The sequence below is a fragment of the Actinoplanes sp. NPDC049802 genome (genome assembly GCF_040656595.1).
Classification (GTDB): Bacteria; Actinomycetota; Actinomycetes; order Mycobacteriales; family Micromonosporaceae; genus Actinoplanes.
In genome coordinates this window covers 1-56,816 of the sequence record NZ_JBFAMR010000041.1, presented here as the reverse complement: position 1 = coordinate 56,816, position 56,816 = coordinate 1, and the positions used below count along the sequence as shown (strand labels likewise).

Genomic DNA, 56,816 nt, shown 5'->3' with positions numbered 1-56,816 from the left:
GCCGCGCCGACCGGGTAGACGGCGCCCCGCAGGGTGCGGCTGTCCGACCAGGCGATGGAGACCATCGGCGAGGTCTTGCCGTCGGCACCGGACAGTTCCTGCTGCTTGAGCACCTTGCCGTCGGTGACCCGGATCAGCGCCAGGACGGCCCGCAACCCGGAGCCGGTGTCCTCGTCGTAGGCGACCGCGAGGGTGGCGCTGTCCGGGGAGAGCCGCATGTCGGTCACCGCTGTGCAGCCGGTCAGCGGGATCTCGGCGGCGAGCCGCACACCGGTGATGTCGTAGACCCGGGGTACGCACTCGTCCCGCATCCGGGACACCGCCAGCCAGGCGCCGGACATGTCGGTGTACCGGAGGTCGCCGAAGACCTGGCTCAGCCCCACCGCCGACTTCGCGGCGACGAGCCGCTCCTTCCCGGTGGGGATGTCGTGCATGACCAGGCCGGCCGGGCGCCACAGATAGGCGGTGTCCTTCCGGGCGGCCACCAGCATGGCCGGCTCACCCTGCTTGCGGACGTTCCGCTGGACCTCGATCCGGCCGTCCGGATCGGTCACCACCAGCCGGTATTCGAGCCCGGACACGTTCGGGCCGTCGGTGCGCTCGATGCCCGGTTCGGTGTCGTGCGAGCCGAACGCGACCGCCCCGCCGTCCGGCAGCAGCACCAACTGCTCCCAGTTCCGGGCGCCGACGACCCGGTGGCCGATCACCTCGCCGTCCGGGAGCAGCTCGCCGATCGCCGTCTCGCCGCCGAGCTTGACCGCCGTCCCGCCGGTGCCCCGGTAGTCGCCGGCCGCGGCCCGGAGGATCAGGTGCTGACCGGGCGGCCCGGCGCCGGGTCCGGTGGTCCTCTCCGGCCCGGTGCTGCCCGCCGGGGCGACCACTCCCGTGCCGCTGAGCGGATCCTGCTGCCGCTGAATCGCCACTCCGGCCACCGCGCCGGCGATCACGGCCACCACCGCGACGGCCGACAGCGCCGTCCGGCGGCCGCGGCGACGGTGGGCCCGGGCATACACGTCGGTCAGGTCACCCGGGTAGCCGGGCGCGGCGCCCGCCACCGCCCGGACCGTCTCGGTCACGTCCTGCGGAATCGTCTCCATGCGTCAGTCCTCGCTGTTCAGCTCGTGCCGGAGGGTGGCCAGCCCGCGGGAGAGACGGCTCTTGACCGTGCCCTCGCTGATCCGCAGCGCGGTGGCCGTCTCTGCGGTGGTGAGGTCGAGCAGCACCCGGCAGGTGATCACGGCCCGCTGCGCCTCCGGCAGCTTGGCCAGCGCGTCCCGCGCCGCGACCACGGTGTCCGGGGGCCGGAGGTACGGCCGGGCGGCGTCCTCGGCCGGTGGGCGCTCGCGGCGCACCTTGCGCCACCAGGAGGTGGCCCAGTTGAGGCCGACCCGGAAGACCCAGCCGGCCGGGTTCTCCAGCCGGCTGACCGTGGGCCAGCGGGCGTAGGCCCGGGACATCGCCTCGGCGACGGCCTCCGCGGCCAGGTCGTCGCGGCGCAGGGTCACCGCGAGCGCCCGGTGCACCCGGTCCGCGTTGGCCCGGTAGAAGGCTTCGAAGCCGTCCGGCTCCGGGCCCGCCACGGTGTCGTCGATCATCACTGTCGGGAGCGCCATGCCAGATACACGCGGCCGCGCCCCGATCGGTTCCGGCTAGTCTCGCGGTTTCTCGTCGGGGGTGGCCAGGCCGGCCTTCTCGTCGCGGTCGGCCCACTCCAGCAGGGTGTCCAGCGAGTACGCGTGGTCGTCGATGGTGGCGTGCAGATCGCCCAGCTCGGCGAAGCGCGCGGGGACCGTACGAATCGTGAAGTCCCTGGGGTCCAGATCCTGGATCTCGTCCCAGGTGACCGGGGTGGAGACGGTGGCCGTGGGGACGCCCCGCACCGAGTAGGCGCTGGCGATGGTGTGGTCACGCGCGTTCTGGTTGTAGTCGATGAACAGCGCGTTCGGATCGCGGTCGCGGCGCCACCAGGTCGTGGTCACGTCGTCCGGGGCCCGCCGCTCCACCTCGCGGGCGAAGGCGAGCGCGGCACGCCGGACGTCGGAGAAACCCCAGGACGGCTCGATGCGCACGTAGACGTGCAGGCCCTTGCCGCCGGAGGTCTTCGGGTAGCCGGTGACGCCGATCTCGTCGAGCACCTCCCTGACCACCGGGGCGACCCGCTGGACCGTGCCGAACGGGCAGTCCGGCATCGGGTCCAGGTCGATGCGCCACTCGTCGGGTTTCTCGGTGTCGGCGCGGCGGGAGTTCCACGGGTGGAACTCCACGGTGGACATCTGCACGGCCCAGATCACGTCGGCCGGCTTGGTCACGCACAGCTCGTCGGCGTGCCGGTGGTACCGCGGGAAGGTGACCCGGACCGTCTCCAGCCACGGCGGGGCCCCGTTGGGCACCCGTTTCTGGTGCACCTTCTCCCCCGCCAGACCGTCCGGGAACCGGTGCAGCATGCAGGGTCGCTCGCGCAGCGCGCGGACGATCCCGTCGCTCACCGCCAGGTAGTACTCGACCAGGTCGAGCTTCGTGGCGCCGAGCTCCGGGAAGTAGACGCGGTCCGGGTTGGAGACCCGGACCTCGTGGTCGCCGACTTCGATGATCGTGGCTTTACCGGCCATACCTGCGAAACTAGCCCAACCAGGCGTCGTCCATGTCCCGAAGCAGGGTGTCGCCGGAGTCGAGCAGGTCCAGCATGGGTGCGATCCGCGGCAGCTCGTGGGTGACGAAGTACCGCGCGGCGAGGCGTTTGCCCTCGTAGAAGGCGCCCTCCTTGCCCTCGGCGGCGAGCAGCTGCTCCAGCCAGAGCCAGGCGATCACCAGGTGGCCGGCGGCGTCCAGGTAGGCCGTGGCGTTGGCCAGCGCGCTCGACGGGTCGCCGCCGGCCCACAGCTTGGCCGTGGTCGCCGCGAGCCGGCCGGCCGCCGCGAGCACCGGTCCGCCCAGTTCCGCCGGCGCCTTCTCGGCGGCGGCACGGATCCGGTCCAGCAGCAGGGACAGGCCGGCGCCACCGCGCTGGGTCACCTTGCGGCCGAGCAGGTCGAGCGCCTGGATGCCGTCGGTGCCCTCGTGGATCGAGTTGAGCCGGTTGTCCCGGTAGAACTGCTCGACCGGGTACTCGCGGGTGTAGCCGTACCCGCCGTGGACCTGGATGGCGTGGTCGTCGGCGAGCCGGCACCACTGCGACGGCCAGGCCTTCACGATCGGGGTGAGCGTGTCGAGCAGCAGGTCGTTCTCCTCGGACGGCTCGTCCAGCAGCTTCGCCGCGTAGAGGACCAGGGCGAGGCCGCCCTCGACGTACGACTTGGAGGCGAGCAGCATGCGGCGCACGTCCGGGTGCTGGACGATCGGCACCGGCGGGGCCAGCGGGTCCTTGCCGGTGTGTGGGATTCGGGCGCTGTTCGCACCCGAACCCGACACGCCGGGTCCGCTCACCGGGCGGCCTTGCAGGCGCTCCCGGGCGTACGCGAGAGCATGCAGATAGCCGGTGTAGCCGAGGGCCACCGCGCCGGAGCCGACCCCGATCCGCGCCTCGTTCATCATGTGGAACATGTACGCCAGGCCGCGGCCCTCCTCGCCGACCAGTTCGGCGGCGGCGCCCTCGAAGGCGAGGACCGTGTTGGTGGTGCCCCGGTAGCCCATCTTGTGGTTGAGCCCGGCCAGGATCACGCCGTTGCGCTCGCCGGTCTCCAGGTCACGCTTCGGGACGATGAACAGTGACAGGCCCTTCACCCCGGCCGGCGCGCCCTGCACCCGGGCCAGCACCAGGTGGATGATGTTCTCGCTCAGCTCGTGGTCGCCGCCGGAGATCCACATCTTGCCGCCGTCGATCCGGTAGGTGCCGTCGGGCTGTCTCGTGGCCCTGGTCGTCACGTCACTGAGCGAGGATCCGGCCTGCGGCTCGGAGAGGCACATGGTGCCGGTGAACCGGCCCTCGATCATCGGGTGGACGTAACGCCGGATCTGCTCCTCGGTGCCGTAGGTGAGCAGCAGGTGGGCGTTGCCCGCGGTGAGCATGGCGTAGGCCGAGGTGGCCGTGTTGGCGGCCTGGAACCACAGGAAGCAGGCCCGCTGCACCACGTGCGGCAGTTGCAGGCCGCCGTGCTCGGCCGGGAAGCCGGCGGCCGGGAGACCGGACTCGGCGAAGATCCGCAGCGCCCGGCTCACCTCCGGGATGATCGTGACCTTCTCGCCGTCGAAGACCGGCTCGGTCAGGTCGCCGGCCCGGTTGTGCGGCGCGAAGTCGCGCTCGGCGATCCGCTGGGAGACGTCGAGGAACGCGTCGAACGTCTCCCGCGAGTGCTCGGCGTACCGCTCACGGGTGGTCAGTGACTCGGCGCCGAGCCACTCGTACAGCAGGAAGTCGAGGTCGCGCCGGGAGAGCACCTTGGACACCGCAGCCACCGCCGTTCGTCGGGGAACTTAATGCACCCAGTGTGCACTAAGTTTAGTCCGTCGCGCGGTGCCGGCCCACCCGGACGATCGCGCCGGCCGGCAGCCGCCGCGAATACTTGATCTCGTACATGGCGTGGTCGGCGGCACGCAAGGCCTCGTCGGGGTCCGCGGCGGCCGGCGCCATGTGCACACCGACGCTCGCGCTGATCGAGATCTCGTACCCGTCGATCCGGAACGGCAGCTCGAGAACGTACCCCACCCGGCTGCTCATCGCCTCGACGTCGGCCCGGTCGTGGACACCGGGCATCAGCATGACGAACTCGTCGCCACCCACCCGGGCCAGCACGTCGGTGGACCGTACGCACGCGCTGAGCCGGTCCGCCACCTGGCGCAGCAGTTCGTCGCCGACCTCGTGGCCGTGCGCGTCGTTGACCGGCTTGAACCCGTCCAGATCGACGAACAGCACCGCCACCGACTCGGACCGCAGCGACGAGCAGAGCCGGTCCTGCATCCGGCGCCGGTTGGGCAGCCCGGTCAGCGGGTCGTGCTGGGCCTCGTGCTCCAGCCGCTCCTGGAAGGCCCGGTTCTCCGAGATGTCCCGGGCGTTGATCACCACGCCGACGAGGGCCGGGTTGTCCATCTGGTTGGAGGCGGTGAAATCGAACCAGCGGAACTGGCCGTCGGCGGTACGGACCCGGCACTGCAGGCGCAGCACGCCGGACGGGTCGGTCAGCAATCTGGTCAGCCGGTCCCGCATCTGCCGCTGGTCGTCGGGGTGCACCACGTCGAAGACGCTGTGCCCGACCAGCGCCCCGACCTCGAACCCGAGCACCGACACCGCGCTGGGGCTGCTGAAGATGATCCGGCCGGCTTCGTCCAGCACCGACACCAGATCCGGCGCGTGCTGGAAGAGCGCCTGGAACCGTTCGTCGGCGCGACGGCGCTGAATCTGCGTCCGGTAACCGAGCAGGGTGATTCCCACCACACCGATCACCAGCATGGCGAGCAGGGTGAGGTTGAGGGTCTGGCTGCGGCTGTAGACCGCGCCGTCGAACGAGGCCTTGGTCTGGGTCCGCACATAGGACCAGTCACTGGCCAGGCCACCGACCACCACCGCGATCATGTCGGTGCCGTTCTCGGCGTACTCGACGAACTGGGCGTCCTCCCGGTTCAGCGACGCCTTGATCTCGTCGTGCACGGCGCCGCCGACGAGCGCGTCGTCGCTGGCCGCGCCGATCCGGCCGGCGCTGTCGACGATCATCGTCGTGTGTGTCTCGCTGCGCAGCTCACGGATGTAGCCGTGCAGCGAGGTGTGCGCCACCTCGTTGAGGCCGACCAGGTAGCCGACCACACCGCCGCCGACGATGACCGGGATGGCCACCGCGGCCACGACGGTGTCGCCGGCCCGCATCACGCCGGAGAACCCGTACCTGTCGGTCCTGACCTTGGCCCACAACGGATCCCAGGCGGCGTCCCCCGGCGACGGCAGACCGGAGGTCCGGCTGGCGGTCAGGAAGTCGCCCTCCAGATCAGTGGTGATCAGCCCGTACTGGAAGGTGACGCTCTTCCTGGCGGCCAGGGCCAGCACCGCGCGGTCGACGGGGTCGTCGGCGGACAACCGGACGGCGAGCTGCCCCAGCAGGAAGGTGAGCTCCTTCACGGAGTTCTTCTGGAGCTGGCCCGTAAGGGTGCCGTTGTTGGCGCCGAGTGCCGTGGTGTCGTTCTGATGCACCGTCTCGACCGCCTGGACGGTCGACCGGTTCACCAGAAAGCCGACGAACCCGGCACCGGCCAGCAACAACACGCTGACCAGCACGGCGATCCAGTTGCGCAGCCGCATGGCATCCCTCCTCACCGCTTGTCATCGGCAGTCGGCGGCCCGGCTGAACCAACCCGGGGGCCAGAAAGTCAGGGGGAAATGGGGCGGCGCTCAACGGCATAGACCCCCGATGATGAGAAGCACGTACCGGGTTGCTCCCGTCACACCCCGGGTACGAGACCGGCCCGACGAAACGGAGAACCGGATGCGTAGACAGGTGGTGGCGCCGCCGACAGGCTGGCTGGCGCCGATCCGGGGCCGGATCCCCGCCCCGCGCCGCTCGCCCGAGCAGACCCCTCCGCCCACCGCCGCACCGCCGATCTCCCCACCCCGCCGGCGCATTCTGCGTTCCGGCCTCAGCCTCACCGGTGCCGGTTTCGCCGCCGGCTTCTACTGCCTCTCCTTCACCCCGTCCCTGCTGCCCCGCGCCTGGCTGCTGCAGGGCGTGGTCGCCGGGATAACCGCCGCCATGGGGTACGCGCTGGGCGCCGCCCTGGGAGCGCTGGCCCGACGGCTGCGCCGCCCGCTCACGCCACGTACCGTCCGGATCGCGTGGAGCGTCCTGTTCGCCGTGGTGCCGCTGCTCGTGGTGGTGTCCCTCTGGCTGGGCACCCGGTGGCAGCGTGACCTGCGGATCCAGCTCGGCATGCCGCCGCCGGAGGAGCACGACGTCAGCCGCACCGTCGGGGTGAGCCTGCTCACCTTCGGCCTGCTGCTGCTCATCTCCCGGCTGCTGCGGCTGGCCACCCACGCTTTCGCCCGGCTGTTCCTGCGGGTGATACCGGTTCCGGCCGCCTGGTGCGCCGGCGTCCTGGCGGTGGCCCTGCTCAGCTACAGCGTCGTGGACGTCCTGCTGGTGGGCCAGATGTTCGCGATGGCCGACCGGACCGCGGCCGTCGTCAACAACGGCACCGGCAACGGGGTGCGGCGGCCGGACTCCGCGCTGCGCTCCGGCGGCCCGCGGTCGCTGGTGTCCTGGGACTCGCTGGGCCGGCAGGGCCGGTCCTTCGTCGCCGGAGCGCCCACCGGCGAACAACTGACCGCCTTCGCCGGGCGGACCGCGCTGGAGCCGGTCCGGGTCTACGCCGGTCTCGCCTCGGCGCGCACCCTCGAGGAACGGGCCGCGCTGGTGGTCCGCGAGATGGACCGCACCGGGGCGTTCGACCGGGCCGTGGTGGCGGTGTTCACCCCGACCGGCACCGGCTGGGTGGACAACAAGGTGCCCCGCTCCCTGGAGTACATGTTCGCCGGCGACACCGCCCTGGTCTCCATGCAGTACTCGTACCTGCCGAGCTTCTTCGCCTTCGTGGGCGACCGGTCCGAGGTGGCGGACGCGGCCGAGGCCCTGATCGGGGCGGTCCGGGCCCGCTGGGCGGCCATGCCGGTCACCGACCGGCCCCGGCTGCTGCTCTTCGGCGAGAGCCTCGGGACGTACGGGATGGAGAAGACCTTCGGCACGCCGGAGGGCCTGGTCGAGGGAGCGGACGGCGCGCTGCTGGTCGGGCCGACCTTCGCGAACCCCACGCACCGGCTGCTCACCGAGACCCGGGCCGAGGGCAGCCCGGTCTGGGACCCGGACTATCCGGGCCTGCCGGTGGAGTTCGCCGACGACGCGGCCGAGCTGCGCACGCTGACCGGCGCCCGGCCCAAGGTCGTCTACCTGCAGAACGCGACCGACCCGGTGGTCTGGTGGAGCTGGGACCTGCTGTGGAAGCAGCCGGAGTGGCTGAGCGGGCGGCGGGCCCCGGACGTGACACCGGACATGCACTGGTACCCGGGCATCACGTTCTGGCAGATCAGCTGCGACATGGTCTTCTCCAACAAGGTGCCGACCGGGCACGGCCACGTCTACAAGTCGGAGACGGTGGACGGGTGGGCGGCTATCGCCCCGCCACCGGGGTGGACGACGGCGGACAGTCTTCGTCTGCGGGCGCTGCTGGACGGCTGAGGCCGGGCCGGTCGCCGAGCCGGGCGTCCACCACGGCGGGCCGGGCCGGCGTCTCGCCGGCGTAGGCGCGGACCGCGAGGCCGGCCAGGAAGGCCACCACGGACATGACCGCCACGCCGAGCAGCGCGCCCCGGCGGAAATCGGTTCGGAACGGCTCCTCCATCGCGCACCTCCTGCCATCAATCGTGAATGCCGGACATGTAGGTGGATACCCGGTTGTTCGGGCGACCCGGTACGGGTGACACCCGATGGAGACCTGGCGCCGTTAGAAACAGCGAGGGCGCTGGAGGGAGACACCGATGTCCGAACCGCTGGAGGGATTCCAGCGAATGCCCGGACGCCGGCCACGCCCGGTGGCCCAGGGCATCGCCGCCATGGTCGCCGCGGTCGCGGTGCTGGGCGGCGGGCTGCTCGCGAGCCGCCTGCTGTCCGGCGAGGACGACCCGAAACCGCCCGCGCCGTCACCGAGCCCGTCGAAGTCCGCCGCTTGAGCCGGCCGGCGGCCGGATCCGGCCGTCGAGATCGCTCAGCCGTTGAGGTAGGCCAGGACGGCGAGCACCCGGCGGTGGTCGTCGTCCGACGGCGGCAGTCCCAGCTTCGTGAAGATGCTGTTGATGTGCTTGCTGACCGCCTTCTCCCCGACGAACAGCTTGGCCGCGATCGCCCCGTTGGACCGGCCCTCGGCCATCAGCCCGAGCACCTCCCGCTCACGGCCGGTGAGGGCGGCCAGCGGCGGCTGGTTGCGGGCCAGGAGCTGGCCGACCACCTCCGGGTCCATGACGGTGCCGCCGGACGCCACCCGGCGGACCGCGTCGACGAACTGGGCCACGTTCGCCACCCGGTCCTTGAGCAGGTAGCCGACCCCGCCCCGGCGGTCGGTCAGGAGCTCCCGGGCGTACAGCGGCTCGACGTGCTGGGAGAGGACGAGCACCGGCAGGCCGGGGACCGTGGTACGCGCCGCGATCGCCGCCTGCAGCCCCTCGTCGGTGAAGGTCGGCGGCAGCCGGACGTCGATGACCGCCACGTCCGGACGGTGCTCGACGAGGGCGGGCAGCAGCGACGGCCCGTCCTCGACGGCGGCCACCACCGCGAACCCGTACGCCTCCAGCAGCCGGGTCAGGCCGTCCCGGAGGAGGGCGAGATCCTCGGCGAGAACAACGCGCACGGCAGCTCCATGGTCACGACGGTCGGTCCACCCGGCGGGCTGGACAGGCTCATCGTGCCATCGAAGGCGGCGAGACGGCGTTCGATGCCGCGCAGGCCGGTCCCGCCGCCCGGGTCGGCCCCGCCCCGGCCGTCGTCGCTGACCCGCAGCATCAGCAGGCCCCCGCTGTGCCGGACCTCCACCGAGGCGTGCGCGGCGCCGGAATGCCGCGTCGCGTTGGCCAGCGCCTCGGCGACCGCGAAGTAGGCGGCCGACTCGACCGGCGTGTCCAGCCGGCCGGGCACGACGGCGGTGACCGCGGTGGGGATCGGCAGAGCCATGGCCAGCGCCTGCACCGCGCCCTCCAGACCGCGCTCGGCGAGCACCGGCGGGTGGATGCCGCGGACCAGGTGGCGCAGCTCGTGCAGGGCGGTGGTGCTGTTCTCCCGGGCCTCGGCGAGCAGTTTGCGGGCGGCGGCCGGGTCGTCTTCGATGATCTCCTCGGCCAGCCCGATGGTCATGCCCAGCGACACCAGCCGGGCCTGGGCGCCGTCGTGCAGGTCCCGTTCGATCCGGCGCAGCTCCGCGGCCTGCGCGTCGACCGCGCCGGCCCGGGTGACGGTGAGCTGGCTGACCCGCAGGCGCAGCTCGGCGGCACGGGTCGGTGCCAGGAAGGGCCGCGCCGTGTACGCCTCCGCCTGCCGCAGCCAGGGAGCCGCCGCGACGCCGACGGCCAGGATCACCGCGCCCTGCGGCAGGGACAGGAAACCCTCGCCGACGGTGTCGATCGGCCAGATCGCGCCGTAGCCGTACCCGTCCACGCCGACGGAGACCCAGAGCGGGATGAGCAGGATGCCCTGAACCCCGTAGGCGACGATGCCCAGCGACAGCCCCGCCAGGATCAGCCCGCCCACCGCGCCGGGCAGCAGCCACGCCACGTCCCGCCAGGTGGCCGGGTCGGTGATCAGCCACCGGTAGCGGCGCAGACCGCCGAGGACGGCACGCTCCGGGCGCGGCCGGTAGGGCCGGGCGATCGGCACGCCGTACCGGGCCGCGAGCCGGCGGGCCAGGTCGGCGCGGGCCCGGATCAACAGTGTCACCAGGGGCAGCAGCACCAGCCCCAGGCCGAGCACCGGGGTCAGCACGAGCGCCACCGCGAAGAGCACCAGCAGCGGGAGGTTGAGCAGGGCCAGGGGGACGGCGTACGCGGCGCCCGCCACGGCGTACAGGCCGTCGCGGATCCAGTCACGCGAGTCCATGACCCCATCCTGGCCGGGCGCCGCCGGGATGTCGGTAGTGCCAGCCCTACCAGGGTGCGGGGTCCTGGCTTCCCTGCCCCGGTGGTGCCGAGGGTGTTTGCTGGACCACATGACGACGACAGCCGAGACACGGTCGGGCAGCGATTTCGCCGAACTGAACCGCCGGATCAACGCGGCCGGACTGCTGCGCCGCCGCCCTGGACACTACGCCGTGCGCCTGAGCCTGGTCGCTCTCGCGTACATCGGTGGGTGGACCGCCTTCGCCCTGGTCGGCGCCTCGTGGTGGACGCTGGCCGTGGCGGTCTTCCTGGCCGTCACCTTCGCCCAGGTGGGCCTGGTGGCGCACGATCTGGCGCACCGGCAGGTGTTCCGCACCAACGCGCCGAGCGCGCGGGCCGGGCTGATCGCCGGGAACCTGGCGATCGGCATGTCCTACGGCTACTGGATGGACAAGCACACCAAACACCACGCCAACCCGAACCACGACGATCTCGACCCGGACGTCGGCCCGGACGTACTGGTCTGGTCGGCGGAGCAGGCCCGTGGCAAGGGTTTCGTGGTCCGGCATCAGGCCTGGTTCTTCTTCCCGCTGCTCACTCTGCTGGGCATGTCGCTCAAGCGGGACAGCGTCCGCGCGCTGCGTGCCGGCTCGGTCAAGCGGCGCGGCCTCGAGTCCGCGCTTCTCGCCCTCCACTTCATCGGGTACGCCGCCGCGCTGCTGATCGTGCTGTCCCCGCTGCAGGCCCTGGTCTTCTTCGTGGTGCATCAGGCGCTGTTCGGCGTCTACCTGGGTCTCACCTTCGCCCCGAACCACAAGGGGATGCCCCATCCGGACGGAACCGAGGATTATCTGCGCAAGCAGGTCCTCACCTCACGTAACGTGCGTGGCGGATGGTTCGTCGACGTGGTGCTGGGCGGGCTGAACTACCAGATCGAGCACCACCTGTTCCCGGCGATGCCGACGCCGAACCTGCGATCGGCCCAGCCGATCGTGCGTGACTACTGTGCCGAGATCGGAGTGCCGTACGAGATGACCGGTCTGATCGAGTCGTACCGGCAGGCGCTGCGTCACCTGCACGATGTCGGGGCGGAGTTGCGCGCCCGCTGACCATGAAGATGATCAATAGGGCTCCGGTCCCGGACCGTCCGGGGCCGGGCGTAGAGTCTCCGGGTGCGCGGCGCCGCTGCCACGCCCAGAATTGACACTGGTTCGTAACAACTGAGCAGAATTCGGCTACCCCCCGCCGCGAAAGGCGTTACCGCTGGTAGTGACCTTGATGAACCGGCGGGGTACATAGCGTTTTCATGGGATTAAGGGATAAAGTGCCGCGGGTGAAAGTGACCTTGCAGGAGATCCGGGAACGGACCTACAAGCCGGTCGACGCTTGGTGGACCGTGCTTCTGGTCGACCCCCTGGCGTCGCGACTGGTGCGTCAGGTGGCGCCGTATCGGTGGATCACGCCAAACATTCTGACCCTTGTCGCTTCGATCTTCGGCTTCGGCGCGGCCGCCTGTTTCGCCGTCGGCGATCGGTGGTACCTCGTCGCCGGTGGCATTCTGTTCCACATCAGCTTCGTGGTCGACTGCATGGACGGCAAGATCGCCCGGCTGAACGGCACCGGCACGATGTTCGGGCAGTGGCTCGACTTCGTTCTCGACCGGGTCCGGGTCTTCATCATCGGCCTCTGCCTCTTCGGCGGGCAGTACGCGAAGACCGGCGACGTCGCGTACCTCTGGCTGATGTCCGTGGCGATCTTCCTGGACCTGTTCCGCTACCTGAACAGCGCCCAGATGACCAAGGTCCGCCGCAGCATGAAGGACCAGCTCAACGCGTACCTCAAGCCGATGCGGGTGCAGGCCGAGCCGGCCGCGGAGATGGCCGAGCCGGTCGACGAGATGCCGGAGCCCACCCCGGCCGGCGGCGGTTCGGCGAAGAACCGGATCGGCGCCACGCTGCGCCGCAACCGGATCCGCACCCACCTGATCAGCGGCATCGAGTACGAGATGTCGGTCTTCATCATCGGCCCGATCACCGGCCTGATCTTCCCGGTCACCATCGCGGTCGGCGCCGGCCTGCTCGCCTTCGAGGCGTTCCTGATCTTCAAGCTGTTCCGGGCCTGCCAGCAGTTCCCCGCCAAGCTGGCCGCCGCCCAGGCCGCCTACGAGGAGTACGAGGCGGGCCACGACGAGGACGAGCGGGTTCCGTCCACGGTCTGACACCGTCCGCGCGAAGCACCCCCCGGCGGCCCGTCCGCCGGGGGGTGCTCCCGTTCCGCCACCGGGAACCCGGGCCGGAGGTCACCCGGGCGGTGGGTCCCCGGCCCCTTCCCGGCTAGATTGGCCGGATGCCACGACGCCGTCCGCTCTACCTGCTGGCGGTGCTGGCGATGCTCGGGCAGATGGCGTTCGCGATGGTCACCACGGCCGTCCAGCAGTCGCCGACCATCGACGAGCCGGTCTACGTGGCCACCGCCGAGGTGTACCGGCAGCAGCACAGCCTGCGTTACAACCCGGAGCATCCGCCGCTCGGGAAACTGATCATGGCGGTCGGCACCGCCTTCGCCGGGGCCGAACTGGACCCCGCCCACCCCGGCGACCAGACCCGGCTCGGCCGGCACCTGCTCTACGAGACCGGCAACAACCCGTTCCGGCTGATGCTCCTGGCCCGGCTGCCGATCATCCTGCTCACCCTGCTCTTCGGGCTGGTCGTGCTGGTCTTCGCCCGGGACGTGGCCGGGCCGCTCGCCGGGCTGATCGCCCTCGCCCTCTACAGCTTCTCCCCCGACGTCATCGCGCACGGGTCGCTCGCCACCCTGGACGTGCCCGCCGCCGGGATGCTGCTCACCGCGTTCTGGCTGGCGTGGCGGGCCCGGACCCGGCCCACGTGGTACGTGCCGCTGGCCGGGGCCGCTCTCGGCGCGGCGCTGGCGACCCGGATGAGCGTGCTTCCCGCCGTACCCCTGCTGTTGCTTCTGGCCGGACTGTCGACCTGGCGGAACCGGACCGATCAGCGGAGGCGCCGCCTGATGATCGCCGTGGGAGCGGCGCTGGGCGCCGGAGTGATCGCGGTGGCCGTGGTGTGGATCACCTACCTGCTGGTCGATCCACGGCTGCGCTGGACCACCCCGCCCGGCCTCGACCAGATCCACTGGCTGAAGCGGCTGGCCGTGGACCTGCTGCCGTTCCCGCAGGCCTATCAGGACGGGATGCTGATCCAGTTCCGCTTCGAGAACCGGTCGTTCAGCGGATTCCTGCTGGGCGAGGCCTACCAGGGCTCACCGTGGTATTACCTGCCCGCCGCGATCGCCATCAAGACGCCGCTCGGGATGCTGGCGCTGTGGTCGGCCGGAGCGGTCACCATGCTGGTGATCCCGCGCCTGCGGGCGGCCGCCCTCTACGTGCTGCCGGTCTCCGCGCTGCTGCTCGCCGTCGGGATGGCCGGGGAACGCAACTTCGGCACCCGCTACTCGGTGTTCCTGCCCATGTTCCTGGCCGTGGCGGCCGGCACGGTGGCGCTGATCCGGGTCCGGTGGGCGCGGATCAGCACCGCCGTCCTGGTGGCCTTCGTGGCGGTCAGCTCGCTGCTGACGTTCCCCTACTACCTGCCCTACTCCAACGAGGCCTTCGGCGGGACGGACCGGACCCACCTGCACCTGCACGACGCCAACGTGGACTGGGGCCAGGATCTCGCCCGGCTCGGGCAGCGGTTGCGCGCCGACCATCCGGGCGAGCCGGTGTGGCTCGTCTACAAGGGGTCCGGCGTGCCCGGGTACTACGGGATCACGGCGCGGGACCCGTACACCGTCCCCGACGATCAGGTCCGGGGGCTGCTCGTGGTCTCCGACTCCCGGGTGGCGCTCGCCGGGCCACGGCTCAAGAACTGGATCGCCAGCAGCACCGAGATCGGCAACGTGGGGCACTCGATCCGCATCTACCGGCGCTGACCGGTTGGACGGCCGGCTGAGGGGGCTGCGTCAACGGTCGCTTGACAGGTCAGCGCCGGAGGATACCGTCGTGGCGTGCCCCAGGTCGCCGTCGCCGTGCTCGGCCCCACCACGGCCACCCTCGACGGCGCGCCGGCCGACATCGGCGGGCCCCGCCAGCGGGCCGTGCTCGCCCGGCTCGCCGCCGCCGGCGGCGACGTCGTCTCCACCGACCGGCTCATCCACGACCTGCGCGGCGACGGCGACCCGGCCAAGGCGCTGGCCGTGCTCCAGGTGCACGTCTCCCACCTGCGGCGGGCCCTGGAGCCCGGCCGGGCACGCCGGGCGCCGGCCCGCACCCTGATCAGCCGCCCACCCGGGTACGCGCTGAGCCTGCCCGTCACGGCAGTCGACGCCTGGCACTTCGACGACCTGGTGCGCCGCGCCGCCACCGTCCCGCCCGCCGAACGGCTCACCCTGCTCGGGGCGGCGCTGTCCGGGTGGCGCGGGACCGCGTACGCCGAGGTGGCCGACGAACCGTGGGCCGTCCCCGAAGTCGCCCGGCTCACCGAACTGCGACTGTCCGCCGTGGAGTCGCGAGCCGAGACCGAGCTGGCCCTGGGCCGCACCGGCGCCGCCATCGCCGACCTGGAACGCCACCTGCGCCACCACCCCGGCCGGGAGGAGGCGGTCCGGCTTCTGGCGCTGGCGCTCTACCGGGCCGGGCGACAGGGTGACGCGCTCGGGGTGCTGCGGCGGGCCCGCGCCCATCTGGCCGAGGAGCTGGGCGTGGATCCGGGGCCGGCGTTGCGGGCGCTGGAGGCTGACGTGCTGGCCCAGGCGGAGCATCTGAGCGCGCCGGTCTTTCCCGGCCTCACCGCGGCGGCCGGGGAACGCCCGGCTCTCGTAGCCGGAGAACGGCCACATCTCGTAGCCGGAGAACGCCCGGCTCTCGTAGCCGGAGAACGGCCGGGGGAACGCCCGGCTCTCGCGGCCGGAGAACGGCCCGTCGTCGTGGCCGTCGGGCGGGAGCCCGAACTGGCCGCGATCGCCTCCGCCGCCGAAGAGGCCGAACGCTCCGGCGCCCGGATCGTCTGGATCGGCGGTGAGGCCGGTCTCGGCAAGTCCACGCTGGCCGAGGCGGCCGCGAGCAACCTGGCCGGGCACGGCTGGCGGGTGGCCCACGGCCGCTGCCCCGAGGTCGAGGGCGCCCCACCCGGCTGGCCCTGGTCGGAGACGCTGACCTCGCTCGGCGCCGCCGACCCGCTCACCGGACCGGAGTGGCCCAGCCCGTTCCGGCTGGGACAGGCGGTGGCCGCCACTCTCGGCGCGGGCGGGCCGACCGTCGTGGTGCTCGACGACCTGCACCGCGCCGACGATCTCACCCTGCAGGTGCTGCGCCAGGCCGTCGACCGGCTCGCGGCCCGTCCCGTGCTGGCGCTGGCCACCTACCGGACCGCCGAGGTCGGCGACGAGCTCGGCGCCACCATCGGGGCACTGCTCGCCCGGACGGCCGGGCATCTGCTGCCCGGCGGCCTGGACGCCGCCGCCGTCGCCGGGCTGGCCGCCGAACACGGGCTGCGCTCCGCCGACCCGGCCCTGATCAGCCGGCTCACCGAGCGCACCGGCGGCAACCCGCTCTTCGTCCGGGAGCTGGCCCGGCTGATCGTCGCCGTGGGACCGTCCGCCGCGGACACCGCCGTGCCGGCCGGGGTCCGGGAGGTACTGCGCCGACGGGTGGCCCGGCTGCCGGACGGCGCCACGACCGCGCTGCGCCAGGCCGCCGTACTGGGCCGGGACGTGGACGTCGAGATGCTCGCCGAGATGGCCGGGCGGGACGCCGACGACCTGCTGGACGCGCTGGAGACCGCGATCCTGGCCGGGCTGCTCGACGAGCCGGCGCCCGGGCTGGTCCGCTTCGCCCACGCGCTGGTCCGGGACACCCTGTACGAGGACACGCCGCTGCTGCGCCGGGCCCGTCTGCACGGTTCGGCCCTGGACGTGCTGGAACGCCGGGGCGCCGACGCCGCCACCCTGGCCCGGCACGCCGTCGCGTCGGCGGGGGCGCACAGCGCGTACCGGGCCGTGCCGTACGTGATCGACGCTGCCCGGGAGGCCGAGCGAGCCGGCGCCTGGGGCGAGGCGGCCCGCCACCGGAACGCGGCGCTGCGACTGCACGAGCTGGCCGGACGGCGTACCGGCGCGGTGTCCTCCGGTGGTCCGGGGGAACTGCTGGACGTGCTGGTCCCGGCGGTGACCGCGCTGGCCCGGGCCGGGGACGCGGCCGGGGCGCGGACGGCGTACCTGCGGGCGGTCGCGGTGGCCGGGCCGCTCGGGCGGGCGGTCGAACCGTTGACCGCCTGGGACGCGCCGCTGATCTGGACCGTCCGGGAGGGGCCACCCGACCCGGACGTGCTCGCCGCCCTCGACGCCGAGACGAACCGGCCGGAGATCTCGGCCGCCACCCGGGCACGGCTGCTGATCGCCCGGTTCCGGGAACTCGAGGGCGCCGACGACGCGGCCGCCATCCGGATCAGCGGCGAGGCGCTGGCGCACGCCCGGGAGGCGGGCGAGCCACGGTTGCTGTGCGCGGCGCTCAACGTGCGGGCGTACGCCACGCTCGGCCCCGATCTACGTGACGAGCGACGGGCCGCGGCCACCGAGTACCTGCGGGTGGCCGTCGCCGCGGGCGAGCTGGACCACGAGGCGGTCGCCCACTGGCTGCTGTTCCTGGAGACGGCGGCCCGGACCGAACTCGACGGGGCGCTGGACGAGATGCGGCTCGCCCTGGCCCGTTCCGACACCGGGCGGCTCGGCGTGCTGCTGACCGTGCTGTCGATCTTCTCGGGGCTGCTGGACCTGATCGCCGGCCGGGTGGACGAGGCGGTGGCCCGCTACGAGGAGGTGGCCCGGCTGCTGACCGAGCACGGTGCGGTCAACGGCGCGCTGATGGCGATGGTCGGCCGGATCGGGGCCGGGGTGGCCCGCGGCGACCTGTCCCCGGTGCGGCCGGAGCTGGAGGCGGTGCAGGCCGCCTTCCCGGGCGAGGTCACCGAGCCGCTGGTGCTGGCCCTGCTGGACGACGGCCGGGAGGAGCAGGCGCGGCGGGAGTGGGCGACCCGGCGCCCGGTGTCCCGCGGCTACTACTGGCTCGGCTGGACGGCGCTGCGGGCCCGGGCCGCCGCCCGGCTCGGCGACCTCTCCGCGTGCGCGGAGGCGTACGCGGAACTGCTGCCCTTCGCGGGCCGCCTGGCCGGCCCCGACTCCGGCACCCTCTACGCCGGGCCGGTGGACGAGGCCCTCGCCATGGTCGCCGAGACGCTGGGCGAGCCGGAGGCGGCCGCCCGGCACCGGGCCGCCGCCGGGGAGCTGCTCGCCCGGGCGCGCGCCTCGCGGGCCGTCGCCGGTCAGGCGCTGGCGCCTTCCTGAAGGCGCCAGGCGGGCGCCGTGCCGGCCGGGCGCAGCGACCGGATCATCACCACGCCGATCATGGCGACGGCCAGGCCGCGCGGCAGTTCGATCAGCAGCCCGGTGACCAGCGGCAGCATCGGGATCGCGGGCAGCACCACGAGGAGGAACACCGCTCCGGCGATCAGCACGGCGCCGGTCCAGCGGGGCACCACGCCGGAGCGGAACAGGCCGATCCCGAGCAGGATCATGCTGAGCATGAAGAGCAGGCCGGCCACCATCTGGATGTTGTTGAACCAGGTGGCCGCGGTGATGGCGCCGGTCTCGTCGATCAGGTGCCGGGCCGACGGGTCGGCGGCGAGCGCCGGGACGACGAAACCCTCGACGGTCAGTCCGCCCTGGACCGCCACCGCGTTGGTGACGAAGTAGAGGGCCAGGCCGGCGAGCCCGATCCGGCCGATGCGCGGCGCCAGATGCACGGCCGCGGCGGGCAGGCCCACCATCAGCAGGATCGCGCCGAGATAGATGGCGAAGTGGGCGTACGGGAAGATCGGCTGGGTCAGGGTGTGCGCGGTGTGCGCCTGACCTTCGTGGATCGGGTGGGCCGCGCCACCGAGGACGCTGAGCACGGCGCAGGCGATGAGGGCGGCCGCGGAGAGCCGGTACACGGAATTCTTGGACATGCCTGGCAGCGTGCGGCCGTCCACCTGCGGGGGACTTAACGCCGGCTGAAAGCGGCTATTGAGAGTTACCGGCGAGTAATGCTTAGGTGACACGATGACGCACTACGACATCGTGATCGTCGGCAGCGGCTTCGGTGGCAGCGTCAGCGCCCTGCGGCTGGCAGAGAAGGGCTACCGGGTCGGCGTGCTCGAAGCCGGCCGCCGGTTCACCCCGGACACCCTGCCCAAGACCTCCTGGGACCTGCGCAACTTCCTCTGGGCGCCCAAGCTCGGGCTGCGCGGCATGCAGCGGATCACCCTGCTCAAGGACATCATGGTGCTGTCCGCGGCCGGGGTCGGCGGAGGCTCCCTGGTCTACGCCAACACCCTCTACCGGCCGCCGGCGCCGTTCTTCGCCGACCCGCACTGGTCCGGGATCACCGACTGGGCCGGCGAACTGGACCCGTTCTACGACCAGGCGTCCCGGATGCTGGGCGTCACCGAACAGCCCAGCATGACCGCCTCGGACGTGGTGATCCAGCAGGTGGCCGAGGACATGGGCGTCGGGCACACGTTCCGGCGCACCCCGGTCGGCGTGTTCTTCGGCGAACCGGGCAAGACCGTGCCGGACCCGTACTTCGGTGGCGCCGGGCCGGACCGCACCGGCTGCGTCGAGTGCGGCAACTGCATGATCGGCTGCGCCGTGGGCGCCAAGAACCGGCTCGACGTCAACTACCTCTACCTGGCCGAACGCGCCGGGGCGGTGGTACACCCGGACACCGAGGTCACCGCGCTGCGACCGGACGGCGACGGCTGGCGGGTGGAGACCCGGGCCGGCACGTTCACGGCCGGCCAGGTGATCCTCGCGGCCGGGGCGCTCGGCACCCAGCGCCTGCTGCACGCCATGAAGGACTCCGGTGTGCTGCCCCGGCTCTCCGGCCGGCTCGGCCGGCTCACCCGCACCAACTCCGAGGCCCTGCTCGGCGCGGCCACCAAGGAGGTGCCGGAACGGCCGTTCTCCGAGGGCATCGCGATCACCTCGTCGTTCCACCCGGACGCCGACACCCACATCGAGCCGGTCCGGTACGGTCCGCGCAGCAACGCCATGGGCCTGCTGTCGACGATCCTGGTCGACGGCGGCGGCCGGGTGCCGCGCCCGGTCCGGTTCCTGTGGCAGGCCCTGCGCCACCCGGTCGTCTTCGGGCACTCCCTGTCGGTGCGCCGGTGGAGCGAGCGCACCATCATCGCCCTGGTCATGCAGACCCTCGACAACTCGCTGACGGTCCGGCGCACCCGGTTCGGCCGGCTCACCACCAGCCTGGGACACGGCAAGGCCAACCCGGTGTGGATCCCGGTCGGCCACGAGGCGGTGCGGCGGATCGCCGACCGGATCGGCGGCCACCCCGGCGGCACCGTCGGCGACATCGTCAACATCCCCCTCACCGCGCACATTCTCGGTGGCGCCACCATCGGCGAGTCGCCCGAGACCGGGGTGGTCGACGCGTACCACCGGGTCTTCGGGCATCCCGGCCTGCACGTGATCGACGGCTCGACGGTGCCAGCCAACCTGGGCGTGAACCCGTCGCTGACGATCACCGCGCTGGCCGAGCGGGCCACCGCCCTCTGGCCCAACAAGGGCGAACCCGACCAGCGCCCGGCCCTCGGCGACACCTACCGCCGCGTCGATCCGATCCCGCCGCTCTCCCCCGCGGTCCCGGCGCACGCCCCCGCGGCGCTGCGGCTGATCCCCCGCACCCGATGATCCACCCGGTCCCGCGCGAATTCCGTCAAGACCAGCCGGCCGGCGCCGCGTAACGTGCGCAGGCATGAAGCCTCTCACCGGAAAGACAGCACTCGTCACCGGCGGCTCACGCGGCATCGGGCGGGCGGTGGCCCGCTGGCTGGCCGCCGACGGCGCCCGGGTGGTGTTCACCTACCACGAGTCGAAGGACGCCGCCGACGCCCTCGCCGCCGAGATCGGCGCGCAGGCGGTCCGCTGCGACCAGGCCGACCTCGCCACCCTCCCGGCCGTGGTCGAACCGGTCCGCGACGGCCTGGACATCCTGGTCAACAACGCCGCGGTCACCCATCGCGGCACGATCGCCGACCTCACCCCGGCCGACTTCGACCGCATCCTGACGATCAACACGAGGTTCCCGCTGTTCCTCCTCCAGGCCGCGATCCCTCTGCTCCGCGACGGTGGCCGGGTCGTCAACATCTCCACCCTCAACACCGCCGTCCCGGCGCCCGGCCTGGCCCTCTACTGCGCGAGCAAGGCCGCCCTGGAACAGATCACCGCGGTAGCCGCCCGCGAACTCGGCCCCCGCGCCATCACGGTCAACACCGTCTCCCCCGGCGCCACCGAAACCGACATGCTCCAGTCGGCCAACACCCCCGAGTCGCTGGCCCAGACGGCGGCCTTCACCGCACTCCAGCGCCTCGGCCAACCCAGCGACATAGCCGCGGTGGTCGCCTTCCTCAGCGGCCCCGACGCCGCCTGGCTGACCGGCCAGAACCTCCGCGCCACCGGCGGCCTGCTGATCTGACCCTCCCGGCCAGACCGCCACTTCCGCTCCCCGGCGGCACGAAACCCAGAACCTCCCCTGCCCGGTACGCGGTGGACCGCCCCCACCGAATCCGCCCGTCCCGCCCGCTCACCCGAGCCTGATCGGGCGGCTGGCGCCGCACGTGCCACCGGGTCCGGCTGACCCCAGAGCTGACCCTGCGGGTCTATTCGCAGGTCAGCCGGTCCGGTGCCGCCGCGGATGACGTGCCCGCCGAACCCGCGGGCGTTGCGCGGACCGGACCGGACCGGTCGGGCTCGGGGGAGGCGAGCCGGTTGGCGTGGACGTCGGTTGATGCGGTGTCGCCCGGAGGTCCCGGGGCCGGCGTCCGCAGCCACGTGTGCGGTGAGAATGCGACACCCGGTGCGGGTGTGACGACACCCGTTGCGGGTGTCGGGTTTCCCGGACGCATACGACTCTGCCGGCGAACTCACCGATCGGGGACCGGCTTCGTGGCCGTCACGCCACTGACCTCGGCGACCATCGTGGATGACGCGCCCCGGCCGGACCGTTTCGTCGATTCACCAGCAGCGTCAGCGCTCTGACCCCTGACGGCCGAATCGCTCGCCCCGCCCTCGCCGGCCGGGCGGGCGCGCACAGCGCACCGACTGTGCGCCCGGACCACCGCGACGACACGCGTGAGCGACCCCGCAGAGCCCACCGTGCGCGCCGGCCGGCACCTACCGGCTGCGGGAAGGCGCGGAGAACAATCGGCCAGCGGGCCAGCTGGACCCGGTGGCCCGTGCGGCGCTCGGGGCCAGCCACTGTCTCCCGGCCGGCCCCGGAGGTTGTCCCGGACTCCGTCAGGCAGCCCTGGGGCTCAGCTGGCCCCGGTGGCCCGTGCGGCGCAGGCCGCCGGGCCGGATCGCGCGGCTGGACCCGGTGGCCCGTGCGGCGCCAGCCGCCCGGGCCGGATCGTGCGGCTGGCCCCGGTGGCCCGTGCGGCGCCAGCCGCCCGGGCCGGATCGTGCGGCGCCAGCCGCCCGATCAGGCTCGCGTGAGCCGGCGGGACGGGCGGATTTCGGCGGGAGCGGTCCACCGCGTACCGGAGAAAGGTTGTGGGATCGGGATCCTGCGGTCACAGGACCGGAGCGTCCGTCCAGAGCTGGCGGGAGCGGCCGGAGAGGGCTTCGAGAAGGCCGACGGCCTGGCTGTCGGTGAGGCCGGCGACGAAGTCGATGACGGCGCGTCCGCGGGCCCGGGCGATGCGGTCGGGGGTGCCGGGCGGGAGTTCGGCTTCGGCGAGTTCGACCAGGTCGCGAAGCCGGGGTGGCAGGCGCTGTTCCTCGTCGGGGTCGGTGAGCCACGCCAGCAGGGCCTCCACCAGGGAGGACAGCAGGCGGCCCTGGCCGCGCTGGTGAAGGGCGAGGTCGGGACGTTCGAGGACGAAGCGGTTCTGGACGAATTTGAGTATCTGCACCTCGTGCCACTGGGCGCGGGCGAGCTGGACGTGGCCGCTGCGGACGGCCGGCTGGGCGATCATCTCGACCGAGTCGACGAGGCGGCGGGTCCAGTTCGCGGAGAAGGAGGCGACCCTGGCCTCGGCTTCCAGGGAGCCGTCGAACGGGCGGGCCAGGAGGCCGTCGACCAGTTCGGCGCGGACCAGCTCGACGGCGCCGGCGAAGGCCTCGTCGTCGGCGATCCAGCCGTCCTTGCGGTGCAGTCGGCGGCGCAGCGACTCGATGGCGCCGCCGGCCCGGTTCAGGTCGGTCTTCGGGCCCCAGCGCTGCCAGGCCATCAGCTCGGTGGCGACCAGGCCCTGCTGGAGGACGCCGAGGCGGTGCACGTCCTCCAGGTCGTGGATGGCGTAGGCGATGTCGTCGGCGGTGTCCATGACCGAGGCCTCGACGGTCTGCTGCCAGTCGGCGACCCGCCCGGCGAACGGGGCCCGGGCCGCCCGCGCGTCGGCGATCTCGGTCGAGTAGGCGCCGAACTTGAGGGAACCGCCGTCCGGGTCGTCGGGTGGTGCGGCGGCGCCCCGTGGCGGCGGGTCCATGAACCGCGGGTGCGGGTCCGGGTGGGTGAGCCGGGTCCACGGGTATTTGAGGATCGCCGCCCGGACCGCGCTGGTCAGGTTGAGCCCGATCGTCGCCTGCCCGCGGATCTCGGTGCTGGTGACGATCCGGTACGACTGGGCGTTGCCCTCGAACCCGTCCGCCAGGCCGAGCCGGTGCCGGGCCAGCCGGTCCAGCACGCGCTCACCGAGGTGGCCGAACGGCGGATGCCCGAGGTCGTGGGCGAGCGCGGCCGCCTCGACGACGTCCGGGTCGCAGCCGCCGAGTTTCTCGGCGAGGTCCGGGGCGGCGGCCCGCAGCCGGTCGGCGATGGCCCGGCCCACCTGCGCCACCTTGAGGCTGTGGGTGAGCCGGTTGTGCACCACCAGTCCCGCCCCGCCGGGGCTGATCACCTGAGTGACCTCGGCGAGACGGGCCAGGAAGGTCGAGCTGACGATCCGGTCCCGGTCCACCCGGAACGGGTTCGACGCCAGGTCACCGGGGGCGACCAGACGATCACCGAAAAGACGCTGGGCACGTGGATCGTCCATGCCCGGAAACTTACCGGGACTGCAGCGCGTCCAATGCGACGGCCATGGCGACGACGAGGCGGCGGTCCATGCCGGGGTCGTGGATGCTGACCCGGTACGTGTCCCGAAGCCCCCACTTGCGCACCACCGAGAAGGCCGGCCGGCCCTGGACGGTGAAGTCGAAGTGGTACGGCAGCCACGACATGGAGTCCACGAACCGCCGCAGGATCGCCACCCACTGGTTGCGTTCCTGACCGGTCGCCTGGCCGTAGCCGGGCTGCTCGACGATCCAGGTGGACCGCAGCAGCGAGGCCGCGAAGTCCTTGCGGAACAGGCCGATGGGCTGCCCGTCCACGTCGGTGACATCGTAGGTCGCGCCGAGGTCGATGACCTGGCGTGCCTTGAAACCGAGCAGCGGGGTCTGCTTGGTGTCGTCGGTGTAGAGGGTCACCTGTTCCTTGAACGCCAGCCGCTTTTGCTGGGCGAAGGCGAGGATCCCGGCTTCCGCGCCGGTGGCCGGGTCGACGGAGTGAACCTCGTACTGGTTGACCATGAGACGGATGCGCTGGCGCACGATCAGGTGCTGCTGCGCTTGGAGGGTGTCGAGCGTCACCGCGGCAGTGTGTCATACCGGTCACTTACTGAGGAGAGGCTGAGTGGCACGGTGGCAGTCGCCAACCGGGGCAGGTCAGACTGGGTGCCATGGCTAAGCGAAGGCGTACCCGTACCGTGATGGCTCTGGCGTTGGGCGCCGCGGCGGTGTGGGCCGCCCGCGACATTCCGGCGCAGCTCGGCGCCCGGGCGCGGGGCGCCCGGCGGACCCGGGTGGAGTCGTCACCACAGTTCTCCGGCGGGAAGTTCCGCAACACGGTGCCGGCCACCGAGGTGACCGCCGCGTCGATGCCGCGGCTGGCCGCGGCGGCGCTGACCGGCCGGGAGGCACGCCGCCCGCATCTGCCGGTCCCGGTGCTCACCCCGCCGCCGGGCGGCGACGCCCACGGCCTGCACATCACGTGGTACGGGCATTCCTCCGCACTGATCGAGATCGAGGGCCGGCGGGTCCTGCTCGACCCGGTGTGGAGCGAGCGCTGTTCCCCGTCCCGGCTGGCCGGCCCGCGCCGCCTGCACGAGCCGCCGGTCCCGCTGCGCGAGCTGCCCCCGATCGACGCGGTGGTGATCTCCCACGACCACTACGACCACCTCGACATGGCGACCGTGCAGACGCTGGTGGACCTTCAGGCCGCCCGTTTCCTGGTGCCGCTCGGCGTGGGCGCGCATCTGGAGCGCTGGGGCGTCCCGGCGACCCGCATCGTGGAGCTGGACTGGAACGAGCGGGCCACGGTGGCCGGGATCGAGTTCACCGCGACGCCGGCCCGGCACTTCTCCGGCCGGGGGCTGACCCGCGACGACACGCTGTGGGCCAGCTGGGTGATCGCGGGCCTGGCGCGGAAGGTGTTCTATTCGGGCGACACCGGCTATTTCCCCGGGTTCGCGGCCATCGGCGCCGAGCACGGCCCGTTCGACGCGACGCTGGTGCAGGTGGGGGCGTACGGCGACGACTGGCCGGACATCCACATGACCCCGGAGGACGGCGTGTCCACCCACGTCGACGTGAACGGCGGGCTGATGATCCCGGTGCACTGGGCCACCTTCAACCTGGCGTTGCACGACTGGGCGGAACCGGCCGACCGGGCCTGGCGGGAGGCCAAGGCCCGGGGCGTGCGGCTGGCTGTGCCGCGGCCGGGCGAGCGGGTGGATGTCGACAACCCGCCGCCGGTCGACGGCTGGTGGCAGCAGATCGTCTAGAAACCGTCCGGGAGTTCGATCCCGAAGCGGGCGCAGAGCAGCGGCACGTCGTGCCGGTCGGCGGCCCGGGGTGGGTAACCGGTGTGCCAGCGCACCGCCCACTCCGGGACCTCGCAGCGGACCGGCTGCCCGCCGATGACGCCCTGCCCGTCGAGCGCCCCGGCCGGGAAGGTCGTCCCGTCGACGGCCGAGCCGTAGTGCAGCCTGCCGTCCGGGAGCCGCTCGTAGAGGTGCAGGTCGACGCGGAGCCGGGCGCCGTCGTGGAGCACGAAGTTCCACGGGCGGTCGCCGGGCCACGGGAAGATGCGGTCGACGCCCCGGCTGGCGAGCGCCCGCAGAAGCCACTCCAGATGCCCGGCGGGCGCCCACAGGTCGAGGTCGGAGTGTTCCCGGGTCTGCTCGCCGAGCAGCGCGTCGACCGCCCAGCCGCCGCCGACGCAGGCGTCGACGCGATGTGCTTCGAGGGCGTCGAGGACGGCGGTGACCTCTTCGGCCGCCGCGAGGTGCCGCCCCGCCATCCGCCCTCCCGCTGTGTCGAGAGGGTCAGGTTGTCGCAGCGGCGCCGTCGGAGGCCATAGGCTTTTCGGCCGGGACGCAGATCCGGACCGCCCCGGGGACCACCTCGGCGGAGATCTTCCTGGTCTTGGCGCGGGCGCCGCCGTCGAGCTCGTACTCCAGCTTCGAGGCGAGTCTGACGTCGACGCGGCGGGCGCGGGTCATCCGGACGAACGGCGAGCGGTCGGAGCGGGTGACCGCCATGGTGCCCAGCGCCCGGGCCCATTCCAGGGCGTTCTGGGCGGTGGCGACGCCGACGTCGAGCCAGCCGTCGTCGGGCGCCGCGTCGTCGAAGGCCTGGATGCCGCCGGTGATGGTGCCCACGTTACCGATCAGGACGCAACTGGCCTCGTCGTCGAACCAGTCCGTGCCGTCGATCTTGATCTTCACGCGCGGAGCCTCGCCGTTGACGTGGCGCAGGCCGGTCCAGACGTACGAGAGTTTGCCGAGCCGGTCCTTGAGGCCACCGTCGGCGTCCTTGATCATGGCGCCGTCGAAGCCGACGCCGGCCATCACGGCGAAGTGCTCGCCGGCGAGCCGGCCCAGGTCGAGCCGCCGGTGGTCGCCGGTGAAGGCGATCTCGACGGCCTTCTCCAGGTCGTCCGGGATGCCGAGGTTGCCGGCCAGCAGGTTTCCGGTGCCGGCCGGCATGATCGCGACCGGGATCTTGCGGCCGCCCTTCTCCCGGGCGAGCACGTCGAGGGTGCGCTGGACCATGCCGTCACCGCCCCAGACGACGAGCAGGTCGGCGCCGTTCCGGACGATCTCACGGACCCGTTTCGGGGCTTTCCGGCTCTTCGGGACCTCGTGCCAGATCAGGTTCTCGACACCGCGGCCGGTCAGCAGGCGGCGTAGCTCGTCAAGCCCACCACCGAGGGTCTTCCGCTGGTGGGCGACGACGGCGATCGTGCGGGGGGTTCGCATGTCGCCGCCGTTACCCGGTCCGCGCGAAAATCAATCAGCGGAATCCGAAGCGGCGCTTCTTCTTCCGGCCGAACAACGCCTGCGCGGTGTCGGCACCCTGCCGGAGCAGGCGCGACACACGGTTGTTGGGACCACGCCGGCGCTCGACCCGGTCGCTGAGCTTGCGGGCCCCGGCGACACCGAGTGGGACGAGAACGGCGGTGAGGACGGCACGGCGAATGAAACTCCAGATCAGCATGCTCCTCTCTTACCCACCGGAGCAGATCAGTTCACCGTTTCCCGCATACGTTGTTCGGCGGCGGCGCTGCGGATCACCATGAGCCGCAGCTCCAGTTCGTCGGCGACGATCGAGGCCAGATGCTCCAGCGCCTTGAGCTGCCGCGGGCCGGCCTCCCGGGGCACGCTGTCGATCACGTTGACGGTGCCGAGCCGGTAACCGTCGTGGGTCCGGATCGGCGCGGCGGCGTAGAACCGCAGGCCCAGCTCGCCGCGGACCAGCGGATGTTCCAGGGTGCGCGGGTCCACCGCGGCGTCGTTGATCACGTAGACGTCGTCCTGCGCGATCACCGAGGCACACAGGCCGGGCTCCTTGCCGACCTCACGGACGCCGTTCAGGCCCTGGCAGGCGGCCAGCCACACACGGTCCTGCTCGACCAGGGACACGGTGGCGATCGGAGTGCCGAAGAGGGCGCCGGCCACGAAGGCGATCCGGTCGTACGCGTCCTCGACGGGCTGGTCCACCAACCGGTATCGGCGTACCGCCGACAGACGGGCCTGCTCCCGCGGATCGACGTTGTCCAGGTACTCGTAGGCGTTCGACGACTCTGTCATGCATCGAAGCCTATTGCCACCGGCCCCGGCACGTCGCACACCACGTCAGTCCGCGTCGACCGGCTCCGCCAGCGCCCGGACCCGGACGCGGGTGATGGCCCGCCCGGTCACCTCGGTCACCTCGGCGGTGAACTCGGGCAGGGTCACCACCTCACCCGGCTCGGTCGGGATGTGCCCGAGCGCGGCCAGCACCATCCCGGCGATCGTGGTGTAGTCGCCCTCCTCCGGCGGGTGGCCGTGGAAGCCGACGTCGGGCAGGTCGTGGATCGGGAACGAGCCGGGCATCAGCAGGGCGCCGTCGGCCTCCCGCACGGTCGAGGCGACGTCCCGGTCGGTCTCGTCGTAGATCTCCCCGACGATCTCCTCGACCAGGTCCTCGATGGTGACGATGCCGTCGATGGCGCCGCGCTCGTCGACGATCAGGGCGAGCGGCTGCCGTTCCGCCCGCAACTGTTTGAGGGCGTCGGTGACCCGCAGCGTCTCGGGCAGGAACAGCGGCGGCCGGGCCACCGCGTCGACCGCACCGGACGCGCCGACCAGATCACGCAGGTGCACCACCCCGATCACGTCGTCCAGCCCGGCCTTGCCGATCACCGGCGCCCGGGAGTGGCCGCCGTCGATCAGGGTGCGCAGCGCCCCGGCGGCCGGCGACCCGCTGGCCAGGGTGAGCACGTCGCGGCGGGGCACCAGGATCTCGCGCAGGATCCGGTCAGCGATCTCGAACGCGCCGGAGATGATGGTCCGCTGCTCGGCGGAGATCTCCTGCTGGGCGGCGACCAGGTCGCGGATCTCCTCCGGGGTGACCTCGTCGCGCTGGGCGTTCGGGTCGACGCCGGCCAGGCTCACCACCCCGTCGGTGGCTTTTCCGAGCAGCCAGACGGCCGGGCGGGAGAAGTTGGACAGCAGGTCGAGCGGGCGGGCCACCAGCAGCGCCCACCCCTCGGCCCGCTGCATGGCGATCCGTTTCGGCGCCAGCTCGCCGAGCACCAGCGTCACGAAGGTGAGCACCACCGTGGTCAGGAAGGTGGCCACCGGCTCGGCCGCGGTGCCGAGGAAGCCGAGCCTCCCGACCAGCGGTTTCGACAGGTAGAGGGCGACCACCGCGGAGGCCAGGAAGCCGGCCAGGGTGATGCCGATCTGGATGGTGGCGAGGAAGCGGTTGGAGTCGCGGGTGAGCCGGGCCAGCACCCGGCCGGGGCGGGACTCCCGTTCGAGGCGCTGCACCTGACCCTCCCGCAGCGAGATGAGCGCCATCTCGCTGCCGGTGAACACGGCGTTGACCAGGATCAGCAGAAGCACCAGGAGGACCGGCCCACCGACGCCACCCATCAACCCGCCCTTCGGGACAAATCACGCATTTCCGACCACGGTAGCGGAGTGGGGCAGATCAGAACCCGGCGAACGACCGCAGCGGCATCCGGGGACCGAACTTCGGGGCCTGGACGCCGCCCATCGCGAGCAGATCACAGACCCGGCCCCGGTGACCCTCGAACGGCGCCAGCAGCTCCAGCATCCGGGCGTCGGTGCCGCGCGGCTCGCCGGCCAGCGCCCAGGCCACCGTGTTCGGGATGTGGAAGTCACCGACGCTCACCGCGTCCGGGTCGCCGTAGGCGTACCGGACCGTCTCGGCGGCGGTCCAGGGACCGATGCCGGGCAGCGCGGTCATCCGGGCGGTCGCCTCGGCCGGGCCGGCGCATCGCTCCAGCCGGTCCGCCACCAGCGCGGCCCGCAGCAGGGCCTGGGTGCGGCGCTGCTCCACGCCGAACGGATGGAACTCCCAGTAGGCGGTGGCCGCCACGACGGCCGGGTCGGGCGGCAGCAGCAGATCCCCCGGGCCCGGCGCCGGCTCACCGAAACGACGGCAGACCGCACGGTACGACCGGTGCGCCTCCTTGCCGGTCACCTTCTGCTCGAGAACGGCGCGCAGCAGTCGCGGGAAGACCTGTCCGGTGGCCGGAAGGCGTACCCCGGAGAAGGTCCTGGCCAGGCGCTCGACGAGCGGATGCCGCGCCGCCAAGGCCGGGAAGCCGCCCAGATCGTCGCGGAGCCCGGCGATCGCGTCAGCGCGGTCGACGGCCCACTCCGCGCCCGGCCCGTGGCCGGTCGCGACCAACTCCCCGGCGGCACGGGCCAGGTGCAACGACGCGGGCCCCTCGGGCGTACGCATCGCGAACCGGAACCCGTCGGTGTCCAGCCGACCGCAGGGATCGTGCTTCGGAACCAGCAACGGCCGCACCGAGGCGCCGAACTGATAGCGCTCCGGTGGGGCCAGCCGTCGGGTCACGGTCATCGCGCCACTATCCCACCCCCGCGCCCGGGCGTGCCCGCACGGAACAGGCCGATGGCCCTGACCGTGCTCCGGGGTCAGGGCCATCGGTGTGGTGACCGGACGCCCGAGTCGGTCCGGTCTCCCTCCGCGGCGCCGAGCCCGGTGGTGGCCGGGCGGTCCTGCCGCGTCTCTCGTCCGGCAGGGGGAAGGACGAGTGCCGGACCGAAGGGGGGCCCGGACCGGGGTGGGAACCCCGGCCCGGTCCGGTACGGCGACGGCGGCAGCGGCGTCCGCGGTCGGTGGTGGTCGCCGGTCAGCGGACCCGGATGCGAACCGAGTCGAAGGCCGGCGTCTGGTTGGCGCGCTCCATCATCGGCGTACGGTGCGAACCGTCACCGGCCCACGAGGAGCACTGGAAGGTGCCCGACTGGGGCAAGCCCGGCACCTGGATGGCGACGGTGTCCGGCTGGGCGCCACCGCGGCTGTCCTCGGTCGCGACGAAGAACGCCGGGACCGGGTCCGGGGCGGGCGCCTGGTTCTGGCTGTCCAGGATCCGGCACGCGGTGTGGAAGTGACCGCGGACCAGGCCGCCCTGCAGCACGCTGGACTCCACGTAGTAACCGCCCTGGCCGGCCGCGAGGAAGCGGTCACGGATCAGGTTGCGGGTGCTGACCTGCAGGGTGAACGGGGCGTTCCGGTTCACCACGCGGGGGGCGCGGGTGATGAGCAGCGTCGGGTTGTTCGCGGCCGCGCCGACCTCACCGAACTCGGTCGAGACACACCGGTTGCCACGCTGGAAGCCGTCGTGCGCCTCCAGGTCCGAGGTCTCACAGCTGTTGGTGAGGATGCCGAGACCGGCGCCGGGCGGAGGAGTGGTCGCGGTGGGAGCGGGGTCCGGCTGCTCCTCGCCCTGGTCACCGCCGTTGCCCTGGTCGCCGCCACCGTTCTGGTCGCCGCCGCCGTTGTTCCCACCGTTGTTCTGGTCGCCGCCGCCGTTGTTCTGCTCCTCCTCGGCGGGCTGGCTGGCCTCGCCCGCGGGCTGGCCGGCCTCGCCCGCGGGCTGGCCGGCCTCGCCGGCGGGGGCGCTGGTGGCCGCGTCGGACGGCGCGGCGCTGGCCTGGCCGCCGTTGTTGCCGCCGTTGTTGCCACGGCCGCCACCGTTGTTGTTGCCACGGTCGCGGCGGGCCAAAGTGGTGGCCTCGCTCTCGGTGGCGACGTTCTCGAACACCCACTCGCGGCAGCGGTTGCGCACCTCCGCGGTCGTCGCCACGTCGCCGGCGCCATCGTCCGCATGCTGCGTGACGTTGCCGTTGTTCGTGGTGTACGTACCCTTCCGGGTCTGGGTCGAGAGCCGTGTGGAGTTCGGCGCCTGCAGGTCGTCACACGCTGCCAGGGCCCGGTCGGTGACCGTGTCCTCGGTGGCCGCGTTGGAGATCTGCGTGACGGTCACAACGCCACCGAACGCTGCCGCCGAGGCTGCGGCGATGGCGATGATGCGGCGCCGACCGCTGAACCAAGTCGGGGAATTGGCGCGGCGGTACTTGGACCTTCGCATGGGTGACACCTTTCTTCGTCGCCGTGGGCGATTTCGAATTACCGCGCGCGGAAGATGCGCATGGTCGTGATGACCCCGACCACCAGCGCGGCAGCGAGGACCAACAGGATTACGGTGTTGCTGAGGCCGGGCATGTTCTCGCCCTCGGTCGCCGCGACCAGCATCTGGTTGTCGATCGGGACCGGGCCCTGTCCGGCGGCGGCCGGCGCGGGCGCCGTGGGCAGCGCCGCGTAGTCGACGATGCCGCTGCTCTCCAGCAGGGTCATGTGGGTCGCGACGAACTGGTTGGTCTGTTGCGCCAGAGCGCGCACCGTGTCGTTGCGCGTGGTGGCGCGGATCGTGGCGATCGCCGGGAAGATCTTGCCGTGGGCCGCGCGGAGCCGGTCGATGAAGATCTGGTCGAACTGCTCCGGGGTGGCCGCGGTGCGCATCTCGTTCAGCCACGCCTCCTGGTCACCGTTCGGCTTGTTGGGCAGGCTGATCCCGAGCTTCTTGGCCGCGGTGCGGTCCAGGCTGTCCAGCGCGACGTGCTGCGCCGCGATCGACTGGCCGATCTTCCGTACCGTCGCGTTGTTCGACTTCTCCACGGCCATGTTCCCGGCCGGGACCTCCCAGAGGCCGGCCAGCCGGACCTTGATGACGAAGTCACGGTCCGCGGCGCTGACCGTGCCCGTGCCCTTGTTGGGCAGGCCCGAGGTCTGCGGCACCGGAACGGGTTCGGCGGCGTGAGCCACCCCGGCCGGCGCGAGCATGAACGCCAGGGATAGGGCCAGGGTGCCGACCAGCCATCGGGGGGTACGGCGGGTCCTCATCGTGTCCTCCAACATCCAATGCCTCGTGTGTGCCGGATCAGTAGCTGTAGTCGCCGCCGGACCCGTCACTGCCGGCCTCGCCGGACGTGTCGTCGCCGGACGGCGGAGCGACCGGCTTCGACACGGCGGGCAGACAGGTCAGGTTCTTCGTGCCGGTGGGGGTGATGACGAACCACGTGCCACTGACGTTCTGGCCCTTCCACTGACCGGGCTTCTTGTCGCCGATGTAGCGGTAGAGCGGCCAGCCCTTGAGGGTGAGCTGCTTGGTGCCGTCGGCCCGGGTGACCGTCCCGACCAGGGACTTGTCGACGCCCTTGAGGGTGGGCTCACCGTCGTTCGTGACCGCCGGCGGCCAGATCTTGGCGCAGTCGCCGTTGCAGTTCGACTTCGCCGGGTCGTCGGAGTCCTTGTCGAAGCGGTAGAGGACGAAGCCGTCCTCGTCCTGAACGGTGCTGCCCATCCGGGCGACCTTGGCCGCGTTCAGTTCGGTGGTGGCCACCTCGTCGCTGATCTCCGGGGTGTTCGCCTCCCCGCCGTCGGCCGGGTCGGCCGGCGCGGTCGCCTCGGCCGTGGGGTCGGCGCCATCGGCGACGGCCTCCTCGGTGGCGCCCGGTGAGGCCTGGACGTCGTTGGAGGCCGGCTCGGCGGCGTTGCCGTAGTCGGCGGCGCCGGCGTCGAATCCGGCCGGGGCACAGCCGGGCAGTGTGATCACCGCCGCCAGCGCCGCGCCGACGACCGACAACTTTCGCTTCTCCGGTACCACGAGCCCTCCCGGCTGTTTCATGGCTCTACCATTTCCGGGCAGTAGTACGGAGAGGGTGCGAAGTCGGTTGAACATTCGGATGGATCAAATCAATGATTTTTCGGTTGAACCTTCCGGCCCGGCCGTACGTTAAGAGAGGACCCGGTGCGCGAAAAAGGCCCGGCCGCGTGGGCGGCCGGGCCTTTTCGTGGTCGTACGGTTACGGAACGCGAACCAGTGTCTGACCCGCGCCGGTCGCGGTGATCTCCTGCACCTGGACGTGCGCGATCTTGTCCCGTGGCGTGGCGGTGACCGCCTGCAGCATCAGCGGGGTCGGGTTGGCGGCGGTGCCCCACCCGGTCTCGGTCACCGTCCAGTCGGCGACCTTCTCGGCCGTGCCGTCGGTGCGCACCACGAAGAGGGCGCACGTCTTCGGTCCGGTGATGTTGGCGACCGCGAAGGAGACCTGGGTGCCCCAGTCCTTCTTCAGCAGACCGACCGCGGCGGCCACGTTGGTCCGGTTGTCGGTGCCGCTGTAGTTGTCGCCGGGCAGTTTGGTGCCACCGATGGCCACACCGTCGGCGCTCGGCAGCTGGTCCAGCTGCTCGCCGCCGCGCTGCGCGCCGGTCTCCGCCGGGGCCTCCGGGCCGGGGGCCAGCCACCTGCCGCCGGCGAAGAGCGCGCCGATGGAGAGCATCGCGAAGACGACCACGGCGGCGGCCAGCGAGTAGAGCCGGCGGCTGTTGGCCCGCTGCCGCTCCGCGCCGACCTCACGCATCATCCGGTTCAGCACCGCGCCGTCCTGCCCGGACCGCTCGGCGGCCACGAACGCCTCGGCGTCGACGGTCGAGAGGACGTCCGCCACCTGGACGAACGACTCCAGCTCGTACGCGCACTGCGCGCAGTCGATCAGGTGGTCCTCGAAGCGGGCGGCATCACGGTCGTCGAGGATGCCGAGGGCGTACGACGCGACGTCGTAGTGCTGCTCCTGCGTCATTCCGTCACCCCCCGCTGCTGTAGTGCGGTACGCAGCGCGCGCAGAGCGTAGTACACCCGCGACTTGGCCGTGCCCAGCGGCAGGTTCAGCGCCTCGGCGGCCTCCGGGACGGTACGGCCACGGAAGTACGTCTCGATCAGGATCTCCCGGTGCGAGTGGCTCAGCTGCCGGAGAGCGTCCGAAACCGTCATCGACTGCAGCACCTTGTCGGTCTCGTCGGACGTGGTCGGGAAGCTCTCCAGCTCCCGATCGTACGTCTCGGCGGGACGCGCGTTGGCGCTGCGGTGCTCGTCGATGGCGATCCGCCGGGCCACGGTGACCAGCCAGGGGCGCAGCGACTGCTGGCCCTGGGCGCCGAGCCGGTGCGCGTTGCGCCAGGCCCGGAGCAGGGTCTCCTGCACGATGTCCTCGGCGCGCTGCCGGTCGCCGCCGGTCAGCCGCAGCACGAACATCAGCAGCGGGCCCGCGTGCTCCTCGTAGAGCGTCCGCACGAGGGTGTCCTCGTGGCTGGGAGCGCTGCTCGGAGCGGCCTCGTGCCGCGGGCCCTGCCGCGGGATCACCGTGCCCTGGTCGCCGTGGTTGCCACCGTCCAGAGCCTGCCACCTACCACCGGAGTGTTGCCGTGCCATCACGCGCACCCTCTCCGGCGCGAGCCGTTCCTCGGCCACCGCATGCATCGATACCTCCGCCCGGACCCTTCCCCGTCGCCTGAGATACGGCCGGGGAGCCCTGCCGGGATCAAAGCCGGGGCGAGATTTTCCGGGACACTTGGTCTCAACGGTCCTCCGCTGCGTTCGTGATCGAGACGGCGCACCGGGCGCCGATCACCCTCCGTATTGATCAACACCGATTGGGACGCCAGGTAAGGCGGAATGATACTCAGTGACAATCGCCCCTGGACATGTCCCTGAGAATAATTCTCGGGGGTACGGAGAGAGCGCGATCTCGCAGCGTGAAGGAGCGATTTCGCTGCGTTGCCACAGGTGCGTATTGTGCGGCTAATACGAACCTCGGTGAACCGATCGGGGGATGCCGGAATGCCACTTGGCCCCTTTCGGGCGACACCCGTGCGGGAGCGCTCCCAATTCTTGATTCCCCTGTTCGGAGGGTGACCGGCACGCCGCGCGGGACACGCTCGCCGAACCCTCCGGCGGGATCCTCCGGCGGCACCGCGAACCCGCTTCCGGGATCCGGATCCCCGTCCCACGCCATGAGACGGCGGGGTCATTCCTGAGAGCACGGCGCCCAGCACGTGGACGCACCTCGGGAGACCTTGTGTGCACGAGCACGACGACGGCCCCGCACCCGACGGCTCATGCTGACTCACCGTGCACAACCGACAGCCGTCAGAACGCACGAGCCGAGTCGCGGGCGAGAGCACGATGCAGGACCCGGGCGTCACCCAGCATCCCGCGCAGGCGGCGCTCCAGGCCCGCGATCGGCACCAGATTCTGTGGAGCCCGGGGATCCTTGTACGCCGACGAGGCGAACCGCGGCAACGTCGCCAGCGACACCTCGGCCAACTCGATCGCCTGCTCCGGCGACAACTCGGGCGAACACTCCACCCGGACGATCCCGGACCACGGCGCGCCCGACGAACCCGGCAACCGCAGATACCACGACCAGCCGCCCCAGACCGTCCCCAGATGGAAGACCGGGGTCCGCTGCCCCGGCCGCAGCCGCGGCACGATCGCCTCCTGCGCGGCCGGCAGATAGTGCTTCTGCTGGGTCTTCACGTAACCGATGGTGCGGGGCAACTGGCGCCGGTTACGCAGCGGCCCGTCCACGATCAGCAGATCGGTGCCGTCCGAACCGCCGTCCCGCGCGGCCGACGAGATCTCGATCTCCAGCGCGGTGAGCGGGCCCTGCACGGCCGCCGGCAGCTTGCTCGCCTCCCCCTGGCCGCTGACCCGGTGCACCTCGTAGCGGACCGTCCCCGCCCGCACCTCACCGAGCGACGGACTGGCGGTGAACAAGCCCCGGCCGACCCGGGCGACGGCCAGCTCCGCCGCCCCACGGGCCAGGTCGCAGCGCACCACGCCGGCCGCGAACGAGGCGGCGAGCCCCGCGTACGAGGTGCCGTCGTCCTCGGCCGTCCACACCTGAGCGTCGTTGCGCCGCACCCCGTCGACCAGGAACACCACGTCCGGCGCCCGGGCGCCCGCCGCCACACCGATCGGCGCCCACTCGGCGGCCGGCACCTCCACGTCGACGTCCACCTGGGCGCTGCTGGACGAGCCCGGCCCGTCGCCGCCCTCGCCACCCTCGAACGACGCGCCGTAGGACGGATCCCACGCGTCGACGAACACTCTGGTCACAGGCCGACCCTCTCGACATGGGCGGTACGCGCGTCCTTGCGCACCTCGAACCGGACCGGCACCCGCTCGGCGAGCGCGTGCACGTGAGTCACCAGGCCGACCATCCGGTCGCCGCGAGCCGCCAGGTTCTCCAAGGTGGCCGCGACCACGTCGAGGGTGGTCGCGTCCAGCGTGCCGAACCCCTCGTCCAGGACGATCGACTCCAGGCTGGCCGCCGTGGTGCTCATCCCGGCGAGCTGCTCCGACAGGGCCAGCGCCAGCGCCAGCGAGGCCTGGAACGTCTCGCCACCGGACAGCGTCCGCACGGCACGCCGCAGCCCCGCGTCGTGGTGGTCCACGACGTAGAACTCGCCCTTCTCGTGCATCAGCTCGTACTGTCCGCCGGTGAGCTCCCGCAGGATCCGGGAGGCGCCGTCGACCAGCAGGTCGAGGGCCTCCTCCAGCAGCCAGCGCTCGAAGTTGTTGGCCCGCAGGTGCCCGGCCAGCGACTTCGCCACCCGGCCCTCCCGCTGGAGAGTCTCCCGCTGCCCGGCCGCGGCCCGGGCCTGCTCGCGGCGCTCGGTGGCCCGCTGCCAGGCCGCCCCGGCCCGCTCGGCGGACACCGCGGCGGCCCGGATCAGGCCCGCCTCGCCGACGTCACCGGCCGGCGCGGTGGCCCCGGCCGCGGCGAACAACCCCACGACCGCCTCGTGCACCCGGACCGTCGAGGCACGGGCCGCCCGCACGGCGGCTTCCGCCTCCTCCCGGGCGGCACGCCGGCGGCCGTGCTCGGTGGCCGCCCAGTCGACCAGAGCCCGCCAGGCGCCGGCCAGATCCCGCCGGTCGGCCGGCGGCGGCACGAACCGGGCCAGGCCGTCACGGGCCGCGTCGAACCGCTGCCAGGCCGCCCGCTGCTGCTCCTCGGCGCTGCGGACCAGCGCCTGCGCCCGGCGGTGCGCCTCACGGGCGGCCCGGACCGCGGTGGCCGCGCCCTCCAGCCGCCCCTGCAACTCGCCCAGCTCGGCCAGCCGCTGCCGCAACGTCTCCACCCCGGGCAGGCCCTCCACCGCCTTGCGAACCTCGGCGAGACGGGACAGGTGATGCTCGTACTGGCCGCGCTTGCGCTCCAGATCGTTCGCCAGGTCGCGGGCCACCGCGTCCCGCTCGCGCCACCGGGCGGTCGCCTTCTCCGCCTCCTCCTTCGCGGCGTTGCCGGCCGCCTCGGCGATCCGCACCGCCGACTCCCGCGGCACCTCCGGCACCTCGGTCACCGTCTGCTCGCAGACCGGGCAGGCGCCGCCGGCGGTCAGATGGCCGCGCAGAGCCGCCGCCCGGTCCCGTTGCTGGGCGTCCCGGTAGTCCTGCCGGGCCTGCTCCAGCAACTGCTGGGCGCCGAGGTGATGGGCGTGCGCCAGCTCGGCGGCGGCGACCGCGTCCCGGTGCTCGACCTCGGCGACCGACACCTTGCCGGCGAACCACTCCTCCTGCTCGACCAGACGGCCCAGCTCGGTGTGCCGGTCCAGCGCCACCCGCAGACGGCCCGGATCGCCGGCCGCGGTCAGCTCGCCACGGATCTTCTCCTCGGCCTCCTCGGCGGCGTGCACCTCGTCGGCCGCGCGGGTGGCCGCGTCACGGGCCGCGGCGATCGCCCCGGTCGCCTCGGTCAGCCCGGCCGGCGCCCGGACCGCGCCGAGAGCCGCCAGCTCGGCGTCGAGCGCGTCCCGCGCCTCGGCCGCGGCGGTCTCCGCCTCCCGGGCGGCGCGCAGCCCCGGCACGGCCGCCTCCACCGCGGCGGTCAGCTCCCGCATCCGCTCGAGCTGGGCGGCGGACGACTCGACCGCCTCGTCGGTGGCGTCCGCCAAGGCGCTGAGCTGCTGCTCCACCACGGTCAGCTTGGCCTCCGCGGCCCGGCTCCGCTCGGCCGCCTTGACCTGCACCTCCTCGTAGACGTGCAGGCCCAGCAGGTTGATCAGGATCTGCTGACGGGTGGCCGGTTTGGCGTGCAGGAAGTCGGCGAACTGCCCCTGCGGAAGCACCACACAGCTGGTGAACTGCTCATACGGCAGACCGACCGCCTCCAGCACGGCGGCGTCCATCTCGGCGGGGGTGCCGGCCATCACCTCGCCCAGATCGGTCAGATCCATGCCGGTGTCGAGCTTGGTGACGTCGAAGCCGGGCGGCATCAGCTGCAGCCCGGCCCCCGCCGTCTTCACATTGCCCCGGCCGTCCCGCCGGACCACCCGGGTCGCCACGAACCGGTTGTTCGCCGACTCGAAGACCAGCCGCACCCGCGCCTCCGACGCCGACGGGGCCAGCGCGTTGCCGATGCCCCGGGCCCCACCCCACCGCGGGACGGTGCCGTAGAGGGCGAAGCAGATCGCGTCCAGCACCGTCGACTTGCCCGAGCCGGTCGGGCCGACCAGGGCGAAATAGTCGGCGTCGGTGAAGTCCACGGTGGTCTGGTCCCGGAACACCGTGAACCCGGCCATGTCCAGCCTCAATGGCCTCATTGGTTGCTGCTCACCTCGTCGTACAACTGGTCGAAGAGCTCGCGGACGCCCTCCTCGGCGTTACCGCGACTGTCCAGGTAGTCGCCGAACAGCTCACGCGGGGAACGGCCGGCCCGCTCCGCCGCACGCGCGCCCGACCGGCTCGGCAGCATGTCCGGGTCGATGCGCACCTCCAGCGCGTTGGGCAGCAGCTCCTGCACGTCCTCCCGGAGACCGGGCCGCGGCGCCTCCCGGACCAGGACACGAAGCCAGGCGTCCGGAAGGTTCACCGTGGCGAGCTGCTCCAGGGTGCCGCGCACGGTCCGCAAGGTGAGCGCCGAGGTGACCGGCACGTCCCGCACGTGGGCGGCCTTCTCGGCGGAGACGTCGACGATCGCCACCGAGCAGACGTTCTCCTCCTCGCCGAAGTCGACGGCGAGCGGGCTGCCCGAGTAGCGGGTGGGACAGGGCGAGATCACCGACTGGGTACGGTGCAGATGCCCCAGGGCCACGTAGTGCGCGTTCGGCGGGAAGACCGTGGCGGGCACCGCGTAACCCATGATGGTGTGCGCCTCGCGCTCGCCGCCGCCGGTGCTCGCGCCCACGATCGTCATGTGGGCGGTCAGCAGGTTGACCACGCCCGGCTCCGCGAACGGCTCGCTCAGCTTGGCGATCAGCCGGGCCACCAGATCGGCGTACGTCTGGTTGGCCTCGGCGGCGGTCAGCTCGTACATCTCGGCGGCGCGAATCGCGTACCGCTGGGAGAGGAACGGCATGGCCACCAGCCGCCACCGCTCGCCGCCCCCGGTGACGCCTTCGATCAGAAGATCCTTCAAATCGAGGGCGTACGATCCGCGCAGCTCGATGCCGGCGGCGTCGGCCCACGGGCGCAGCGCGTCGAGAGCGGCCCCGTTGTCGTGGTTGCCGCCGATCGCCACCACCCGGGCGCCGGTCCGGCGCAGGGCGGAGAGCGCCCGGGTCACCAGCCTGGTGGAGTCGGCGGTCGGCGCCGCCGAGTCGTAGAGATCACCCGCCACGATCACCAGATCGGGCTTCTCGGCCTGAGCGATCTCGATCACCTGTGCGAGCACCCGCCGGTGCTCGTCACGACGGTCGCGGCCCTTGAGAACCTTCCCGACGTGCCAGTCGGACGTGTGCAGGATGCGCATCGCTGAACCCTAGTCCGAGACCTAGAACGGAATGTCGTCGTCGGCCCCTGGTCGCCCGCCTATCACGGCGAACGGGTCGGCGCCCTGCACGATCGAGCGCAGCGTCTCGGCCGGCGGCGGCCCCGACTCGGACTTGCGGGTCGCCCAGGCCGGGAACGGGAACTCGACGCAGAGCGGGACCGGGATGTCCGGCTGGTTGACGAACATCGTGCCCGGCCGGGCCAGCAGGGCGCGCTGGCGCATGGCCGGGGGCAGGAAACCGTACTCAGGGCGGGACGCCTCGGCCGGGTCGAGGCGGCCGACCACGCGAATCGCCGAGTTCGTCACGATCCGCCGCTCCACCTCGCTGGCCGTCTGCTGGGCGCCGATCAGGATCACGCCGAGCGAGCGGCCACGCTCGGCGATGTCCAGCAGCACCTCCTTGATCGGGGAGGAGCCCTCCCGGGGTGCGTATTTGTTCAGCTCGTCGAGGACCACGAAGAGCAGCGGGCGGCCGGTGCCGGACTTCTCCTTCTCCTCGAACTCGGTCTTCAGCGTCACACCGACCACGAACCGCTGCGCCCGGTCCGGCAGGTTGTGCAGGTCGACCACGGTGACCTGGGCGCTGTCCGCGGTCTTGATCTGGTGCGGCCGGCGCTGCGCCAGGTCACCGCGGATCAGCCGGGACAGGTCGCGCTTGCTGCCGATCAGCCGGCGGGCGAAGGCGTTGACCGTGCCCATGTTGACCGCACTGCCCGCCCAGGTGGACCGGGTCTCGTCGTCGGTCAGCTGCTCGACCACGTGGTCGACGAGATCCTGGTACGAGCTGATGCGCTGCCCGTCGATGCTGATCCCGCCCTCGGCGGGCGCCGCGTACCGGGCCAGGTGGGCGGTGACCGAGTGGACCACCATCGTGTACTGCTGGCGCTCGTCGTCGGCGTCGGCGAACACATACGGCAGGAGCTTGCGCTCGCAGAACTCGGCGAGTGTCCAGTAGAACGCGTCGACCCCGGTGAGGCGGCTCGCCACGTCCGGAGAACCGGAGGAGTCCCCGGCGCGGGGCGGGGCGTAGACCCGGACGTCCGGGAACGGGGCGGCGGGCAGGCCGAGAAGCGCATACGCCTCGCGGGTCCTGTCGTCGAGCTTCGTATTCGGATGGTCCAGGAAGAGCAGGTCCTCGCCCTTGACGTTGAAGATCAGGGCGCGGGCGTTGGCGCCGTCGGCGCCCAGCTGACCGGACCGGAACACCGAGTAGAGCAGGAACGTCGCGAAACTGGTCTTGGTGGCCACGCCGGAGATGCCGGAGATGGACACGTGCGCGCCGCGGGTGCCGTCGAGGAAGTCCGCGTTCAGGAAGACGGGCACACCGTCGCGGCCGGTGCCCATCGGGACCCGCCGCTCCATCCGGTCGAAGTGCAGCGCGGCGTCACGGGCGTCGCCGCTGGCCCGGTGCACCACCGCGCCGGGGGCGGGCGGCACGTAGAGCTCCGGGTCGACGCGGGTGGTGGTGATCTCGGCGGCCTCCTGCACCATCGCGGGCAGGGTGCCGTCGGCGATGGCGAACACGTCCGAGTCGAACTGGGCCCCCTCGTGCCGGGCGCGCACCTGGGTGACCACCCCGGCGATCGTCACCGGCTCGCGGTCCGGCAGATCGCGCCTGGTCACCACGACGTCGTCGAGCTGGAGATAGCTGCCGGGGGTCACGGCCGTCCAGAACTGCAGAGGGGTGGCGTCCGCGGTGCCCAGCACGCGGCCGACGGGGGAAGTTTCGTCAGACACGCCGATCATCGTGCCTCAGAGGTACGACAAAATGCCCGCGGCCTCCGTCGTCCACAACTGGTGGGGTTCATCCACAGAGTTATGCACAAGATCTTGAATTCGTAGGTCAGGCGCTCCGCGCAATCCCCCAAAAAGGCGAGCGCCTACCTGATCGACCTCGACCACGTCGCGGCAGTTGCGGATGCCGATCTCGGCGTTGTCACGTGCCGTCATGCGGCAGCCGGCCCGGGAGCACGTCGGATCAGGATGACGCTGTACGCCACGATCCATGCCAGCCAGAGAAGCCAGCCCGTGAGGCCGAGCAGGGCGAGGGGGTTGACGCTGCCGACGCCGTATGGGCTGGTCGTCGCGGTGACGAGGAGCAACGTCGCGGCGAGGAGGCCAATACCGGCGTGCCATCGGGCTATGGAGCCGGTGCGGATGCCGAACATGGACAGCCCGAGCAGTGCGGTTGCCAGGAAGACCTGGTTGAAGCCGAACAGGGCGGTGTACAAGCCCCAGAGACCGGCGACGCCGCTGTCGTGCCGGGCTGCGGAGATCAGTGCGAGGCGCGTGGCCTCGACGCTGGTGAACACGACCGACTGCATGAGCACTCCGGCGAGACCGACAAGAGACCACGGGTCCGCCCGGGTCTGCTCATCGCGCCGGAGGCAGACGCAGACTCCGACGGCGAAGATCGTGGCCAGTAGCCAGGCCAGCGGCAGGAGCGCTGAGGCCAGGCGCAGTGAACCGGCTCCGGCGGCGAAGACCGTGGTGATCTCGTCGCGGGACACGGCTTCGGACGGGGTGGGAAAGCCTGCCGCGGTCAGCAGCAGGTTCGCCACGATGAGGATGACGACGAAACCCACGCCGGCGATGCCGGCAAGGCGAGCGAAGCTCACTGCGGTCTCCTTCGATCGAGCGTTACGCCGACGCGTGGACGAGCCGGTGGATGGCCGGCAGGGCGCGCATCGCATGGGCGTCGAGGGTCGCGCGCACGAAGCGATGGAAGCTCGGCCGCGTGAGTTGTCCGGCCAGGAAACGGATCGGTCCGGCAGGCAGGCGCGCGTAGTTGACCAGTGCGAACGACGAGGGTCCGATGGGCCGCAGGGCGGTGGAGTTGTCGATACCGGTCTTGGTGGTGTACCAGCCGGTGACAGAGCGCCAGACCGCTTCGGCGTCGGTGTCCGGCGCGGCGGTGAAGTGGTTGAACAGGAAAGCGCCGTCGGTCCGGGCTTCGGTGTCGCCGATGCGGGCCACGTTGACGCCGCCGAGAATGTGCTCGCCGGCGAAGGCGGAGACCTCGTCACAGGTACGCACCGTTTGCAGCTGGTCCGCGTCCCTTGTCCGGATCAGCACGGCGAGGTCGTAGCGCGGTGCGCCCGGCAGTGGCGGGATGAACACCGCCCGAAAGATGCGGGCGGACATGACGTCCTCACGGCGCATGAGCGCGGGAACGGCCTGCACCAGTTGCGCCGCCACCCGTTGCCGGCGCGGGGTGCGGGTGTAGACGGGTGACCGTTGTGCGGGCTCGGCCTGAAAGCCCAGATAGATGAATCCGTACGGTTCCGGCTCGGCGAACCGGGGTGGCCGATAGGGCATGGCGCGTCCTTTCCGGGTTGTCGGTGGCGAATCAGTACGCGATGCCGATCGCCCGGTGGATCGTCGCGGGGTCACCTGCGGCGGCGAGCATGGCATGGGCCACGTCAGCCCGCGAGATCGTGTAGCCGCGCGCGACGTTGCCGCCGATGACAGTGCGGTACCGGCCGGTCAGTGGTTTGTTCACCAGCTTCGGCGGCCGTACGACCGTCCATTGCGCCGGGCTGTTCGCCATCGCATGCTCCATGGCCCGCAGGTCCGCGTACAGCTCTTCGAGCAGGGCACTGATGGCCGGCAGGACAATGCGGCGGTTGAGGAAACTGTCCCCGTCGGGTGTCGGGCCGACCGGAGCGGCGCTGACCGCGATGAGGCGACGGACACCTTCAGCGTGCATCGCGCTCAGGATCGCGCGCGTAGCGGTGGAGGCGACGGGCCCGTCGTGGCGTCCGCGCGGACCCACACCGGACAGGACCACGTCGTTGCCGCGCACCACGGGGGCCAAAGCATCAGCGTCGTCGAGTGTCGGCACCGTCGTGACCTCCAGTGCCCTGTGACGCACGTCGAGGCGGGCCGGGTCGCGGACGACCGCGGTCACGGTGAACCCGCGGTCGAGCGCCTGGCGCACGACGTGGCTTCCGATGCCCCCGGTTGCTCCGAAGACGGTCACCCTCATCAGCATCCTCCAAGTACGGACCGCTAGTAACTGTTACCGTAGCGGACAATAACGAGGACGTACAATATTGCGGTGCTCCACGATTCCGTACCAGGCATGGACCGGCCGTTGGTCAGCCGGGCCAACTTCCTGCTGTCACAGCTCGGCTTCCACGTCGCGCAGACGTTCGCCGCGCGATTGGCGCCGCTGGGCATCGCGCCGAACCACTTCGGGCTGCTCATGCATCTGGAGCGCAGCGAAGGCGACACCCAGCAACAGCTCGCCGACGCACTGGGCATCCACCGCAAGGTCATGGTCGGCCTGCTCGACGACCTCCAGCAGCGCGACCTGGTCGAACGTCGGCGGCATCCCAGCGACCGACGTGCCCACGCCATCCATCTGACCGAGGCCGCGCGCGAGCTGCTGCCCCGCGCTCGCCGGGTCGCCGACCAGCACGAAGACGAGATCCTCACCCCGCTCGACGCCGGCGAACGCGTCCGGCTTGTCACTGTTCTGCAACGGCTCGCCGAGCACACCGGGAACCCGGCCGGCGTCCACCCGGGCCTGCACCAATCGGCCGCCCGATCTCGCCGGCCCGTCGACTGACCAGGCATCGCCGTCCGTCAGCGGGCCGCTGCCTACAGCTCATCCGAACCCAAGTGGTCCGAAAAGCCGCGAGCCCTGCGCACTGCCGCCTGGTCACCGACCCACTGGGGTGGTCCGACCCCAGCGTCCGGATGGCATGACGAGCCCACCGGACACCCGCGTTCGCCGCGTCGTCACTTGAGTTCGCTGGAGCTCGCGGAGTTTCTCGCGTACCGAAGGAAAAGCATGTCCTCGTGGGTGAGCGCGTGCCGCAGCGACATCCTGCGCGGCGGCGACGGCGGCCCGTGCGCGATGCGGCCCGCCGGGCCGCCCACCAGCAGCGGAGCGACCGTGAGACACAGCTCGTCGACCAGATCGGCGGCGATCATCGAGCCGAGCAGGCCGGGCCCGCCCTCGCAGAGCAGCTGGGTCGCGCCCCGCTCGTGCAGCAGCCTGATCCCGGCCGGCAGGTCGACCGCGGTGTCACCCGTGGGGATGATTTCGGCGACCTCCCGGATCGCGGAGTCCGGCGCGGCCCGGTGGGTCAGCACGATCGGCCGGATCGGGGCGTCCGAGAAGACCAGCTGTGCCGGGTCCAGGTCGAGGGAACCGGAGACGATCACCATGAGCGGGAACTCGGGCAGGCCGTGCGCGGCCCGCCAGGCCCGCGCGGCAGGGGTCAGCCGTAAGGCGTCGTAGCCTTCGGCGCGGATCGTGCCGGCCGCCACGATCAGGGCGTCGCAGACCATCCGCAGGGTGTCGAAGACCTCCTTGTCGCCGGGGCCCTGCAGGCCGGCGGAGAGGCCGTCGACGGTGACCGCGCCGTCGGCGCTGGCGATGAAGTTGACCCGGAGGTTGGGCCGTCCGCAGCGCGGATAATGGGCGGCCAGCTCGCCGGGATCCAGCTTCACGGGCCGGGCGGGCCGGTGACCGGCGGGACCGGCTCAGGCGCCCGGTGCTGGCAGTCGCACCAGGAGCCGCCCCGGCAGTCGTCGTGCCGCCGCTTTCGGCAGGCATCGCAGATCATGTGCCGACCCTACCCCGTGTTCCGGCGCCGGATCCCCCGAGGACGGCACTGTCCGACACCCGACCGCCACCCGTCCGGCAACAACGCCGGCTCCTACCCTGACGTTGTGATTCCGGATATGAAGCTGCAGCTTGACGGCCGGGACACGGCGGTGCAACGGGTCCGAAACGCCGAGTGTGCAAGGTGTTGACGCAGGACGGCGCCACCGGCCGTCGCGACGGGAGGAGTTACATGTTGCTGCGGGTTCGAGTCACCCTGCCGGACCGTCCCGGCGCCCTGGGCCAGGTCGCGCGCACCCTCGGGGTCGCCGGCGCGGACATCGTCCAGGTGGTGGTGCTGGAACGGCTCGGCGGCCGCGCCGTCGACGACTTCACCGTGGTGTGGCCGGGCGCCAGCCGCGTCGAGCGTCTCCTCGCCGGTCTCGCCGCCATTCCCGGCGTGCAGGTCGACGGCGTGTGGAAGGCGATAGGAGCCCCGGTCAACGGCGGCCACGACGCCGAGCTGCTCGCCCAGGTCGCGGCCAACCCGGTGGACGGCCTGGCCACCCTGGTCGACGCGGTGCCCGGCCTGCTGGCCGCCGACTGGGCCGCCGCCGCCGTGGTGCCGGCCGACTGGGCGGCCCGCAACGGCGCCGGCGGCGGCAGCGAGCCACGGTCGGTCTACGCGAGCTGGCGTGCCCCGTCCCCGCTGCACCTGCCCGAGGTCACCCCGCTGCGGGCCCGCCCGATGGCCGAGCCCGGTGGCGCGCGGTACGCGGTGGCCCCCTTCGGGCGGGCCGGGCTGGTGCTGGTCGTCGCCCGTACCGACGATGACGACCTGCCGGCCGCCGCCTTCCACGTCACCGAGGTGGACCGCATCGCCCAGCTGGTCCGGGCCGCCGCGGTCATCCTCGGCGACCGCCTGGACACCGTCAGCGCGCCCGCCGGGGCCACCCAGATGTGACGCTCATGACCCGATAACCGCAGGTGAAGGCAATGTCCGCGCAACAACGCCGGTGCACTCTGGAAGGCGGAGGAAAGGAGTGCCCCGCATGGCGTTGTGGCGAGTCAGGGCCACGGTCGACGACCGTCCCGGCTATCTGTCGGTGCTGACCGCGAGCCTGGCTCTGCGGTCGGTGAACATTCTGGCCGTCCAGGTGCACACCACCGAGGAGGGCGCGGTCGACGACTTCCTGGTGGACGCGCCGGACGCGCTCACCGAGTCCGACCTGATGGCGGCGGTGGCCAAGGGCCGCGGGCGGGACGCGTTCGTCGCCCGGGCCGAGGCGCAGGGCCTGGCCGACCAGCCGACCCGCAGTCTCGCGCTGGCCGGGCGCCTGGTGCACGAGCCGGATCTCCTCGGCGAGTCCCTGGTCGCCCTGCTCGACGCGACCGACGTGCGCTGGCGCCCGGCGTCCGCGTCCGACGTCGCCGGGTTCCACGGCGGCCGGATGACCCTGATCGACCCGGCCGGCGGCTGCCTGGAGGTTCTCCGGGCGCTGCCGGCCTTCACCCCGGCCGAGTTCGCCCGGGCGCAGGCTCTGGTCGAGGTGGCCGCCTCGGTCCACAGGCTGCACCGGGAGCAGGTTTCCCTGCTGTTGCCGGACGGGACGGAGCTGGTGCTCCGGCCGGCCGTGGCGGACGATCTGGCCGCCGTCCGCGAGATGCACGACGAGTGCTCCCCGGCCACGCTGCGCCGCCGCTACCCCGGCGGCGTCCCGGGTGAGGCCCGGCTGCGCCGCCTGCTGGAGCCGGCCCGCGGGATCACCCTGCTGGCCGTCGCCCCGGGCGGTTCGGTCACCGCGATGGCGACGCTGTCCGTCGAAGGTGACCTGGGTGAGGTCACCCTCCTGGTGGAGGACGGCTGGCAGCGCCGCGGTCTGGGCACCGCCCTGCTGCGCCGGTTGCACGGGCACGCGGCGAGGACCGGCCTCGCGGCCGTGGTGGCGCACACCGCGGGCGACGACGTGGCGATGCTGCGCACCCTGCGGCGGCTCGGAGCGGAGACCTTCGAGCGCGACGGGGCGCTGGTCAGCGCCACCCTTCCGGTCGCCGACCGGGCCCCCGCGACCTGAGGTCAGCCCCGCCGGAGGCCGTGCTCCACACACGTGGCCGTCCATCCGGTGGGGACGACCTGCACCTTCATCCGGCGCCGGCACTCCGGGCAGAAACGCGGCGGCTCCAGCAGGCGGGCCGCCGCACAGCCCGCGTGGTCGGCGTCGGCGGCCGGCAGACCGCACCGGTCGCAGAACATCAGAAAGTCGCCGACAGGGACTTGACCGGCATCTTCAGGTCGGCAAGCAGCTCCAGGTCGGCGGTCGCCGGGCGGCCCAGTGTGGTCAGGTAGTTGCCGACGATCACCGCGTTGATGCCGCCGAGCAGGCCGTCCCGGGTGCCCAGGTCGCCGAGGGTGATCTCGCGGCCTCCGGCGTACCGGAGAATGGTCCTGGGCATCGCCAACCGGAAGGCGGCGATGGCGCGCAGCGCGTCCTTGCCCTCCACCACCGGCCGGTCGCCGAGCGGGGTGCCGGGCCGCGGGTTCAGGAAGTTCAACGGGACCTCGTGCGGGTCCAGCTCGGCGAGCTGGGCGGCGAACTCGGCCCGCTGCTCGACGGTCTCGCCGAGCCCGAGGATGCCACCGCAGCAGACCTCCATGCCGGACTCGCGAACCATTTTCAGCGTCTCCCACCGCTCCTCCCACGAATGGGTGGTCACCACGTTGGGGAAGTAGGACCGGCAGGTCTCCAGATTGTGGTTGTAGCGGTGCACGCCCATGTCCACCAGCTCGTCCACCTGCTCCTGGCTGAGCATGCCGAGGCTCGCGGCGACCTGGATGTCGACCGCCTCCTTGATGGCCGCGACGCCGGCCCGCATCTGCTCCATGAGCCGCTTGTCCGGACCGCGGACGGCGGCCACGATGCAGAACTCCGTGGCGCCCGTCGCGGCGGTCTGCCTGGCGGCCTCCACCAGGGACGGAATGTCCAGCCAGACGGCCCGGACCGGGGACGCGAACAGGCCGGACTGCGAGCAGAAGTGACAGTCCTCGGGGCAGCCGCCGGTCTTCAGCGAGACGATTCCCTCGACCTCGACCTCGGGGCCACACCACTTCATCCGGACGTCGTGGGCAAGCTGGAGCAACTCCGGCAGGGCCTCGTCGGGCAGGCGAAGAATCTCCAGAATGTCCGCCTCGGCCAGGCCGTCACCTTCGTCGAGCACCCGGGCCCCGGCCCGGTCGAGGATCTCAGACATGCCCGTACCCTACAGAGTTCACAGGCCGGTAGGACTGTCGGCGCTGGGTGGTAGTTTCCCATTCTCGTGATCAATGGGGGTGTTTTGGCGGACTGGTTGGAGGCGCTGGACAGCCTGGCCCGTGAGCGGGCCAAGGTGGGGCTCACCCGTCAGTTGCGGCCGCGGGCCGCCGGCGACACCGTCGTCGATCTGGCCGGCAACGACTATCTCGGCCTCTCCGCCCACCCCCGGGTGATCGCCGCGGCACGGCAGGCCCTTGAGGAGTACGGCCTGGGCGCCACCGGCTCCCGGCTGGTCCGTGGCTCCACCGGCCCGCACGCCGACCTCGAGGAGGCGCTGGCCACGTGGCTGGGCGCCGGGTCCACGCTGGTCTTCTCCTCCGGCTACCTGGCGAACCTGGCCGTGGTCCGGGCCGTCGGCGCGGTCTGCGACCTGGTGGTGTCCGACGCGTTCAACCACGCCTCCCTGATCGACGGCTGCCGGATCTCGGGTCTCCCGGTGCGGGTGTCGCCGCACAACGACCCGGCCGCGGTCGCCGCGATCCTGCGGGCGCATCCGGGCCGGGCCGCCGTGGTGACCGAGTCGGTCTTCTCGGTCGACGGTGACCTGGCCCCGCTCGCCGCCCTGCACGAGGTGACCGCGGCGCACGGGGCGCTGCTGATCGTCGACGACGCGCACGCGCTCGGCCTGCTCGGGCCGGCCGGCGCGGGCGGGGTGGCCGCGGCCGGGCTGGCCGGGCTGCCCGACGTGATCGTCACCGCGACACTGTCCAAATCGCTCGGCGGCGCCGGCGGCGTGGTGGCCGGGCCGGCGGCGTTCGTCCGCCATCTGATCGACACGGGCCGCAGCTTCATCTACGACACCGCGCCGCCTCCGGCCGTGGTCGCCGGGGTGCTGGCCGCCGTCGCCGTCGCGCGGGAGGCTGACGACCGGCGCGCGGTGCTGTTCGAGCGCGGCGCCCGGATCGCCGAGCGGCTCCGGGCGGCGGGGCTGCCCGCCCGCGACCCGGCGGCCGGCGTGCTCTCGGTGCCGGCGCCGGGGCCGGAGGCCGCCGTGGCCTGGGCCGCGGACTGCCGGGACCGCGGGGTGGCGGTCGGCTGCTTCCGCCCACCGTCGACACCGGACGGCAGCTCGCGCCTGCGGCTGACCGTGAACGCGGGCGTCCCCGAGGCGGATTTCGCCCGAGCCCTGACCGTGATCCTGGAGTGCGCGCCATGACCGCCGACCCCCCTCAGGCGACCCGTCGTCCCACCCACCTCTCGCTGGTTCCGCCGCACCGTGGAGGTGGACACGGTCTGCCGCTCGCCGCCGGGCCGGCCCGCAGGCCCCCCGGCGGGTTGCCAGCTCACGGTGGTGGGCGCGCTCCGGGCGTACCGTCTCCGGTGGTGACCGCGACCCCGGCCGAACCCGCCGCCGAGCCGGAGGCCGGGCTTCGCACCGGGCCGGCGAAGCCGGAGACCGGCCGGCCGGCAGAGACGCCTGAGACGAAGGCCACAGTGGCCGAGCCGGCCCGGTCGAGCCGGGCCGACAGCGACGAGTGGCGCGGCATCGTGCTGGTCACCGGCACCGACACCGGGGTGGGCAAGACCATCTCCACCGCCGCGATGGCGGCCGCCGCGCAGGCCGCCGGTCTCCGCGTCGCCGTGATCAAACCCGGTCAGACCGGCATCTCCACCGGCATGCCCACCGACACCGAGGTGATCAACCGCCTGGCCGGCCCGGAGACCGTGCGCACCCTGGCGGAGTACCCGGAACCGCTCGCCCCGCTGGCCGCCGCCAAGGTGGCCGGCCTGCCGCCGCTGGACCTGTTCGACGTGGTCGACGCGATCCGCGCGGAGGCCGAGAAACACGACCTGGTGCTGGTCGAAGGCGCCGGCGGCCTGCTCGTGCCGATGGGCGTGCGCCCGTCCGGTGACGCGTGGACGTTCGCCGACCTGGCCACCACGCTGGGCGCCGGGACGATCGTGGTGGCCCGCGCCGGCCTCGGCACGCTGAACCACACGGCGCTCACCCTGGAGGCGCTGAGCCGTCGCGGCGTCCCGGCCCGGGTGGTCCTCGGCGCCTGGCCCGCCGAGCCCGAGCTGGTCCACTGGGCCAACCTGGGCGAGCTGGTCCCGCACCTGGTGGGCGCCCTGCCGGCGGGCGCCGGATCGATGGATCCCGGGGTGTTCCGCCGGTCCGCGCCCGGCTGGCTCACACCGGCGCTGTACGGCGTTCTGGACAACTGGCGCGTCTGGGCGGAAGAGGCGGGCTGACCGGACACCCGGCACAATTGCTGTCTGGGGAGGTGTTTCGCATGCACACTGGCCGGGTGGCATTCACCTTGACGATCGACTGCGGCGGCGGCGGGATCAAGGGCTCGGTCCTCGACGAGGCCGGGACCATGCGGGCACATCCGATCCGGGTGCCCACGCCCTACCCCCTCCCACCCGACCTGTTCGTCAAGACGCTCGTCAATCTGGGCGAGCAGCTGCCGAACGCGGACCGGGTCACGGTCGGGATGCCCGGGATGATCCGGCACGGTGTGGTGGTGGCGACCCCGCACTACGTGACCCGCAGCGGCCCGCGGACCCGGGTCGACCCGGATCTGGTGGAGGCGTGGCGCGGGTTCGACGCGCGGACCGCCCTGGCCGAGGCGTTCGGGCTGCCCACGCTGGTGCTCAACGACGCCGAGGTGCACGGCTGCGGCGTCGTCGCGGGCACCGGCTGCGAGCTGGTCCTGACCCTCGGCACCGGGCTCGGCTGCGCCCTCTTCGACGGCGGTGAGCTGGCCCCGCACCTGGAGATGTCACAGGCCCCGGTGCGCTGGGGGATGTCCTATGACACCTACATCGGGGAGCACGAGCGCCGCCGCCTCGGCGACGCGCTCTGGTCGCGGCGGGTCCGCAACGTGGTGGAGGGCCTGCGCCCGGTCTTCCTGTGGGACCGGGTCTATCTGGGCGGCGGCAACTCCCGCCTGATCACGCCCACGCAGCTGGCCAAACTGGGTGACGATGTCGTGGTGGTTCCGAACACGGCGGGCATCGTCGGCGGAGTGCGCGCCTGGACCCTGGGCCGGGTCACATGAGCGAGCTTGCGAGCGAATCGGTCAGCTCAGTTCTGAACTCATGCCGACGCCGGAGCGCAGCGGAGGGGGCGGCATGAGCGAGCTTGCGAGCGAATCGGTCAGCTCAGTTCTGAACTCATGCCGACGCCGGAGCGCAGCGGAGGGGGCGGCATGAGCGAGCTTGCGAGCGAATCGGTCAGCTCAGTTCTGAACTCATGCCGACGCCGGAGCGCAGCGGAGGGGGCGGCATGAGGCCGGCCGCGGTGCTGCTCGACTTCGGCGGGGTGCTCGCCGACGCGCCGTTCCGGGCCGACCCGCCCGAGGTGGTGCTGCGCCTCTACAACCTGATCCAGGGCGCGATCTCGCCGGGCCGCATCCAGAAGTCGCTGATCGACGGCGCGGCCGCCTACACCGCCTGGCGTGACGAGGACCAGCCGGACGAGATGCCGCAGCCCGAGGTGTGGGAACGCTTCGTGATCGCCGGCTGGCCGCCGATGGCCCAGGCCCGGGTGCGCGGCGCGATCTCCCGGCTCAGTTACGACTGGGCGTGGCGGGAGGGCTGGGCGCTGCGCCGGGGCATTCCCGAGTTCCTGCTCGCCGCGGTCGACGCGGGCATTCCGCTGGGCGTGGTCAGCAACACCCTGTCCGGGGCGGCGCACCGGGACTTCCTGGCCAAGGCCGGAGTGGGACGCCACTTCGCGGTGCAGATCTACAGCGACGAGGCGGGTGTCCGCAAACCCAACCCCCAGATGATCTGGAACGCCACCGACGCCCTCGGTGTCTCCCCCGCGGCCTGCTGGTTCGTCGGCGACAGCCGCCGGCGCGACATCGCCTGCGCCCGCCGGGCCGACATCGGCACCGCCATCCTGATGCCGTCCGGCCGCGCCGACACCGGCGGCGACCATCCCGAGCCGGACGTCACGGTCACCGACGGGCTCGCGCTGCGCGATCTTCTTTTCTCGGTACGCGACTGAGCGGTGCCGTCCGTCGCGGCGGGCCGCCGGGCGTCACTCCCGGCCGTCCCCGGCCGCCGGCTCATGAGATCCCCGGGGCCTCCCACGGTGCTATGTGGTGACCTGCCAGACGGTGGTGCGGCGGATCGGGACGCTCTCCAGGTCCTCGACGACCGGCACGTCGTACTCGGCCCGGCGGATCAGCCCCTCCGGCAGGTAGGCGCGGCCCGGATCGCCGACCAGGACCAGGGAGCCGCGGCCGGCGGCACGGCGCAGGAACGGCAGGACACGGCCGGTCATCTCCCGGCTGTAGAAGACGTCACCGGCCAGGACCACACCGTACCGGTCGTCGCTGTCCAGCAGGTCGGCCTCCACACAGTCCACCGGCACGCCGTTGGCGTCGGCGTTCGCCCGGGCGGCGGCCAGCGACAGCGGATCGATGTCGTTGGCGACGACCGGGCGTGCCCCGGCCTTCGCGGCGGCCACCGCCACCAGGCCGGAGCCGGTGGCCAGGTCGAGGACGCTGCGGCCGGAGACCAGATCGGGCTCGTCCAGGATGTGCCGGGCCAGCGCCTGCCCGCCGGCCCAGGCGAACGCCCAGAACGGCGGCGGCTGCGCCTCGCCGGCCGCCTCGGTCGCCTCCCAGAGGGCGATCGAGTCCTCGGCCTGATGCAGCAACACCTCGGGGACGAACGGGACCGGCGCCAGAACCGTGTGGGCGTGGACGAACTCCAGAAGCACCACCCGATTGTGCCGTTGCCGCTCAGAGGCGCGGCGACCGGGCCGATCAGGACAGGGGAGATCGTCGGAGGGAGCGGGATGCCGACACGGTGGCCGGCCACCATCTTCGGCGCCTGGATGGTGGTGCTCGCCGTGGCCTTCGGGCTGCAACCGGGTCTGCAGGCTCCGCTCCGGTTGATCGCCGGGATCTCCGCGGTGGTGGCGCTGACCCTCGGCATCCGGCGCAGCCGGCCCGACGACGTACGCCCGTGGTGGGTCCTGGCCGCCGCCGTCGTCCTGTCCGCGGCCGGTGGCGCCGCGGCCTCCGCCCCGTCCTGGATCACCAACTGGCTGGCCTGGCTGGAATCGGCCGGGATCGCGCTGCTGCTGGTCGGCTACACGACCCTTGCGGTGGCGCTGGCCGGGTTCGTGGCCCGGCGGACCAGTTCGTCACGGGACTGGGCCGGGCTGCTCGACGCGCTCACCGTCACCTCCGGGGTGGCGCTGCTGATCTGGACGTTCGTGGTCGGGCCGCGGCTGGAGGGCGCGGCCGCGACCGGCTGGACCGAGATCGCCATGCCGGTCGCCGACCTGCTCTGCCTCGGCCTGCTGGTCCGGTTGGCGACCATGCCGGGCCGGCTGGTCGCGCCCGGCTATCTGCTGGGCGCCGGGGTGGTGGCGCTGCTCGCCGCCGACGTGGGCCGGGCCTCCGGTCTCGGGCACCTGGCGTTGTGCGCGGCGGCCGGGCTGGCGGCGCTCATCCCGTCGATGGCCGAGCTGACCCGCCCGGCCGAGGCACCGCCCGCCGAGACCAGTCATGCCCGGCTGGCCCTGCTCGGGGTGGCCGCCATGGTGGCGCCGACGGTGCTGCTGACGAAGATGTTCCGGGACGGTCAGTTCGCCGGCCTGACCGTGGTGGCCGCGCTGAGCACGCTGATGGTGGCGCTGGTGCTGGCCCGGATGGCCGGGATCATGGCGAGCCACCGGCAGGCCATGTCCCGGGAGCGGGCGCTGCGGGAGGCGTCCGCCGCTCTGGTGTCGGCCGCCGAAGCCGAGGCGGTCGGCCTGGCCGTACGCACCGCCGTGGCCCAGTTGATCCCCGGTGACGTGCCGCACGGGGTGGTGCTGGCGATCGCGATCGCGCAGGCCGAGCCGCAGTCGCCGGAGGCGGTGGCGCAGGCCGCCGTGGACCGGGCCACCGGCACCGCCGCCCGCCTGGTCACCACCCGGGACGTGGACTGGGCGGTGGCGGTACGCCTCACCCAGTTCACCAAGACGCTGCGCTGCCCCATGGTGCTCAAGGACCGGCCGGCCGGTGATCCGCTGGTCGGCGTCCTGCACGTGGGCGCCCCCACCTGGGCGCTGCTGGAGTTGCAGCGGTCGGTGGAGGTGCTGGCCGGGCAGGTGGCGCTGGCCCTGGAACGGATCGCTCTGGGTCAGGAGGTGACCCGGCAGAACAGCGAGACCTACTTCCGGACCCTGATCCAGAACACCGCCGACGTGATCACGATCGTCGACGAGCAGAACCTGATCCGGTACGCCAGCCCGTCCGCGGTCGGCGTCTTCGGCGGCGACCCGACCGGCCATCCGCTGCCTGAGGTGATCCATCCGGGCGAGCGCGGCCGCCTGGACGACGTGCTGGCTGCGGTCCGGGGCGGTCACCGGCTGGACCAGCAGCTGGACTTCCGGGCGCGGGGCAACCGGCGTACCGAGGTGCTGCTGGAGCTGCACTGCCGGGATCTGCGGGCGGAGCCGACGGTGTCCGGGCTGGTCATCACCATGCGGGACGTCACCGAGCAGCGTCGCCTCCAGAACGAGCTGACCCATCAGGCCTTCCACGACGCGATGACCGGACTCGCGAACCGGGTGCTGTTCAACGACCGGCTGCGGCACGCGGCCGCCCGCAGCGCCCGCGACGGCTCGGTGATCGGCGTGCTCTTCATCGACCTGGACGACTTCAAGATCGTGAACGACACTCTGGGGCACGCGATCGGCGACCAGCTCCTCATCGCGGTGGCCCACCGCATCGCCGGGGCGCTCCGGGCCGACGACACGGCCGCCCGGCTCGGCGGCGACGAGTTCGCGGCCCTCGTGGAGAACGTCAACGACCCCGGCGCCGTCGAGGAGACCGCCAACCGGATCTTCACGGCCCTCGCCGAGCCGATCATCACCGACGCCAAACCGCTGTACGCGGCCGCCAGCATCGGCATCACCACCACCCCCGAAGGCAGCGACGCCGACGAACTGCTGCGCCAGGCCGACCTGGCCCTGTACGTGGCCAAAGGCGCCGGCAAGAACCAGTGGCGCCGCTACCAGGCACATCTGCACGACGAGATGGTGGAACGTCTCGAACTGCGGTCGGCCCTCGACCACGCCGTCAACGAAGGCCACTTCCTGCTCCACTACCAGCCGATCGTGGACCTGCCCAGCGGCGCGGCCGTCGGCTTCGAGGCGCTGGTCCGCTGGCACCACCCGAAACGCGGGGTCATCACACCCGACCAGTTCATCGAGGTCGCCGAGGAGAGCGGGCTGATCGTGCCGATGGGCCGCTGGGTCCTGGAGGAGGCCCTGCGCACCGTCGCCGAGTGGCGCCGCATCCTCCCACCCGGCCAGGTCCCGTACGTCAGCGTCAACGTCTCCGTCCGCCAGTTCCGCGAATCCGGCTTCGTCGACCAGGTCCGAACCGCGCTCGCCCACACCAGGGTTCCGCCGCACGGCCTGATGCTGGAGATCACCGAAAGCCTGCTGGTGAAAGACGACGAACGCATCTGGACCGACCTGGGCGCCCTCCGCGAGATGGGCATCCGTATCGCCATCGACGACTTCGGCACCGGCTACTCGTCACTCGGCTACCTTCGCCAGCGCCCCATCGACGTCATCAAGATCGACAAGATGTTCATCGACGACATGATCACCAGCCCGCAACCGATGGCCCTGGTCAGCGGCATCGTCAGCCTCGCCCAGTCACTCGGCCTCACCGTCATCGCCGAAGGCATCGAAAGCCCCACCCACCGGGACTTCCTCATCCGCCTGGGCTGTCCCCTCGGCCAGGGCTTCCTCTTCTCCAGCCCTCTCGGTCCCACCGAAGTCCTCGCATGGATGCGCAGCGCCGCGTGAGCTCTGCCAACTGGCTTCGCTTCGCTCCGCGGCAAAACGCCTTGTTCACCGGTGTCGAGGCAGGTGATTTCCC

Annotated in this window: 50 protein-coding genes (1 of these 50 running past the window's edge); 17 read left to right on the top strand and 33 right to left on the bottom strand. The window is 72.3% G+C overall.

Annotation, left to right across the window (positions count from 1 at the left end; all coding sequences use genetic code 11):
* The 5 genes in view from AB0I88_RS25860 to AB0I88_RS25840 are tightly spaced (at most 43 nt apart) and all read right to left on the bottom strand, a layout consistent with a single transcriptional unit that may run on beyond the window.
* A protein-coding gene (locus AB0I88_RS25860) for a hypothetical protein (RefSeq protein WP_361029585.1) crosses the window boundary here: on the bottom strand, nt 1-1,097 show its 5' portion. 43 nt of this gene lie to the left of the window's left edge; 1,097 of the gene's 1,140 nt are visible here — the first part of the coding sequence; the start codon lies at nt 1,095-1,097; its stop codon lies off the left edge, out of view.
* Between the two features lie 3 nt (nt 1,098-1,100).
* A complete protein-coding gene (locus AB0I88_RS25855) occupies nt 1,101-1,613 on the bottom strand; it encodes a sigma-70 family RNA polymerase sigma factor (protein ID WP_361029581.1) in 513 nt (170 codons plus the stop codon).
* Nucleotides 1,614-1,649: 36 nt separating this feature from the next.
* Nucleotides 1,650-2,609, bottom strand: a complete 960-nt coding sequence (gene ligD, locus AB0I88_RS25850) for a non-homologous end-joining DNA ligase (RefSeq protein ID WP_361029578.1) — start codon at nt 2,607-2,609, stop codon at nt 1,650-1,652.
* Between the two features lie 10 nt (nt 2,610-2,619).
* Entirely contained in the window at nt 2,620-4,392 is a 1,773-nt protein-coding gene (locus AB0I88_RS25845; RefSeq protein ID WP_361029575.1) for an acyl-CoA dehydrogenase, read from the bottom strand.
* A 43-nt stretch (nt 4,393-4,435) separates the two neighbouring features.
* Nucleotides 4,436-6,223 carry a sensor domain-containing diguanylate cyclase gene (locus AB0I88_RS25840; RefSeq protein ID WP_361029572.1) on the bottom strand — a complete coding sequence of 596 codons (1,788 nt, stop codon included), beginning with the start codon at nt 6,221-6,223 and terminating at the stop codon, nt 4,436-4,438.
* Nucleotides 6,224-6,407: 184 nt separating this feature from the next.
* Between AB0I88_RS25840 and AB0I88_RS25835 the strand changes: the two genes are divergently transcribed.
* On the top strand, nt 6,408-8,150 hold the full coding sequence (locus AB0I88_RS25835; RefSeq protein ID WP_361029569.1) for an alpha/beta hydrolase: 1,743 nt from the start codon (nt 6,408-6,410) through the stop codon (nt 8,148-8,150).
* Here the strand turns inward: AB0I88_RS25835 and AB0I88_RS25830 are convergent.
* Nucleotides 8,083-8,313 carry a hypothetical protein gene (locus AB0I88_RS25830; protein WP_361029566.1) on the bottom strand — a complete coding sequence of 77 codons (231 nt, stop codon included), beginning with the start codon at nt 8,311-8,313 and terminating at the stop codon, nt 8,083-8,085. The two genes, AB0I88_RS25835 and AB0I88_RS25830, sit on opposite strands and share 68 nt — an antisense overlap.
* Before the next feature lie 136 nt (nt 8,314-8,449).
* Between AB0I88_RS25830 and AB0I88_RS25825 the strand changes: the two genes are divergently transcribed.
* On the top strand, nt 8,450-8,641 hold the full coding sequence (locus AB0I88_RS25825) for a hypothetical protein (RefSeq protein ID WP_361029563.1): 192 nt from the start codon (nt 8,450-8,452) through the stop codon (nt 8,639-8,641).
* 35 nt (nt 8,642-8,676) lie between these two features.
* On the opposite strand, the gene AB0I88_RS25820 is transcribed toward AB0I88_RS25825, so the two are convergent.
* A complete protein-coding gene (locus AB0I88_RS25820) occupies nt 8,677-9,315 on the bottom strand; it encodes a response regulator transcription factor (protein ID WP_361029560.1) in 639 nt (212 codons plus the stop codon).
* On the bottom strand, nt 9,267-10,553 hold the full coding sequence (locus AB0I88_RS25815; protein WP_361029557.1) for a sensor domain-containing protein: 1,287 nt from the start codon (nt 10,551-10,553) through the stop codon (nt 9,267-9,269). Before AB0I88_RS25815 ends, AB0I88_RS25820 begins: the two co-directional genes overlap by 49 nt.
* 109 nt (nt 10,554-10,662) lie before the next feature.
* Between AB0I88_RS25815 and AB0I88_RS25810 the strand changes: the two genes are divergently transcribed.
* The 4 genes from AB0I88_RS25810 to AB0I88_RS25795 all read left to right on the top strand — a co-directional run bounded on the left by AB0I88_RS25810 (nt 10,663) and on the right by AB0I88_RS25795 (nt 17,905).
* Entirely contained in the window at nt 10,663-11,661 is a 999-nt protein-coding gene (locus AB0I88_RS25810) for an acyl-CoA desaturase (protein ID WP_361029554.1), read from the top strand.
* A gap of 224 nt (nt 11,662-11,885) precedes the next feature.
* Nucleotides 11,886-12,770: a CDP-alcohol phosphatidyltransferase family protein gene (locus AB0I88_RS25805; RefSeq protein ID WP_361029551.1), complete on the top strand. Its 885-nt coding sequence runs from the start codon at nt 11,886-11,888 to the stop codon at nt 12,768-12,770.
* Nucleotides 12,771-12,898: 128 nt separating this feature from the next.
* Nucleotides 12,899-14,497, top strand: a complete 1,599-nt coding sequence (locus AB0I88_RS25800) for a phospholipid carrier-dependent glycosyltransferase (RefSeq protein WP_361029548.1) — start codon at nt 12,899-12,901, stop codon at nt 14,495-14,497.
* A gap of 75 nt (nt 14,498-14,572) precedes the next feature.
* The gene (locus AB0I88_RS25795) at nt 14,573-17,905 is read left to right on the top strand and encodes a BTAD domain-containing putative transcriptional regulator (RefSeq protein ID WP_361029545.1); all 3,333 of its coding nucleotides are present in this window, start codon (nt 14,573-14,575) and stop codon (nt 17,903-17,905) included.
* Here the strand turns inward: AB0I88_RS25795 and AB0I88_RS25790 are convergent.
* Complete coding sequence (locus tag AB0I88_RS25790; RefSeq protein ID WP_361029542.1) at nt 17,884-18,567, bottom strand: hypothetical protein; 684 nt, start codon at nt 18,565-18,567, stop codon at nt 17,884-17,886. The genes AB0I88_RS25795 and AB0I88_RS25790 overlap by 22 nt on opposite strands.
* Before the next feature lie 94 nt (nt 18,568-18,661).
* Here AB0I88_RS25790 and AB0I88_RS25785 point away from each other — a divergent pair, with 94 nt between their 5' ends.
* Together AB0I88_RS25785 and AB0I88_RS25780 are read left to right on the top strand one after the other, a co-directional pair.
* A complete protein-coding gene (locus AB0I88_RS25785; protein WP_361029539.1) occupies nt 18,662-20,308 on the top strand; it encodes a GMC family oxidoreductase in 1,647 nt (548 codons plus the stop codon).
* A gap of 64 nt (nt 20,309-20,372) precedes the next feature.
* Nucleotides 20,373-21,092 carry an SDR family oxidoreductase gene (locus AB0I88_RS25780; protein ID WP_361029536.1) on the top strand — a complete coding sequence of 240 codons (720 nt, stop codon included), beginning with the start codon at nt 20,373-20,375 and terminating at the stop codon, nt 21,090-21,092.
* A gap of 1,096 nt (nt 21,093-22,188) precedes the next feature.
* Here the strand turns inward: AB0I88_RS25780 and dgt are convergent.
* Nucleotides 22,189-23,655 (bottom strand): dGTP triphosphohydrolase, encoded by a 1,467-nt coding sequence (dgt, locus tag AB0I88_RS25775; RefSeq protein WP_361029533.1) that lies wholly within the window; start codon nt 23,653-23,655, stop codon nt 22,189-22,191.
* A 10-nt stretch (nt 23,656-23,665) separates the two neighbouring features.
* Nucleotides 23,666-24,247 carry a hypothetical protein gene (locus AB0I88_RS25770; protein WP_361029530.1) on the bottom strand — a complete coding sequence of 194 codons (582 nt, stop codon included), beginning with the start codon at nt 24,245-24,247 and terminating at the stop codon, nt 23,666-23,668.
* An 89-nt stretch (nt 24,248-24,336) separates the two neighbouring features.
* Here AB0I88_RS25770 and AB0I88_RS25765 point away from each other — a divergent pair, with 89 nt between their 5' ends.
* A complete protein-coding gene (locus AB0I88_RS25765; protein ID WP_361029527.1) occupies nt 24,337-25,440 on the top strand; it encodes an MBL fold metallo-hydrolase in 1,104 nt (367 codons plus the stop codon).
* Here AB0I88_RS25765 and AB0I88_RS25760 read toward each other — a convergent pair.
* The 18 genes from AB0I88_RS25760 to AB0I88_RS25675 form a co-directional block, all read right to left on the bottom strand.
* Nucleotides 25,437-25,958, bottom strand: a complete 522-nt coding sequence (locus AB0I88_RS25760) for an aminoglycoside nucleotidyltransferase (protein ID WP_361029524.1) — start codon at nt 25,956-25,958, stop codon at nt 25,437-25,439. The two genes, AB0I88_RS25765 and AB0I88_RS25760, sit on opposite strands and share 4 nt — an antisense overlap.
* A 25-nt stretch (nt 25,959-25,983) precedes the next feature.
* Nucleotides 25,984-26,919 carry a diacylglycerol kinase family protein gene (locus tag AB0I88_RS25755; protein WP_361029521.1) on the bottom strand — a complete coding sequence of 312 codons (936 nt, stop codon included), beginning with the start codon at nt 26,917-26,919 and terminating at the stop codon, nt 25,984-25,986.
* A gap of 34 nt (nt 26,920-26,953) precedes the next feature.
* Nucleotides 26,954-27,157: a hypothetical protein gene (locus AB0I88_RS25750; RefSeq protein ID WP_361029518.1), complete on the bottom strand. Its 204-nt coding sequence runs from the start codon at nt 27,155-27,157 to the stop codon at nt 26,954-26,956.
* Between the two features lie 26 nt (nt 27,158-27,183).
* Nucleotides 27,184-27,750: a GAF domain-containing protein gene (locus AB0I88_RS25745; RefSeq protein WP_361029515.1), complete on the bottom strand. Its 567-nt coding sequence runs from the start codon at nt 27,748-27,750 to the stop codon at nt 27,184-27,186.
* Nucleotides 27,751-27,795: 45 nt separating this feature from the next.
* On the bottom strand, nt 27,796-29,079 hold the full coding sequence (locus AB0I88_RS25740) for a hemolysin family protein (protein ID WP_361029512.1): 1,284 nt from the start codon (nt 29,077-29,079) through the stop codon (nt 27,796-27,798).
* 58 nt (nt 29,080-29,137) lie between these two features.
* Nucleotides 29,138-30,040, bottom strand: coding sequence for a DNA-3-methyladenine glycosylase 2 family protein (locus tag AB0I88_RS25735; RefSeq protein ID WP_361029509.1), 903 nt, complete (start codon nt 30,038-30,040; stop codon nt 29,138-29,140).
* Nucleotides 30,041-30,332: 292 nt separating this feature from the next.
* Nucleotides 30,333-31,469 (bottom strand): Pecanex-like protein 1, encoded by a 1,137-nt coding sequence (locus AB0I88_RS25730; protein ID WP_361029506.1) that lies wholly within the window; start codon nt 31,467-31,469, stop codon nt 30,333-30,335.
* A 143-nt stretch (nt 31,470-31,612) separates the two neighbouring features.
* Nucleotides 31,613-32,386 (bottom strand): DUF4142 domain-containing protein, encoded by a 774-nt coding sequence (locus AB0I88_RS25725; protein WP_361029503.1) that lies wholly within the window; start codon nt 32,384-32,386, stop codon nt 31,613-31,615.
* 37 nt (nt 32,387-32,423) lie between these two features.
* Complete coding sequence (locus AB0I88_RS25720) at nt 32,424-33,170, bottom strand: hypothetical protein (protein WP_361029500.1); 747 nt, start codon at nt 33,168-33,170, stop codon at nt 32,424-32,426.
* Nucleotides 33,171-33,348: 178 nt separating this feature from the next.
* Nucleotides 33,349-34,125 (bottom strand): zf-HC2 domain-containing protein, encoded by a 777-nt coding sequence (locus tag AB0I88_RS25715; protein ID WP_361029497.1) that lies wholly within the window; start codon nt 34,123-34,125, stop codon nt 33,349-33,351.
* A complete protein-coding gene (locus tag AB0I88_RS25710; RefSeq protein ID WP_361029494.1) occupies nt 34,122-34,802 on the bottom strand; it encodes a sigma-70 family RNA polymerase sigma factor in 681 nt (226 codons plus the stop codon). The genes AB0I88_RS25715 and AB0I88_RS25710 overlap by 4 nt, the downstream gene beginning before the upstream one ends.
* A gap of 669 nt (nt 34,803-35,471) precedes the next feature.
* Nucleotides 35,472-36,443: a hypothetical protein gene (locus AB0I88_RS25705; protein WP_361029491.1), complete on the bottom strand. Its 972-nt coding sequence runs from the start codon at nt 36,441-36,443 to the stop codon at nt 35,472-35,474.
* A complete protein-coding gene (locus AB0I88_RS25700) occupies nt 36,440-38,932 on the bottom strand; it encodes an SMC family ATPase (RefSeq protein WP_361029488.1) in 2,493 nt (830 codons plus the stop codon). Before AB0I88_RS25700 ends, AB0I88_RS25705 begins: the two co-directional genes overlap by 4 nt.
* Entirely contained in the window at nt 38,929-40,080 is a 1,152-nt protein-coding gene (locus AB0I88_RS25695; protein ID WP_361029485.1) for an exonuclease SbcCD subunit D, read from the bottom strand. Before AB0I88_RS25695 ends, AB0I88_RS25700 begins: the two co-directional genes overlap by 4 nt.
* 21 nt (nt 40,081-40,101) lie before the next feature.
* Entirely contained in the window at nt 40,102-41,847 is a 1,746-nt protein-coding gene (locus tag AB0I88_RS25690) for an ATP-binding protein (RefSeq protein ID WP_361029482.1), read from the bottom strand.
* A gap of 200 nt (nt 41,848-42,047) precedes the next feature.
* Nucleotides 42,048-42,719 (bottom strand): hypothetical protein, encoded by a 672-nt coding sequence (locus AB0I88_RS25685; RefSeq protein WP_361029479.1) that lies wholly within the window; start codon nt 42,717-42,719, stop codon nt 42,048-42,050.
* 22 nt (nt 42,720-42,741) lie between these two features.
* Nucleotides 42,742-43,299 (bottom strand): hypothetical protein, encoded by a 558-nt coding sequence (locus tag AB0I88_RS25680; RefSeq protein WP_361029476.1) that lies wholly within the window; start codon nt 43,297-43,299, stop codon nt 42,742-42,744.
* Nucleotides 43,300-43,450: 151 nt separating this feature from the next.
* On the bottom strand, nt 43,451-44,089 hold the full coding sequence (locus tag AB0I88_RS25675; protein WP_361029473.1) for an NAD(P)H-binding protein: 639 nt from the start codon (nt 44,087-44,089) through the stop codon (nt 43,451-43,453).
* 72 nt (nt 44,090-44,161) lie between these two features.
* Here AB0I88_RS25675 and AB0I88_RS25670 point away from each other — a divergent pair, with 72 nt between their 5' ends.
* Nucleotides 44,162-44,674: a MarR family winged helix-turn-helix transcriptional regulator gene (locus AB0I88_RS25670; protein WP_361029470.1), complete on the top strand. Its 513-nt coding sequence runs from the start codon at nt 44,162-44,164 to the stop codon at nt 44,672-44,674.
* 173 nt (nt 44,675-44,847) lie between these two features.
* Here the strand turns inward: AB0I88_RS25670 and AB0I88_RS25665 are convergent, their stop codons facing one another.
* Entirely contained in the window at nt 44,848-45,564 is a 717-nt protein-coding gene (locus AB0I88_RS25665; RefSeq protein WP_361029467.1) for a pyrimidine reductase family protein, read from the bottom strand.
* 347 nt (nt 45,565-45,911) lie between these two features.
* Here AB0I88_RS25665 and AB0I88_RS25660 point away from each other — a divergent pair, with 347 nt between their 5' ends.
* Together AB0I88_RS25660 and AB0I88_RS25655 are read left to right on the top strand one after the other, a co-directional pair.
* The gene (locus AB0I88_RS25660) at nt 45,912-46,622 is read left to right on the top strand and encodes an amino acid-binding protein (RefSeq protein ID WP_361029463.1); all 711 of its coding nucleotides are present in this window, start codon (nt 45,912-45,914) and stop codon (nt 46,620-46,622) included.
* A gap of 88 nt (nt 46,623-46,710) precedes the next feature.
* Entirely contained in the window at nt 46,711-47,733 is a 1,023-nt protein-coding gene (locus AB0I88_RS25655) for a GNAT family N-acetyltransferase (protein ID WP_361029460.1), read from the top strand.
* 2 nt (nt 47,734-47,735) lie between these two features.
* Here the strand turns inward: AB0I88_RS25655 and AB0I88_RS25650 are convergent, their stop codons facing one another.
* Together AB0I88_RS25650 and bioB are read right to left on the bottom strand one after the other, a co-directional pair.
* Entirely contained in the window at nt 47,736-47,912 is a 177-nt protein-coding gene (locus AB0I88_RS25650; protein WP_361029457.1) for a hypothetical protein, read from the bottom strand.
* Entirely contained in the window at nt 47,912-48,907 is a 996-nt protein-coding gene (bioB, locus tag AB0I88_RS25645) for a biotin synthase BioB (RefSeq protein ID WP_361029454.1), read from the bottom strand. Before bioB ends, AB0I88_RS25650 begins: the two co-directional genes overlap by 1 nt.
* An 84-nt stretch (nt 48,908-48,991) precedes the next feature.
* Between bioB and AB0I88_RS25640 the strand changes: the two genes are divergently transcribed.
* From AB0I88_RS25640 to AB0I88_RS25625, 4 genes are all read left to right on the top strand, one after another.
* On the top strand, nt 48,992-50,125 hold the full coding sequence (locus AB0I88_RS25640) for an 8-amino-7-oxononanoate synthase (protein WP_361029451.1): 1,134 nt from the start codon (nt 48,992-48,994) through the stop codon (nt 50,123-50,125).
* Between the two features lie 278 nt (nt 50,126-50,403).
* Nucleotides 50,404-51,162 carry a dethiobiotin synthase gene (bioD, locus tag AB0I88_RS25635; RefSeq protein ID WP_361029621.1) on the top strand — a complete coding sequence of 253 codons (759 nt, stop codon included), beginning with the start codon at nt 50,404-50,406 and terminating at the stop codon, nt 51,160-51,162.
* A 56-nt stretch (nt 51,163-51,218) separates the two neighbouring features.
* Nucleotides 51,219-51,974, top strand: a complete 756-nt coding sequence (locus AB0I88_RS25630) for an ROK family protein (protein ID WP_361029448.1) — start codon at nt 51,219-51,221, stop codon at nt 51,972-51,974.
* 227 nt (nt 51,975-52,201) lie between these two features.
* Nucleotides 52,202-52,927: an HAD family hydrolase gene (locus AB0I88_RS25625; RefSeq protein ID WP_361029445.1), complete on the top strand. Its 726-nt coding sequence runs from the start codon at nt 52,202-52,204 to the stop codon at nt 52,925-52,927.
* A 90-nt stretch (nt 52,928-53,017) separates the two neighbouring features.
* Here AB0I88_RS25625 and AB0I88_RS25620 read toward each other — a convergent pair whose 3' ends face one another.
* Nucleotides 53,018-53,647, bottom strand: a complete 630-nt coding sequence (locus AB0I88_RS25620; protein ID WP_361029442.1) for a 50S ribosomal protein L11 methyltransferase — start codon at nt 53,645-53,647, stop codon at nt 53,018-53,020.
* A gap of 78 nt (nt 53,648-53,725) precedes the next feature.
* On the opposite strand from AB0I88_RS25620, the gene AB0I88_RS25615 reads away from it, so the two are divergent.
* Nucleotides 53,726-56,743 carry an EAL domain-containing protein gene (locus tag AB0I88_RS25615; RefSeq protein ID WP_361029439.1) on the top strand — a complete coding sequence of 1,006 codons (3,018 nt, stop codon included), beginning with the start codon at nt 53,726-53,728 and terminating at the stop codon, nt 56,741-56,743.
* Nucleotides 56,744-56,816: the final 73 nt, after the last annotated feature.

Bases quoted from the DNA above. Each gene is read 5' to 3' on its own strand.
- AB0I88_RS25755 (WP_361029521.1), bottom strand. From the start codon at position 26,919: ATGCGAACCCCCCGCACGATCGCCGTCGTCGCCCACCAGCGGAAGACC.
- AB0I88_RS25745 (WP_361029515.1), bottom strand. From the start codon at position 27,750: ATGACAGAGTCGTCGAACGCCTACGAGTACCTGGACAACGTCGATCCG.
- AB0I88_RS25725 (WP_361029503.1), bottom strand. From the start codon at position 32,386: ATGAGGACCCGCCGTACCCCCCGATGGCTGGTCGGCACCCTGGCCCTA.
- AB0I88_RS25625 (WP_361029445.1), top strand. From the start codon at position 52,202: ATGAGGCCGGCCGCGGTGCTGCTCGACTTCGGCGGGGTGCTCGCCGAC.
- AB0I88_RS25785 (WP_361029539.1), top strand. From the start codon at position 18,662: ATGACGCACTACGACATCGTGATCGTCGGCAGCGGCTTCGGTGGCAGC.
- AB0I88_RS25715 (WP_361029497.1), bottom strand. From the start codon at position 34,125: ATGACGCAGGAGCAGCACTACGACGTCGCGTCGTACGCCCTCGGCATC.
- AB0I88_RS25675 (WP_361029473.1), bottom strand. From the start codon at position 44,089: ATGAGGGTGACCGTCTTCGGAGCAACCGGGGGCATCGGAAGCCACGTC.
- AB0I88_RS25840 (WP_361029572.1), bottom strand. From the start codon at position 6,223: ATGCGGCTGCGCAACTGGATCGCCGTGCTGGTCAGCGTGTTGTTGCTG.
- AB0I88_RS25780 (WP_361029536.1), top strand. From the start codon at position 20,373: ATGAAGCCTCTCACCGGAAAGACAGCACTCGTCACCGGCGGCTCACGC.
- AB0I88_RS25830 (WP_361029566.1), bottom strand. From the start codon at position 8,313: ATGGAGGAGCCGTTCCGAACCGATTTCCGCCGGGGCGCGCTGCTCGGC.
- AB0I88_RS25650 (WP_361029457.1), bottom strand. From the start codon at position 47,912: ATGTTCTGCGACCGGTGCGGTCTGCCGGCCGCCGACGCCGACCACGCG.
- AB0I88_RS25790 (WP_361029542.1), bottom strand. From the start codon at position 18,567: ATGTCCAAGAATTCCGTGTACCGGCTCTCCGCGGCCGCCCTCATCGCC.
- AB0I88_RS25765 (WP_361029527.1), top strand. From the start codon at position 24,337: ATGGCTAAGCGAAGGCGTACCCGTACCGTGATGGCTCTGGCGTTGGGC.
- AB0I88_RS25810 (WP_361029554.1), top strand. From the start codon at position 10,663: ATGACGACGACAGCCGAGACACGGTCGGGCAGCGATTTCGCCGAACTG.
- bioB (WP_361029454.1), bottom strand. From the start codon at position 48,907: ATGTCTGAGATCCTCGACCGGGCCGGGGCCCGGGTGCTCGACGAAGGT.
- AB0I88_RS25800 (WP_361029548.1), top strand. From the start codon at position 12,899: ATGCCACGACGCCGTCCGCTCTACCTGCTGGCGGTGCTGGCGATGCTC.
- AB0I88_RS25825 (WP_361029563.1), top strand. From the start codon at position 8,450: ATGTCCGAACCGCTGGAGGGATTCCAGCGAATGCCCGGACGCCGGCCA.
- AB0I88_RS25815 (WP_361029557.1), bottom strand. From the start codon at position 10,553: ATGGACTCGCGTGACTGGATCCGCGACGGCCTGTACGCCGTGGCGGGC.
- AB0I88_RS25835 (WP_361029569.1), top strand. From the start codon at position 6,408: ATGCGTAGACAGGTGGTGGCGCCGCCGACAGGCTGGCTGGCGCCGATC.
- AB0I88_RS25735 (WP_361029509.1), bottom strand. From the start codon at position 30,040: ATGACCGTGACCCGACGGCTGGCCCCACCGGAGCGCTATCAGTTCGGC.
- AB0I88_RS25695 (WP_361029485.1), bottom strand. From the start codon at position 40,080: ATGCGCATCCTGCACACGTCCGACTGGCACGTCGGGAAGGTTCTCAAG.
- dgt (WP_361029533.1), bottom strand. From the start codon at position 23,655: ATGGACGATCCACGTGCCCAGCGTCTTTTCGGTGATCGTCTGGTCGCC.
- AB0I88_RS25740 (WP_361029512.1), bottom strand. From the start codon at position 29,079: ATGGGTGGCGTCGGTGGGCCGGTCCTCCTGGTGCTTCTGCTGATCCTG.
- AB0I88_RS25855 (WP_361029581.1), bottom strand. From the start codon at position 1,613: ATGGCGCTCCCGACAGTGATGATCGACGACACCGTGGCGGGCCCGGAG.
- AB0I88_RS25710 (WP_361029494.1), bottom strand. From the start codon at position 34,802: ATGCATGCGGTGGCCGAGGAACGGCTCGCGCCGGAGAGGGTGCGCGTG.
- AB0I88_RS25760 (WP_361029524.1), bottom strand. From the start codon at position 25,958: ATGGCGGGGCGGCACCTCGCGGCGGCCGAAGAGGTCACCGCCGTCCTC.
- AB0I88_RS25700 (WP_361029488.1), bottom strand. From the start codon at position 38,932: ATGAGGCCATTGAGGCTGGACATGGCCGGGTTCACGGTGTTCCGGGAC.
- AB0I88_RS25660 (WP_361029463.1), top strand. From the start codon at position 45,912: ATGTTGCTGCGGGTTCGAGTCACCCTGCCGGACCGTCCCGGCGCCCTG.
- ligD (WP_361029578.1), bottom strand. From the start codon at position 2,609: ATGGCCGGTAAAGCCACGATCATCGAAGTCGGCGACCACGAGGTCCGG.
- AB0I88_RS25750 (WP_361029518.1), bottom strand. From the start codon at position 27,157: ATGCTGATCTGGAGTTTCATTCGCCGTGCCGTCCTCACCGCCGTTCTC.
- AB0I88_RS25690 (WP_361029482.1), bottom strand. From the start codon at position 41,847: ATGATCGGCGTGTCTGACGAAACTTCCCCCGTCGGCCGCGTGCTGGGC.
- AB0I88_RS25720 (WP_361029500.1), bottom strand. From the start codon at position 33,170: ATGAAACAGCCGGGAGGGCTCGTGGTACCGGAGAAGCGAAAGTTGTCG.
- AB0I88_RS25655 (WP_361029460.1), top strand. From the start codon at position 46,711: ATGGCGTTGTGGCGAGTCAGGGCCACGGTCGACGACCGTCCCGGCTAT.
- AB0I88_RS25615 (WP_361029439.1), top strand. From the start codon at position 53,726: ATGCCGACACGGTGGCCGGCCACCATCTTCGGCGCCTGGATGGTGGTG.